The sequence below is a fragment of the Streptomyces sp. NPDC001443 genome, assembly GCF_053597355.1.
Genome location: NZ_JBSFIA010000051.1, coordinates 1 through 53,523 on the forward strand (window position 1 = coordinate 1; position 53,523 = coordinate 53,523).

At 69.1% G+C, this 53,523-nt stretch carries 43 protein-coding genes, 1 pseudogene and 2 CRISPR repeat arrays; of the genes and pseudogenes, 21 read left to right on the forward strand and 23 right to left on the reverse strand.

Annotation, left to right across the window (positions count from 1 at the left end):
* Positions 1–331 precede the first annotated feature (331 nt).
* The gene (locus ACWC24_RS36680) at positions 332–628 is read right to left on the reverse strand and encodes a hypothetical protein (RefSeq protein ID WP_385656075.1); all 297 of its coding nucleotides are present in this window, start codon (positions 626–628) and stop codon (positions 332–334) included.
* Entirely contained in the window at positions 625–1,269 is a 645-nt protein-coding gene (locus ACWC24_RS36685) for a hypothetical protein (protein WP_450667245.1), read from the reverse strand. Before ACWC24_RS36685 ends, ACWC24_RS36680 begins: the two co-directional genes overlap by 4 nt.
* Positions 1,270–1,304: 35 nt before the next feature.
* Here ACWC24_RS36685 and ACWC24_RS36690 point away from each other — a divergent pair, with 35 nt between their 5' ends.
* Complete coding sequence (locus ACWC24_RS36690; RefSeq protein WP_450667246.1) at positions 1,305–1,862, forward strand: hypothetical protein; 558 nt, start codon at positions 1,305–1,307, stop codon at positions 1,860–1,862.
* A 113-nt stretch (positions 1,863–1,975) separates the two neighbouring features.
* On the opposite strand, the gene ACWC24_RS36695 is transcribed toward ACWC24_RS36690, so the two are convergent.
* From ACWC24_RS36695 to ACWC24_RS36710, 4 genes are all read right to left on the reverse strand, one after another.
* Complete coding sequence (locus tag ACWC24_RS36695; RefSeq protein WP_450667247.1) at positions 1,976–2,947, reverse strand: hypothetical protein; 972 nt, start codon at positions 2,945–2,947, stop codon at positions 1,976–1,978.
* A 137-nt stretch (positions 2,948–3,084) separates the two neighbouring features.
* Complete coding sequence (locus ACWC24_RS36700; protein WP_385656070.1) at positions 3,085–3,654, reverse strand: hypothetical protein; 570 nt, start codon at positions 3,652–3,654, stop codon at positions 3,085–3,087.
* 355 nt (positions 3,655–4,009) lie between these two features.
* Positions 4,010–5,599, reverse strand: a complete 1,590-nt coding sequence (locus ACWC24_RS36705) for a hypothetical protein (RefSeq protein WP_385656068.1) — start codon at positions 5,597–5,599, stop codon at positions 4,010–4,012.
* A 42-nt stretch (positions 5,600–5,641) separates the two neighbouring features.
* Entirely contained in the window at positions 5,642–5,965 is a 324-nt protein-coding gene (locus ACWC24_RS36710) for a hypothetical protein (RefSeq protein WP_385656066.1), read from the reverse strand.
* A gap of 543 nt (positions 5,966–6,508) precedes the next feature.
* On the opposite strand from ACWC24_RS36710, the gene ACWC24_RS36715 reads away from it, so the two are divergent.
* Together ACWC24_RS36715 and ACWC24_RS36720 are read left to right on the forward strand one after the other, a co-directional pair.
* The gene (locus ACWC24_RS36715) at positions 6,509–7,813 is read left to right on the forward strand and encodes an AlbA family DNA-binding domain-containing protein (RefSeq protein ID WP_450667248.1); all 1,305 of its coding nucleotides are present in this window, start codon (positions 6,509–6,511) and stop codon (positions 7,811–7,813) included.
* 104 nt (positions 7,814–7,917) lie between these two features.
* Complete coding sequence (locus ACWC24_RS36720) at positions 7,918–8,607, forward strand: AbiV family abortive infection protein (RefSeq protein ID WP_385656062.1); 690 nt, start codon at positions 7,918–7,920, stop codon at positions 8,605–8,607.
* A gap of 92 nt (positions 8,608–8,699) precedes the next feature.
* On the opposite strand, the gene tpg is transcribed toward ACWC24_RS36720, so the two are convergent.
* Positions 8,700–9,293 (reverse strand): telomere-protecting terminal protein Tpg, encoded by a 594-nt coding sequence (tpg, locus tag ACWC24_RS36725; protein ID WP_385656060.1) that lies wholly within the window; start codon positions 9,291–9,293, stop codon positions 8,700–8,702.
* Between the two features lie 871 nt (positions 9,294–10,164).
* Between tpg and ACWC24_RS36730 the strand changes: the two genes are divergently transcribed.
* From ACWC24_RS36730 to ACWC24_RS36750, 5 genes are all read left to right on the forward strand, one after another.
* A complete protein-coding gene (locus ACWC24_RS36730) occupies positions 10,165–10,791 on the forward strand; it encodes a TnsA-like heteromeric transposase endonuclease subunit (protein ID WP_450667249.1) in 627 nt (208 codons plus the stop codon).
* The gene (locus ACWC24_RS36735; protein ID WP_450667250.1) at positions 10,788–12,974 is read left to right on the forward strand and encodes a transposase; all 2,187 of its coding nucleotides are present in this window, start codon (positions 10,788–10,790) and stop codon (positions 12,972–12,974) included. Before ACWC24_RS36730 ends, ACWC24_RS36735 begins: the two co-directional genes overlap by 4 nt.
* A gap of 44 nt (positions 12,975–13,018) precedes the next feature.
* Positions 13,019–14,029 carry a TniB family NTP-binding protein gene (locus ACWC24_RS36740; protein ID WP_385656115.1) on the forward strand — a complete coding sequence of 337 codons (1,011 nt, stop codon included), beginning with the start codon at positions 13,019–13,021 and terminating at the stop codon, positions 14,027–14,029.
* Positions 14,030–14,044: 15 nt separating this feature from the next.
* The gene (locus ACWC24_RS36745; RefSeq protein ID WP_450667251.1) at positions 14,045–17,626 is read left to right on the forward strand and encodes a helicase associated domain-containing protein; all 3,582 of its coding nucleotides are present in this window, start codon (positions 14,045–14,047) and stop codon (positions 17,624–17,626) included.
* A 532-nt stretch (positions 17,627–18,158) separates the two neighbouring features.
* Positions 18,159–19,067, forward strand: a complete 909-nt coding sequence (locus tag ACWC24_RS36750; RefSeq protein WP_450667252.1) for a replication-relaxation family protein — start codon at positions 18,159–18,161, stop codon at positions 19,065–19,067.
* Between the two features lie 1,182 nt (positions 19,068–20,249).
* On the opposite strand, the gene ACWC24_RS36755 is transcribed toward ACWC24_RS36750, so the two are convergent.
* Positions 20,250–21,848 (reverse strand): hypothetical protein, encoded by a 1,599-nt coding sequence (locus tag ACWC24_RS36755; RefSeq protein ID WP_450667253.1) that lies wholly within the window; start codon positions 21,846–21,848, stop codon positions 20,250–20,252.
* Between the two features lie 590 nt (positions 21,849–22,438).
* On the opposite strand from ACWC24_RS36755, the gene ACWC24_RS36760 reads away from it, so the two are divergent.
* Positions 22,439–23,842 carry a hypothetical protein gene (locus tag ACWC24_RS36760; protein ID WP_450667254.1) on the forward strand — a complete coding sequence of 468 codons (1,404 nt, stop codon included), beginning with the start codon at positions 22,439–22,441 and terminating at the stop codon, positions 23,840–23,842.
* Between the two features lie 76 nt (positions 23,843–23,918).
* Positions 23,919–25,534: direct repeats of the CRISPR family, unit length 29 nt; unit sequence GGGACCATCCCCGCGGGTGCGGGGAGCAG.
* Positions 25,535–25,625: 91 nt separating this feature from the next.
* Positions 25,626–27,241: direct repeats of the CRISPR family, unit length 29 nt; unit sequence GGGACCATCCCCGCGGGTGCGGGGAGCAG.
* 90 nt (positions 27,242–27,331) lie between these two features.
* Here the strand turns inward: ACWC24_RS36760 and cas2e are convergent.
* The 11 genes from cas2e to ACWC24_RS36815 all read right to left on the reverse strand — a co-directional run bounded on the left by cas2e (position 27,332) and on the right by ACWC24_RS36815 (position 39,824).
* Positions 27,332–27,709 carry a type I-E CRISPR-associated endoribonuclease Cas2e gene (gene cas2e, locus ACWC24_RS36765; protein ID WP_450667255.1) on the reverse strand — a complete coding sequence of 126 codons (378 nt, stop codon included), beginning with the start codon at positions 27,707–27,709 and terminating at the stop codon, positions 27,332–27,334.
* Positions 27,706–28,674: a type I-E CRISPR-associated endonuclease Cas1e gene (cas1e, locus tag ACWC24_RS36770; protein ID WP_450667256.1), complete on the reverse strand. Its 969-nt coding sequence runs from the start codon at positions 28,672–28,674 to the stop codon at positions 27,706–27,708. Before cas1e ends, cas2e begins: the two co-directional genes overlap by 4 nt.
* The gene (gene cas6e, locus ACWC24_RS36775; RefSeq protein ID WP_450667257.1) at positions 28,671–29,462 is read right to left on the reverse strand and encodes a type I-E CRISPR-associated protein Cas6/Cse3/CasE; all 792 of its coding nucleotides are present in this window, start codon (positions 29,460–29,462) and stop codon (positions 28,671–28,673) included. Before cas6e ends, cas1e begins: the two co-directional genes overlap by 4 nt.
* Positions 29,462–30,184, reverse strand: coding sequence for a type I-E CRISPR-associated protein Cas5/CasD (gene cas5e, locus ACWC24_RS36780; RefSeq protein WP_450667258.1), 723 nt, complete (start codon positions 30,182–30,184; stop codon positions 29,462–29,464). Before cas5e ends, cas6e begins: the two co-directional genes overlap by 1 nt.
* Complete coding sequence (gene cas7e, locus ACWC24_RS36785) at positions 30,181–31,374, reverse strand: type I-E CRISPR-associated protein Cas7/Cse4/CasC (RefSeq protein WP_450667259.1); 1,194 nt, start codon at positions 31,372–31,374, stop codon at positions 30,181–30,183. Before cas7e ends, cas5e begins: the two co-directional genes overlap by 4 nt.
* A complete protein-coding gene (gene casB / locus ACWC24_RS36790; protein ID WP_450667260.1) occupies positions 31,371–32,051 on the reverse strand; it encodes a type I-E CRISPR-associated protein Cse2/CasB in 681 nt (226 codons plus the stop codon). Before casB ends, cas7e begins: the two co-directional genes overlap by 4 nt.
* Positions 32,048–33,790: a type I-E CRISPR-associated protein Cse1/CasA gene (casA, locus tag ACWC24_RS36795; protein WP_450667261.1), complete on the reverse strand. Its 1,743-nt coding sequence runs from the start codon at positions 33,788–33,790 to the stop codon at positions 32,048–32,050. Before casA ends, casB begins: the two co-directional genes overlap by 4 nt.
* Positions 33,783–36,572, reverse strand: a complete 2,790-nt coding sequence (cas3, locus tag ACWC24_RS36800) for a CRISPR-associated helicase Cas3' (protein WP_450667280.1) — start codon at positions 36,570–36,572, stop codon at positions 33,783–33,785. The genes casA and cas3 overlap by 8 nt, the downstream gene beginning before the upstream one ends.
* A gap of 990 nt (positions 36,573–37,562) precedes the next feature.
* Positions 37,563–37,721 (reverse strand): hypothetical protein, encoded by a 159-nt coding sequence (locus tag ACWC24_RS36805; RefSeq protein ID WP_450667262.1) that lies wholly within the window; start codon positions 37,719–37,721, stop codon positions 37,563–37,565.
* A 280-nt stretch (positions 37,722–38,001) separates the two neighbouring features.
* Positions 38,002–38,541, reverse strand: coding sequence for a GNAT family N-acetyltransferase (locus ACWC24_RS36810; protein WP_450667263.1), 540 nt, complete (start codon positions 38,539–38,541; stop codon positions 38,002–38,004).
* On the reverse strand, positions 38,538–39,824 hold the full coding sequence (locus ACWC24_RS36815; RefSeq protein ID WP_450667264.1) for an XRE family transcriptional regulator: 1,287 nt from the start codon (positions 39,822–39,824) through the stop codon (positions 38,538–38,540). The genes ACWC24_RS36810 and ACWC24_RS36815 overlap by 4 nt, the downstream gene beginning before the upstream one ends.
* A 222-nt stretch (positions 39,825–40,046) precedes the next feature.
* Here ACWC24_RS36815 and ACWC24_RS36820 point away from each other — a divergent pair, with 222 nt between their 5' ends.
* The 11 genes from ACWC24_RS36820 (at position 40,047) to ACWC24_RS36870 (ending at position 47,407) form a co-directional block, all read left to right on the forward strand.
* Positions 40,047–40,493 (forward strand): ATP-binding protein, encoded by a 447-nt coding sequence (locus tag ACWC24_RS36820; protein ID WP_450667265.1) that lies wholly within the window; start codon positions 40,047–40,049, stop codon positions 40,491–40,493.
* A 50-nt stretch (positions 40,494–40,543) separates the two neighbouring features.
* Positions 40,544–40,882, forward strand: a complete 339-nt coding sequence (locus ACWC24_RS36825; RefSeq protein WP_450667266.1) for a hypothetical protein — start codon at positions 40,544–40,546, stop codon at positions 40,880–40,882.
* Positions 40,883–41,031: 149 nt separating this feature from the next.
* The gene (locus ACWC24_RS36830) at positions 41,032–41,556 is read left to right on the forward strand and encodes a hypothetical protein (protein ID WP_450667267.1); all 525 of its coding nucleotides are present in this window, start codon (positions 41,032–41,034) and stop codon (positions 41,554–41,556) included.
* Positions 41,557–41,806: 250 nt separating this feature from the next.
* Entirely contained in the window at positions 41,807–41,974 is a 168-nt protein-coding gene (locus ACWC24_RS36835; protein WP_450667268.1) for a hypothetical protein, read from the forward strand.
* A 191-nt stretch (positions 41,975–42,165) separates the two neighbouring features.
* Positions 42,166–42,396, forward strand: a complete 231-nt coding sequence (locus ACWC24_RS36840; protein WP_450667269.1) for a hypothetical protein — start codon at positions 42,166–42,168, stop codon at positions 42,394–42,396.
* A gap of 413 nt (positions 42,397–42,809) precedes the next feature.
* On the forward strand, positions 42,810–43,214 hold the full coding sequence (locus ACWC24_RS36845) for a hypothetical protein (protein ID WP_450667270.1): 405 nt from the start codon (positions 42,810–42,812) through the stop codon (positions 43,212–43,214).
* The gene (locus ACWC24_RS36850; RefSeq protein WP_450667271.1) at positions 43,208–43,873 is read left to right on the forward strand and encodes a hypothetical protein; all 666 of its coding nucleotides are present in this window, start codon (positions 43,208–43,210) and stop codon (positions 43,871–43,873) included. Before ACWC24_RS36845 ends, ACWC24_RS36850 begins: the two co-directional genes overlap by 7 nt.
* An 86-nt stretch (positions 43,874–43,959) precedes the next feature.
* Positions 43,960–44,763: a hypothetical protein gene (locus ACWC24_RS36855; RefSeq protein WP_450667272.1), complete on the forward strand. Its 804-nt coding sequence runs from the start codon at positions 43,960–43,962 to the stop codon at positions 44,761–44,763.
* A gap of 12 nt (positions 44,764–44,775) precedes the next feature.
* Entirely contained in the window at positions 44,776–46,314 is a 1,539-nt protein-coding gene (locus ACWC24_RS36860; RefSeq protein WP_450667273.1) for a B12-binding domain-containing radical SAM protein, read from the forward strand.
* Positions 46,311–46,967 (forward strand): dTMP kinase, encoded by a 657-nt coding sequence (locus ACWC24_RS36865; protein ID WP_450667274.1) that lies wholly within the window; start codon positions 46,311–46,313, stop codon positions 46,965–46,967. The genes ACWC24_RS36860 and ACWC24_RS36865 overlap by 4 nt, the downstream gene beginning before the upstream one ends.
* Entirely contained in the window at positions 46,964–47,407 is a 444-nt protein-coding gene (locus ACWC24_RS36870; protein ID WP_450667275.1) for an NUDIX hydrolase, read from the forward strand. The genes ACWC24_RS36865 and ACWC24_RS36870 overlap by 4 nt, the downstream gene beginning before the upstream one ends.
* Positions 47,408–48,659: 1,252 nt before the next feature.
* Here ACWC24_RS36870 and ACWC24_RS36875 read toward each other — a convergent pair.
* Both ACWC24_RS36875 and ACWC24_RS36880 read right to left on the reverse strand, forming a co-directional pair.
* Positions 48,660–49,015 (reverse strand): annotated as a pseudogene (locus ACWC24_RS36875) (hypothetical protein); the annotation flags it as partial.
* An 827-nt stretch (positions 49,016–49,842) separates the two neighbouring features.
* Positions 49,843–51,252 carry a hypothetical protein gene (locus ACWC24_RS36880; RefSeq protein WP_450667276.1) on the reverse strand — a complete coding sequence of 470 codons (1,410 nt, stop codon included), beginning with the start codon at positions 51,250–51,252 and terminating at the stop codon, positions 49,843–49,845.
* Positions 51,253–51,562: 310 nt separating this feature from the next.
* Between ACWC24_RS36880 and ACWC24_RS36885 the strand changes: the two genes are divergently transcribed.
* On the forward strand, positions 51,563–52,081 hold the full coding sequence (locus ACWC24_RS36885; RefSeq protein ID WP_450667277.1) for a DUF2716 domain-containing protein: 519 nt from the start codon (positions 51,563–51,565) through the stop codon (positions 52,079–52,081).
* A 172-nt stretch (positions 52,082–52,253) separates the two neighbouring features.
* On the opposite strand, the gene ACWC24_RS36890 is transcribed toward ACWC24_RS36885, so the two are convergent.
* Together ACWC24_RS36890 and ACWC24_RS36895 are read right to left on the reverse strand one after the other, a co-directional pair.
* Entirely contained in the window at positions 52,254–53,048 is a 795-nt protein-coding gene (locus tag ACWC24_RS36890) for a leucine-rich repeat domain-containing protein (protein WP_450667278.1), read from the reverse strand.
* Positions 53,049–53,265: 217 nt separating this feature from the next.
* On the reverse strand, positions 53,266–53,523 hold a 258-nt coding region (locus ACWC24_RS36895), incomplete at its 5' end, for a DUF6924 domain-containing protein (protein ID WP_450667279.1).

Sequence of the window (53,523 nt, forward strand, 5' to 3'; positions counted from 1 at the left end):
ACGCAGGCATCGACACAGCGGCGGATGGCTGACGCACGCTCCGCCTCCACCGGGGCACCCCAACAGCTTGACCAAAGAGATAGGGGCACCCCCCCACTCGCAGAACCACCGAGGGGCGGGGCCCGGCCCGGGGCGTGCTGCACGCGCCGGACTGCGAATAGGCTCCGCAGGGCGCGCCGCTGCTCAATGTGGAGCACGCGTTGAACGGGGCGGAGAACCCGGGGACGCGGCTGTGCACGCTGTGCGGGTGCGTACGCTCAGGAGGTGACGCCGATGCGGAGCGGGTTCGGCCACATCACCGACTCCTGACCTGCCGTAGTCGGGCCTGTGGTCAGGGTGTGTCGCCGGAGTAGTAAAAGCGGCAGCTCACACCCGGGCCGGGCGTGCGGGGTTCGCCGGGGCGCGGGTCGTACAGGGCGCGGCCGCCGGGCCACCGTCCGAGTTCGGTGGACAGGGCGACACCGTCGTCGACTTCCTCGGTCCGCCAGCCGTGGATGTCCAGCAGCAGGCCGTCCAGCGGCCCGCCGACCAGTTCGGCGTAAGTCCGGTGTGGGAGCGGGCCGGGGTGGGGGTCGTCGTGTTCCGCGCCGTAGACCCGGCCGTTCAGCAGCTGCTCATCGCCGTTCATCTGATCAGCGTTGCAGCCGCCACCGACAACGCGGGCTTGCCCAGGGCTGCCTTGGGCTTGTCGGCGTGGCCGGTGGCCGCGGTTTGCCCGGGTCGGGTGCGGAAGCGGGAGAGCCAGCCGCCGGCCTTCTGCGCGGCGGCCTGTTCTTCTGCCTCCTGGCGCAGGCGCTCCTGCTCCTGGCGCTCGTGTTCGTCGGCTTCGGCCTGCTGCTCGGCTGCGACGGCCCGGTCCTGGCAGTCCTCGCACAGGTGCGGGTGTGACTGGCGCTTGCTCCAGTCCCGGGTGTAGCCGATCGCCTCCCACCGGTCGTCGGTGAACTTCTGCCCGCACTCCTCGCAGACCCGCCGCCGCGCCTCCCGCTGTGCGGCTTCCCGCTCTGCACGGCGCCGCTGTTCTTCCCTGGCGGCCTGGCGGCGGCGGGCGAGGTAGGCGTCCCGGCGGGCATTGCCGATCGCGTCCAGCAGCGGCTGGCGGTGGTCGCGGCCGAAGCGCCAGAAGGCGGGCCCGGCCGGGCCGTGTGCGCGCAGCTCCTGAAGCGTGGTCGCCACGATCGGGATGCAGTGGTCGTAGGAGTGGTAGCCGCCCTCGGGATGCCACCGCCCTTGCCAGTGGTAGCGGGTGAGGTCGGCGACCTTGGCCATCTGTTTTCTGGCGGAGCGCTGGCCGACACGACCTGGTGGAAGACGAGCAGGACCGGCGGGTGCACCCGCTCGTACTCATCGGAGGGGGGTGCGGACCAGCGGGTGCGCCACATCGGCTTCTCGAGGCCGTCGGTGTCCTTCTCCTGCCGCTTAAAGAACCGGGCGTACTTGTCGAACTTCTGCGCGATGAGGGCGGCTTCCTCGGTGCAGTTGTCGACCTCGATGAACAGCAGCGGCACCCCGGCCTCCGGGGGCGGTCAGGACGACCCGCGGCCGGGAAGCGAACTGGCAAGAAGGCCGCGAAGGCGGCGGCCGCACCGTCAGCATCGCCGACGCTTGTCGACCTCGTGCGTGAACACCTGGCGGGCCAGAACGAACCCCGCTCCGCTGCCGAAACCGCCACCGCGCTGGGTCCGCAACACCCCAAGCGCACCATCAAGACCACCGTCGTGCGCACCACGCTCGAAGGACTCGTGGCCAAGAGCCAGGCCCAGCGCACCAAACAGGGCTCCTCTGTTTTCTACACGGCGGCCGACGCGACGCAGCCAACACCCGCCGCGACCGAAAGCCAGCCCGAACCGGCCAATCCCTGACCCGGCCCATCAATGCCTATCCGCTGCCCGGCCCCTTTGATGCAAGGGGCGCCTGAACGGAAGGCAAGGGAAGCCGACGAAACGCGGTGCGCGGGTGTGCCGGAATACGAAGATCAAATCCCCTGTGAGGCCGACACGATGTCTGCGCCTACGCTTCGGACGGGTCTATCCGGAGTGCGCCCGGCCGGAAGTTCTGTGCCTGCCGCATCCTGCCCACTGAACCCTTCGCACGGATGCAGGCAGCGGAAGCACCGCAGAGGCTGGCCGTTCGGCTCCTGTCCCAGGCTGTGCGCGAGCTCCTGCACATCGAATTCGATCTTCGTGAATCGGGCCAGGGGGTCTCTCGGCCGAGACACCATGCTTACTTCGTGGATCTGTCCCTCGACAATGACTGGGCGGGGGTAGGCAAGAACGCTTTGGCCGTCCGTATGAGGACAGCTGCGGCGCCCGCATGCGTTGCAGGTGCCTTCCGGGGTGCGGCGGACAATGAGTGGGTACCGGGTGTCGAGCAGGTGCTCACATTCATCGAGGTCCTTCCCGCACAGGGAGCACAGCCGTATCGCGGTGAAGCCGATGGACAGGCCCGATCTGCGGTGCATCAAAGACAGGGGGCAGGTGTCCCAGTAGCTGTCCTCGCTGTACTCGATGTCGCAGCCAAAGATGCCTCCGACCAATGCGGCGACGTGATGTGCATGCTGATGCGCCAGCTCGGCGAGGTCGGTGTCCTCCAGAAAGTTGAAGGCATCGACGGCCCGGGCCAGCGATGTCCGCGCCCAGTCCTCAAGTTCGGGCCACAGTTGGGAGGACGCCTGCGTAAGGGGCTGCATCTGCAGGGCCCGTGCCATCCCCTGATACCGGCGGTGCTCGGTTCCGGCGGCCCGCAGTGACACCGGCCCCGCGAGGGTGACCTGGGGGCGCGTGAGCCGGTTGATGCCTCGCCGCAGCCGGCGCTCGGCCTGAGACCACACTCGTGTGAGGTACAGCTGCTGCGCCTTCATGGTGCGAAGTCCGCGCCGGTCAATGGCTTCGGTGGTGGCCTCCCACGACGGGAGCTGCGACAGGGACAGGCCCCAGGTCTGGGACATGCTGCGACAGCACTGCCCGTACAGGCGCATGGACTGCCTCAGACTCGCGACTCCTTCCTGTCGCATCATCGCCTGGCGGCCTGGCCCCCCGGCGGGTGGCAGGGGCACGCCAGTGCGGATGAGACGTCCGGCGAATCTCATGCGGGAGGGTCCGCCTCCCCGGTGGCATCCGGAGCCGCAGGAGGCAGTGCCGTGGGGCCGAGAGCGGACAGGGCGTTGCGGAGAAGGCCTTCGATGTCGGCGGCCCGGCCGCTGACCTCCAGACCGCGGATGACGATCTCATCCCCGTTCCGTGTCACCTCAGCGGCCTTGACCGTCACGGGGGCGGAGTCGACCTGCTGCGGTGTGCATCCGCCGCCGAGGGCAGAGCGGGCCCGGTGCCACACGAGCCGGGCGATGCTCTTGACGACCTCAGTGCTGAGGTCGCCCGCGACAGCCACGGCGATCACGGCCACCACATCGATGGCCCCGTACTCGCTGAGATAGCGCCTGTCTTCCCGCGGCAGGGCGAAGTCGACGTCCAGGCCCTGATGCCTCATCGTCTTGACCAGGCCAGCCACGTCGTCCCGGTAGATGCCGACGCCACCGAGGGTCGTGTCCGGGAGCAGGAACAGGCGGCTGCCCGCGGGGGCGGCCAGCACCTGGCCGGGCAGGTCCGGGACATCCCAGGATGTCATCGCGTTCTCGGGCGCGGAGGTATCAGCCATCGGCCGTTCAAACTCCCGTCGTTGCCAGCCGGTTTTGCCACGAGGGTAGCGACCGGTGCGGGCTGGTGAATGCGGTTGACTTCCTGGCCGCCCGCAAAGAGCGGAATGGACCATTCGGGCGCGGTACGACCCCCCGCCGCCGGCGGTTGGCGTCGTGCCCGGCTTGGGCCTGGTCCTTCGTGAGGCCCCCGGCGCTGACCACGTCGGCATCGAGGGCCGCCATGAATACCCCGCCTTCGTCGCGATGCGCACCCGCCGGGTGTGCGGTGAGGGTGGATGCGAGCAAGGTCGGAGCGCGGCCGTGGGCGGTGTCGATCCACCGTGAGCCGGAGGCGGCCGCGCGGCCGCCCGGGGGTCAGGTCTCGTCTGACGCGTAGAACTGCTGGAGGTCGAGAACAGCCCGTCGAATCGCCCTGTGGTCCTGCATAGGTACGTCGACGTCGACGTACCCCTCATCCCCTTCGTCACTGATCGGCAGGGCACCGAGCGGCGCGCTCTGGGTGTGGATCAGGTCGACGTAGGCTCCGTAGTCAATCCCCCAGATGTCGAACCGCTCGCCGGGTTGGTCCTGCGCGGAGTAGCCGTGCCGGATGATGTGGAGTACGCGGGCATCGAACAGCGCGAGCAGAAGTTCATCACGGGCATCGGCGTTGTTCACGAGGAACGCCCGGGCGCGTTTCCTTCGGATGACCTCAGTGATGATCCATTCGAGCAGTCGGCGCGCCTGAGTAAGGCTCGCGATGCTGTTCATCTTGTCGCCGTGGTACCAGTCGCGTGCAGCATCACGGATGAGCGGTACGGAGATCTCTGCCGGGCCCGCCTTCATCGCGGCCTTGGCGGCGATGTACAAGGCGTCCCTGGGAACCCCTTCGGAGGCACGCACCAGCTCGTCGAACGCGCGCTTGTCGGTGAACGCGGCAGAGACCATGTTCCCCGAGATGCGTGCCAGAGGTGGGTTGGGCTTCTCCGAAGCCACGCTCTTGAGATGCTTGGCGAACAGGCCTTGGAAGAACGAGCGTGCGCGTTCCTCGTTGCCCTCGTAGACCAGGAAGTCATCCAGGTTGACGTGAGCACCCATGTCTGCGCCGAGTTCGATCCCGATGGTTTGGCCATCGACCTGGGCACGGAAGTTGGACTGCTGCTCGATGGCGGCGATCTTGACCGTGAACTTCTGAACCGGCAGTACGCAGCGGGTGAGGAAGTGCGCCAGGTAGGGCTGAAGATCCCGGGGAACGCTGCTCCACTCGTCGAGCAGCAGCCACACCCGCCTGCTGCTCAGTGTCTTGCCCAGGTCACGCAGCGCCTTTGCCACGTCGCTGAAGTTGAGGCTGATCTGCTCGGTACCCTTGCGGGTCTCTCGCTGAAGGTCACGGTCTTCTGACGACGTTTCCGAGTTCCACTTGCCGGTGAACTTGGGGCCACCCCCCGCCAGCGATACCTCGGCAGCAGCACCATCCTTGCCGCCCGCCTTGCTCTCGGCCTCGTCGGTGCGCTCCACTTCGCCCAGGACGCGGACGGAGGTGATGGCCGTGAGGAGCTGGTCGGCCTTCTCCACGAAGTTGCCGTCGTCGATCAGCTCGCTGTCCTCGATGACCGCGTTGATCAGCGATTCGTGCAACTGCCCAAGGAGGTCGACGAGTAGACGAGCGGCACGTTCGGTGATCGCAGCGGACTGCGGATCGAGCAGGCCGTTTGCCGAGCCGATCGTGCGCAGGTCGATGAAAAGGGCGAGGTCACCGTTCGCGGACGCCTCGGATCCCAAGTAACTAAGGGCGTGTGTCTTCCCTGTGCCACGACGGCCGTAGATCACCTGATGGTCAACGATGTTGATCACGTCGAGCACGCCCGAGTCGACGAAGGTCTCGTGGAGCTGCGGACCTTCCTGCTTCTCGGCACGTTTCGGTATCTGGTTGAAGGCGCGGTTCAGTGGCGACAGAGCTGACATGGGGGAAGGTTAGACGTAATCAACGCGTTCCAGCCACATCCGTTAGGGATGCCCAGCCGCCCGAATTCCGCACGCGGGCAGCGGCTCTTCGACCTCTCCGGTGGTCTTGTTCAGGAAGGTCACGTGCTGGGCGGCGAGGTCCAGGGTGGCCGTCCAGATGCCCTCGTCCGTCTCGAACTCGATCCGGATGGCCTCGCACTGCTCGGTGATCACAGGGCTGAGGCCCACGCTGGTGGCCCCCAGGGCCGCGAAGGCCGCCTCGGAGATCGTGCTGCCGCCGGACCCGATACCGGCTCGCAGGTGGCGCACCGGCCCCTTGAGGTCGAGCCCATCCCACTCCCCCTCGATCAGGAACTCTTCCCTCAAGAAGGCGAATTTGCCCGCCATGGCGTCCCTATCGCTCAGGCGCGATCCCTGTGCGGGATGCGTCGAACCGCCTCAACGACCGGCGCAGGGGAACAGGTGCTGCGCAGGTGGTGTGTTCCATCCAATGAGCGATGCCTGCGGCGGCCGGTTGAGTCGTCCGGTTGACTGTCGTCACCTGGTTCGTTCGTGGACGCGTGGCCGAAGCACGGCGGACCTCCGGCCCCGAGATCGCCGGGGTGTGGCGGGTCCACCGGGTGGGCTCGCCGCCGGCCTAATGGTGGGTGCCACCACATGATGAATAGGGTTACGGCGCCGTTGCCCAGCTGAAGGAGCTGACCGCACGCGGCCAAGGTGGCGCCAGGAAGGGCGTGCCACGGTGTCGACCGATCCGGGTGACGCCCTCCGGTGTCGTGGCGGGCCTTCCGCAGCATGCGAAACGCTGCGTCTCCGGGAGCTGGGCGGCGGCGAGCAGGCTCCGAGCCGATGCGATAATTCGGTGCCGGAATGGGACCGTTGGCAGATTATTAAGGGATGAACAACTCTTTGTTCGCCGCGTCGGCGGCGGACCTGACGATCGAGCGCATCCGTGCCCTCGCCGCGCGTCCGGACCAGGTCGAAAGCCTGACATTGGAGTTCAAGCGCGAGTACTCCAAGAGCCTGGTGACGACCATCGCGGCGATGGCTAACACTTATGGTGGCATGATCCTGGTGGGCATCAGCGACAAAGCGGAGCCGGGCACCGAGCGTGTCGTCGGTGTCGACGCCCAGGAGACGATCGACAAGATCGCCAGCGGGTGCCGCGAGAAGTTCGACCCGCCCTGGGAGCCCACCTTCATCCCCGTTCCGTTCGCTGACGGAACCGGGCGCAGCGTGGTGGTAGTCCGGGTGGACGCCAACGTCGCGCCCCGGCCCCTGCTGATAGAGCTGAAAGCGCCGATCCGGCTGAGCGGGCAGAATTCCACCGCCGACCGCGACCGGCTTCTCCAGCTCGCCCGTGAGGAACCGGCCGCGAGGGTGCTGCCCATGGGGCAGAACGTCATGTCCCCGAACCTGGAAAGGGATCAGGAGGGCAAGTGCACTGCGGACTTCATCCTGCGCACCGGCTTTAACGTCCTGATGGGAGAGGCTGGCGCCTGGCGCCCATTGTCGGAGAGAACTGTCGCCGCTCTCGCCCGTGCGCTGAACAACTCGGCCTTCCCCGCCGCCCTGCATACCCTCGGGCACCAGTCGTTCTCCTCATCCACGAGCTTTCAGCAGCACGGTTACAACAGGTCCCGCACCGCCCGGCTGGTGTACAGGGCCCTCAGTGACAGCCCGGTGCCGCACCCTGTGGAGGCCGTCGTCACGGTCGTCCTGCCCGAGGTCTACGGCACTTCCACGGCGGCGCTGGCGACGGTCACCATCGACGTCATCTCCCGGATCCGGCGGTACGCCGACGCCTTCGACAAGGTGGGGGTGCCAGGTGAGGAGTACCGCTACCCAGTACCAAACCTCCTGGACCTGCTCGAAGGGATCCTGAAGACCACCGTCGACCCCAAGGTCGTCGCGGAGATCGCCCGCATCACCGACATCGACCCCGCCCTTGTGGCGCAGCCGCGCGAGCTCCACCTCGTCGCGGACCGTCAGGTCAAGGAACTCCTTCGCACCGAGATCCTTCAGGAGATCCCGGAAGCCGGTGCGTCGGCCGGCGGTGTCTTCCGTACCAACCCCGCCCTGGACCTGCATGACATCGCCGACCGCCAGGAGCAGGTGGACGACTGGCTCCGCCAGCTCGGCCTCGACGCTGGCCTGACCGGCATGGAGGCCCTAGTCGAGAGCTACCGGGCCTCGACCCGGCCTAGGAGGTAACACATACGATGCGAAGCGCCTGGTCCCCGGCAGCTCCAATGCCGGGGACCAGGCCTTTGTACGAGTACTGCTGACCCCGGTCGGGAAGTCGACACACTGGGTTCATGACCGAAATGAGCCCAGGGCAGGCACGCGAGTTCTGGAAGGCGTTGGTGGACAACGCCTCCTCCCTGATCACCGACGCTCGCACCCTGCTGAACGCCGGGTCCTACGGGCGGGCTTACTCCCTGACCGTCCTTGCGCAGGAGGAGCTCGGAAAGGCCCTGTGGATCTACAACGTCTTCCAGGAGGACTGGAGCTCCGGTGCTGATCAGCCCCGGACGGTGGACGCCTTGACTCAGCACGGGAGGAGCCACACCAAGAAGTACCTGGAGGCGGTGGTCTTCGGTGACGACCTCGCTGAGTTCTGGGGCGACTACAGCGCCGTCCGCGCCACGGGACCGAGCTACGAGGAATGGGAGAAGGCCTACCAGGCACGGCAGCAGGAAGCGGAAGCCGCTGCCCGGACCGCCAACCTGGCAAAGCAGCGCGGGTTCTACGTCGACCGCGACGAGGACGACAGCATCCTGTCCCCCACGGCCATTCCCGCCGGAACGACCGAAACCGACCTACAGACCGCCGCCCGAGTGATCGAGATGCTCCTCATCAACGATCACGTCCGGATGAAGTCGGCCGCCACACCATACGACAGCACCCATGAGCAGCAATTCCGGCTGTTGTCAGTGGCACACCCTGAGGACTGGGCCGCGGCCACAGGATCGGCTGACCCAGAGGGTGAACAGGACAGCTGGTAGCCGACAAGGATTCGGAGGCCAGTCTCCTTACGCAAAGCGCCTGGTTCCTGGCAGCTCCAATGCCGGGAACCAGGCGTTCCGTGCAGGCCGGTCTACACCTCGATGTCGAGCCGGTCCACGTCGGTGAACTCCACGCCCAGCCCGTACGCGCGGCTGTTGTTGGCTCGGAAGTACATCTGGGCGAGGCCGTCGGCCGCGATCTGCTGGAACTGCTGCTCGGTGGCGCCCTGCTCGCGGGCGGTGAAGAGCCGGTCTGCGTACTCGGGTGGCAGGGCCTGGGTGATGTCGCGGATCCGGGCATCATCGGTGGTGCCTGCGGCGGCGGTGAAGCCGAAGCGGGCGCGGGTGGAGACCACCAGGCCATCCGTGGTCGCCGCCTTCCTGGACGCGGGACAGATCGACGTAGGAGAGGTCCACCAGCCAAGAGCCAGGCAGCGCCGGATCGAACTGCGGGTTCCGGTCAGGCGGGTGGGGCCGTTCAGGCCGACGGTGAGGCCGTTCGCGGCGGCGGCGAAGCTCATGTTGAGGTCGACGACGACCAGGTAGGGGTTGGCGCACTCCCCATCGGTCAGCGGCCGGCACCAGTCGTAGGGCTCCTCCATCAGCATCTCGGCCGGGGTGCGCAGGTGGTGCCGAGCGAACTTGCCGTTGAGAACCGGGTGTTCGCCGGGGACCTCGCACTCCACGACGTCGTATACGTCGGTGAGCGCGTCGTCGTTGAAGGCCCGCTTGAACTCGGCCGGTGTTCGGGTTCTTCTCGGCGCGGGTCGGCGGGCGCAGCGCGGTCATCAGCTCCAGGCCGGTCGTGGCGGTGCTGCCGCGCGGTGTCGTCACCTGGGCCGCGTATACAGACCGAGGTAGCATGCGAGGCCGACCGGGTGCAGCGTCGGCAGCTGCGGGTCGGGCGCGGAACGGGCCGTTCGGGCGGCCCCTTGAACGCCGGCGGCAGCACGACGATGGTCCGGCGCGTGCTCCGCGACCGGCATGGCCGCGCCGCCGCCGCATACACCGCGCAGTGACCGGGACGGGCGCGGTCGGCAGGCAGCCGAGGGGAGCGTCACGAGCAGGGCAGTGGTCTGCACTGACACCGGCAGCCGGCCTGCGCCACTATCGGCAGTCCGGGCGAACCGGGCGGTGTGCGGCGGAAGTTGGCCGAATTCGGCGGGCCGCGCGCACGGGCACGCTTGACTGGAGCACATGATCGACACGCACCACCCTCCGGCGCCCGGCGGCCCCGGCTTACCCCCATCGCCACGGCAGATCGCTGGAGCCCGCAGCGGTGCGCAGGCCGCAGGGGAGGCCGGTCCTCGGGCATCTGGTCCGGCAGATGGCGGATGCGGCCGACTGCCGGCTGCGGCGGTCCGCGAGCCGGTTCGCACATCCGGGCACCCCGCCAGGCTGTCAAGCGGGATACCGGCAGATGCTGAGGCGACCGCGGAGTTACCGGTCGGGATCGGCGAGCGGTTGGAGGCCCGGTTCGTCGACCAGGCGGGAAACGAACAGCGGATGCTGTGGCCGGACGCCGCACGTGGTGTCTGCTTGGAGGAGTGCGGCACGGTGCGGCGGTTCCCGGTGCGGCACGGCAAGCGGATGGCCCCGGGGTGGTGGTGGTCGGCTACCGACGGATGGCTGGTGCACTACGCGTCCGGGGTCATGCGGACCCAGGTGATGCTGCTGGACTGGGATCCTTCGGTCGTAGCCATAGCGTGCCGCCCGGTGGAACTGACCTGGCGTGACCGTGAGGGGGCCCGGGTGCGGCATGCACCGCATCTGATGGCCCGTCTCACGGACGGCAGGGGTCTACTGGCGGACTGCGCCGGGCACGGGGACATCTCGCCGCGCCTGGCCGCCCGGGCGGCGGTGATGGAGGCCGCGGCCGCGGCGGTGGGCTGGCAGTACCAGGTCCTGCGGCCCCCGGATCCGGTTCTGGCGGCCAATCTGCGCTGGCTGGCCGGGTACCGGCACCCCCGCTACAGGGGCGGAGAATTGGCCAGGCGCGCGGCCGAGGTCTTCCGGCGGCCGCTACCGCTGATCGAGGGTGTGCGTGAACTCGGCGATCCGGTCCAGGTCTTCCCGGTGGTCTTCCATGCGCTGTGGCACGGGGAGTTGTCGGCTCCCCTGGAGGAGCCCCTGCACGAGCGGGTGACCGTGACGGCAGGCAGCCCCGGCCGGGAGCAGGGGTGAGCGCCGTGGTGCTGGAGCCCGGAACACACGTGCGGTTCGCGAAGCGGACGTGGACGGTCGTCATGCTGGAAGGACCGTGCGTCAAGCTGATCGACGCGGACAACTCCGTCGCCACGGTCCTTGCGAACTTCCTGCTCGCCGACCCCGACTTCGAGGTGGTGGGCGCACCGCGGCGCCACGTACCGCCGTTCGGGCTCCTGGAGGAACTCCCGGAGCAGGTGCGCGAGCGCGCCTATGCCTGGGAGCGGCACGTGCGCGAGGTCGAGACCGGGTGCCCCGTCCCGGGACAGGACCAGGTGCCGCGCCCCGAGTTCGATCCGGCCCGGCGCACCATAGCGGAGCGGGAGGAGGCCAAGGCCGCCGAACTGACGGCGGCCGGGCAGCCGGCCAGTGCGGTGACGGTGCGGCGAATGCGCGCCCGCTACCGGGAGCACGGCCTGTGGGGGCTGGTGGACGGCCGGGCCGCCCGCCCGCGGTCGCCAGTAGGACGCGCCGATGAGCGAGTGGTCGCCGCGATCGAGCAGGCACTCCAGGCACAGAAGGAACGGTCGACCGGGACGCTGAGCCGGCTGCGGAGCACCGTCGGCTGGATCCTGGAGGACGCCCACGGCGCGGGGACGGTGAAAGTGCCGCCGGCCTCGACGTTCAACCGGCTGGTGCACGCCCTCGCGGACCGCCAGGGCCTGCTGGGAACCGCGGCGCAACGGCGAAGGCATTCCTCGCGGCCGGCTCCCCCGTTCACCCCGACGGTGGCGCTGCGGCCCGGCGAGCTGGTGATGCTCGACAGCACCCCGCTGGACGTGATGGTGGTCCTGGCCGACGGGGTCACGGGCAAGGCCGAGCTGACGATCGCCCTGGACGTGGCAACACGCAGCATCTGCGCGACCGTGCTGCGGCCAATGGGCACCGGATCGGTGGACGCGGCGATCCTGCTGGCGCAGATGGCGACACCCATGCGGATGCGCCCGGGATGGGAAGAGGCGCTGGCGCTGTCGCGCTCGGTCATCCCCTACGAACGCCTGGTGTCATTGGACGCGCGGCTGGAGGGGGCGGCAGCCCGTCCGGTGATCATGCCGGAGACGGTGGTCGTCGACCAGGGTTCGGTGTTCATCTCCGCCTCGTTCACGGCGGCGTGTCAGAGCCTGGGGGTGTCGGTGCAGCCGGCGCCGCCGGCCAATGGCCCGGCCAAGGGGAACGTCGAGAGGATGTTCCGCACCATCGGCGCCCGGTTCTCGCAGTACGTGGCTGGCTACACCGGCTCGAACGTCACCGAGCGCGGCAAGGCCGTCGAGGACGAGGCGTGCTGGACCCTTCCCCAGTTGCAGGACCTGCTGGACGAGTGGCTGGTCACCGACTGGCAGCACCGCCAACACGCCTCACTGCGCCATCCGCTGGCGCCCAAGCTCCCGGTGTCACCGAACGAGATGTGGGCCGCGCTGGTCGGCGTGACCGGCTATGTCCCGGTGCTGCTGAGCGCGGAGAACTACATCGAGCTCATGCCGGTCAAGCGGCTGGGCATCAACGATTACGGCATCCGCTTCGACTACCGCACCTACGACCACAAGGTCCTCAACCCGCACCGCGGGTTCAAGTCGACAGCCTGGGACGGGATGTGGGAGATCCACCACAACCCCTACGACCCCCATCAGATCTGGGTACGGCTGCCCGACGGCTGGCAGGAGATCCCGTGGATCCACCGGGAGCGTGTCAGCCTTCCCTTCACCGACTTCACCTGGCGGCACATCCGCGCAACCGTCGAGCGCCGCAGCGACCGCGACGAGCACGAGCAGCATCTCGCCCAGGCCCTGGACCGCCTCCTGCGGCGGGCCGGCAACGGGGAAGGCACCCGCCGCGAACGGACCGTCGCAGCACGCGCCGGCGCCGCAGCATCGCTGGCCGGGCCCACTCCGCATCAGCCCGATCCACCCGGCCTACTCACGGCCCCGACCCTGTCCTACGGCCTGGTCGGCACCTTCACCCCACCTGGCCTCGACGAGCCCGACGGCGAGGAGGTGCCTGCGGGCGAGGAGTTCGAGGACGGCTGGGACGAGGACGACGACCCTTTCGGCTCACCGAATGATGCCGGCGGCGCTCCCGCCGGGCACGAACCACCACCCGGGCCGGCCGCGATCCCCCGCCCGTCCCGGATCTACGACGCCCTCCAGGAGGCAGCCCAGTGGTAACAGCAGTCGCCGAAGCCGGTCCCGTCCCGGACCAGGAGCAGCAGATGGCGGCGTATGCGCCGCCGACCACGCGGGAGGGCTGGCAGCAGTTCGTCGGCACTCCCCCGCTGCAGCCCCCGCCGGACACCAGCGAGGACTGGTCGCTGGAGGAACGCCTGGATTACCACTCCCGGTTCGTCGTCCTGACTACCCCAGCCATGGAGCGCATCTCGCTGTCGGTGCGGCGGCTGATGCTCCTCAACCGCCGCCAGCAGGGCACCGCCCGCCGCGGGCTGATCGTGTCCGGGCCGCCCACCACCGGCAAGACCACCACTCTGCTGGAAATGGGCCGCACCTTCGAGCTCGCCGAGCAGCGCCGCCACCCCGGGCGCACCGACCGGCTGCCCGTGGTGTTCCTGGCGGTGCCGCCCGCCTCCACCCCCAAGATGCTGGTCTCGGAGTTCGCCCGGTTCCTCGGCATCCCCATCGCGGTCCGGATGAACCAGGCGCAGATCACCGACGCCGTCTGCCACCTGCTGTGCCAGCTGGGCACCGCGCTGGTCCTCGTCGACGACGTCCACCTGCTCGACACCCGCACCCGCGCCGGCGCGGAGACGTCCGACCAGATGAAGCACCTCGGCGAGAGGATTCCCGCAACTTTTGTCTACGCCGGCGTCGACGTCGAGGCCTCCCCTCTGCTCAACGGGCCGCGCGGCGCGCAGCTCGCCGGTCGCTTCACCCTGGTCCGCAACACCGCCCTGTCCTGCGGCACCGTCGAACAGCGCGGGATCTGGCTGGACCTGGTCACCGCCATGGAAAACGCCCTGCGCCTGCGCCACCACACCCACGGCACCCTGGCCCGGCATGCCGACTACCTCCACCAGCGCACCGGCGGAGTCATGGGAAGCCTGTCCCACCTCATCCGTGAAGCCGCCCTCACCGCCCTCCTCGACGGCAGCGAAAAGATCACCAAACGGCTCCTGACCAGCATCCAGCTCGACATCCGCGCGGAACAGCAAGCCCGCCCGCCCCGAAAACGCCTCCCGCGCCCCCGCAACAACGGCACTGGATTCTGACGAGGCGGACCAGCGGTGAAGAAGACCACCAGCCCTTTAATGGAACCTGCCGTCAGGGATGATTCGCAGCCACCACAGCGCGAGCAGAACGAACTCGCCCTGCACAGTCTGCCTTTGGGCGCGGTGCGTGTCGCTCCGCTGAACGGCGAGACGACGCTGTCGTTCATGAGCAGAGTCGCCTCCCGGTACAAGCTCACGGCCAAAGAACTCATCGGCGCGCTCGTGGACGTGGGACGGCGGCCCAACCTGTTCACGGTGCGGCCCGACGGAGAAGTGGCCTTCAACGCCGAGGCCCGGGCGGTGGTCGCCGCTTTCTGCCGCATGCCCGAAGAACACCTGCACCGTGCCCTGCCGGCCTGGGGCAGAGACGGCCCTTCGAGCAGGCTCGGGAACGGGCCGGCCGCCTGGGTCCGCACCGCAGCCACTATCCCGCCGACCGGCCCCGGATGCCGGGCCTGCACCGCGACCGCCACACGAGGCCGGGAAGAAGCACGCCGCTACTTGATGCCGCACGGCCGGGTATGCGTCAAGCACCAGTGCTGGATGCTGGAAACACCCGTCGTCGACGGGGCAACGGCGGGCCCCGGGCAGTTGGACCTACGGTATGTACCGCAGAGCGGGGCGGCCCAGCGCCGTCATGTACGGCTGCTGCGGCGCTCTGCGCACGCCGGCGAAGCGTTCACCGTGGCGCAGGCAATTATGGCTTCGTGGTGGGACGAGCCCTGGCTGGAAGAGATCCTCTGGCCCGATCGGCTGCGGCTGATGGCACCCGGCAACGACCTCGCTTGGCGTGCCGCGGCGCGGGATGCGGTGACCTATCCCGAAGCCGTCACGCTGGCCGCGGCCCTCGCCGACCCGGGCCTGCAGCAGCGGCTCCTCGATGACGCGGGGCGGCATCAGCCGCACGCGCTCGCCGATGTCCCCAGCCTCGTGGACGAACTGGCTCGGCGCCTTGAGCGGCCATGGATCGCCGGTCGCCTCAGCGCCATCACGACAGGCCCGCTGAACGCCTGGGTACGCGCCTGCGTACGCACGCAGGCTGGGCACAAGCCGAAGACACGCAGCATGTGGCACGTCTCCCCGCCCCACCGGCCCGCACCGATCACCCGGCTCCTGGCCGAAACCCAGCCCGTCGACGAAGCACCCGGGAAAACGGCGTCGGAGGAGTCGTCGGCCCCAGACGCGGCCGAGACCGCCAAGGGGTTCGCGCGCGGCCTACGCCACGCCCGCACCTACGCCACCGAACACGGCCACCTCTGCATTCCTTACCGGCACGAAAAGGACGGGTTCCAACTCGGCCTGTGGCTGGCCAACCAGCGCGCCGCAGGCCCTCAGCTCTCCCCCGAGCGCAGCCAGGCCCTGGCCGCTCTTGACCCGTGGTGGAATCCTGCGTGGAGCACGCTGTGGCAGCGCATCTATCTGCGCGCACGACGGCTGCTGGACTCAGGCACCGACATCAGACCCGAGCAGGGCTTCCCGGGCACCAGCGAGAATCTCGGCACCTGGCTGTACCGGCAGTGCCAGGTCTACAGCAGCCTCCATCCCCAGCAGCGCAGACTACTGGCACAGATCGGCATCAGTGCCGAAGCCGCCCGCCACGCACTGCCGCGGCGTCGCAACCTCGCCGAGGCCCGTGACCAGGGCCTGACCAATGCACGCGCCTACTGGAAGCAGCACGGGCACCTTTGTGCGAGCGCTGCTGATACGTACGCCGGCTTCCCCATCGGCAAATGGCTGACCAACCTCCGCGTACGCGCCCGACGCGGCATTCTCGATCCCGCCCTCATGCAGCAGCTGGACGCAATGGATCCGTGGTGGGCACCGCCCTGGCCCTCCGACTGGCAGCGAGCCTGCTACACAGTGCGCGATCTTGTCCGCTCCGGCCACCCCCTCGACCCCGAAAGCGCCTTTGCAGCCTTGGATGACGAACTCGGTCAATGGCTATACACCCAATGCGCGTCCTACCCCGGCCTGGCAGTGGAACAGCGCCGACAGCTCGCGGCCGTCGGACTGACTGAGCAGACTGTCGCAACCGCCCGCCCCAACCCCGCCACCCACAGGCCGTCCCTGGAGACCGGTCTCTACTACGCCCGCTCCTACGCGGCCCAGCACGGCGACCTCAACGCATCACCCTCCGACCGGCACGAGGGCTTCCCCATCGGAAAGTGGCTGGCCCGCCAAAAGCACCAGGCCAGCCTTCACACCGCCAAGTTCGCCGCGCCCTACCCAGCCGACCCGCTGCTGGCCGCCGTCGACCCATGGTGGAACCCACCCTGGAACGGGGACTGGCAGATCAACCACCGCGCCGCCCGCAAACTCGTCGAGAACGGGATCAAACTCCTCCCTGCACAAGGTTTCCCCGGCACCCCCGACTGGACTGGGCAGTGGCTCTACACCCAGTGCGTCGCCTACCAGAACCTCCACCCGGGGCAGCAACACAGGCTCACGCAACTCGGCATCACCAGCGCGAACTCCTGCACCGCACAGCCCCGTCGCGTCACCCAGCAAGCATCATTCGACACCGGCCTTGCACACGCCCGCTCCTACGCCGCCCGGCACGGACACCTCGCCATGCCCAAGAGCACGAACCACCACGGCTACCAGCTGGGCACATGGATCGCCCACCAACGCAAACGGGCCGCCAACGGCCGACTCCCCCACCACCGCGCCGAGGCCCTCGCCGTCCTTGACTCATGGTGGAACCCGCCCTGGGGCCTACCGTGGCAAATCACCTACCATGCCGTCAGAAACGACATCCACGGCCACGCTCTGAACGCGGCCGCAGGTTTCCCCGGACTCCCTCCAGCCGCCACCAGATGGCTGCTCACCCAGTGCATCAACTATGACGACCTCCACCCGGGGCAGCAGGAACTCCTGACCGGCCTCGGCATAACACCCCAGGACGCACACGCCGCCCGCCCCCGGCAGGAAACACGCACGCGCCGCCGAACCGGCACCAGCCGGTCGCGCCCCACAACCGTCTCCTCATCCATCGACGGCGGACTGCCCTACGCCCGCTCCTACGCACACACTCACGGCGGACTCGGCACCGCCCACTACACCACCGAACACGACGGATTCCCCCTGGGCTGGTGGCTGTACGAGCAGCGCAAACGCGCCGTCGCCCACCTACGCCGCACCGGCCGGCCCTGGCCCCACGACACGCAGCTCACCGCACTCGACCCGTGTTGGAACCCACCCTGGCGGGCCTCCTGGAACTACAGCTACCACCAAGCCCACACCCACCACACCGCCGGCCGCCCATTCCCTGGCACCACGACCAAGTGGATCCGCACCCAGCAACGCGCCTGGAACCAACTCCACCCCCACCAACAACACCTCCTGACCACCCTCGGCATCCACGGACCCGTACCCCTCATCAGCTACAACAGCCGCCCAACGAAGCTGACCGGCCAACCAATAGAACTGACCAACGGACCCACGGCCACCCCGAAGCAGGAACACCACAGCTCACAGACCCCACCCAGTCCCAGCCCGCAAGCAACGTCAAGCCGCTCGCCAACACAGAGCACACCGCCAGCCCCAACCAATCAACTGATCAGCCCAGCTCAACACACCGAACACCGATCAGATTGAACGAGCCACGACACAAGCACGCCAGGAACGACAACGGCCGCCCCTGCACACTGCACAAGCCGCCCGCTCCCGGCTGCTTGCACTCGCTGCTTCCTCCGCGCCGACTCCCGCCCGGCGCATCAGCGTGAAGGCCCCGCCGACACGCAACAAGACCACACCGCCGCCTCCGATCCCCCGGCCGCACGCCCGCCCGCCCGCGCCGCCCGCCGTCCCCTTCACCTTCTCCTTCTCCTTCTCTTCTGTTGCGGGGCGGGCGCGGGGGTGTGCAGAGGGGGATGTCGGGCTCCCGACCACGCTTAGAAAGGTGTGGTGACCTGCGGATATGCCGTCGGCGGGCGGGGGGCTGCGGGCAGTTGCCAGCAGGGATGCCGGTGGGGATGTCGGCCTGGTCGGGGGTGGTGTTGTCGCATCGTGACCGTGGTGGGGTCTTGGTGGTCGTCTGTCTGGTCGGGGCCGGTTGGTGCGCTGCGTCGTGCACGCGGCGCCCGATGCAGCGGCGCCGCACCGTACGGAAGGCGGGAGTGGTCGGGCGATGACGAATGTGGATGCGGGTGGCGCGGACCGGTTGGCGCTGGCGGTGCTGGTGCAGTACCGGATGGCGACCACCGGGCAGATGCACCAGATCCTGAGCCCTGAGGTGCGTCTCGAGCAGACCCGGCGCCGGCTGGTGAAGCTGCGTAGCGAGGGGCTGGTCGACCGGATCACCTTGCCGCAGGCCGGCCGCACTCGAGTGTGGTTCCCCACCGGGTACGGGGTGCAGGTCGCTGCCGACTGGCCGGAGTTTCGTGGGCGGCGGGCGCCGAAGACCGCGTCTGACCCCACCGCGGTGCGGCTGCGGGCCGGTCATGGTCTGACGGTGACCGAGACCGGGCTCGCGTTCCTCAAGGACGCCCGTCGGCGCGATGACGTGTGCCAGCCGCTGGACTGGATCCCGGAGGTCCACCATGCGCTCGGCGGCGGCGAAGCCGTCGTCCCGGACGCGCTGCTGTTCTACCGCCGTACCCGTAACGGAGTTGACGAGGGCGAGAGCGGGGCGATGCTGCGGGCGTTCGTGGAGGTCGACCGGGCGACCATGGGCCCGGAGCGTCTGGCCGCGAAGATCGGCGCATACGCCCGCCTCCACCGCTACGCACCGGTGCCTGCCGCCCGGCGGCGGACGGCCAGTCTGGAGCCGGTCCAGGAAGAATGGCGACGCCGCTACCCGCTCTTCCCGCGGCTGCTGTTCGTCCTGGACGCCACCGGCCCGGCCGGCATCGACCATCGCATCACCGCCCTGCACGCAGCCACCCACGACACCGCCGTACACGGCTTCCTACGCGAGGTACCCGTCCTGGTGGCCCCGTTGGTCGACGTGCTGCAGGGCGGGCCCTCAGCGCTCGTATGGCGGCCCATCCAGACCCCCAACCAGCAACTCCCCTGGTTCCATCGCCGGGACACGTAGACACCAGCACACGACCGTGCGCATCTGCCCGCAGGGCCGGCCACGGTTGCCCGGACTCGGACTCGGACTCCGACCCAGACCCAGACCCAGACCCAGACCCAGACCCAGACCCAGACCCGACCACAGATCCGACCACAGATCCGACCACGGCAGGTCACAGTCCTGCGCAGCGAGCTGCGCAATCGCCGGACAACTACTGCGCACAACAGCTCAAACGCGACGCTCACCACCCCTGCCGAAAAGCTGGGCGAGCAACTCGGTGCGCAGACCGGCTGCCCCGCATTCGGTTGCGCACCGCCCGCTGCCGGTCTGCGCAGCAGCCCGACCAGGGAGGCCTTGAGTGTGTTAGCGACGGCTGAAAAGTGGACCGGGGGCGGCGCTCTCCTGACGATGCTGCCGCCGGAACCATCCCCGCGAGGGCGGGGAGCAGGTCGATCAGGCTCGGGGCCGCGGCCCGGTCGACGGGACCATCCCCGCGGGTGCGGGGAGCAGATCGAGTCCTCGAAGTACGCCCAGCCGGGCGCGGGACCATCCCCGCAGGTATGGGGAGCAGAGATCACGCTGGAGGCGCCGAACCTGTTCCGCGGGACCATCCCCGCGGGTGCGGGGAGCAGTCGAGGTCGTCTGGAGTGAGGCGGGCGAAGGTGGGACCATCCCCGCGGGGCGGGGAGCAGAGCCGCTCGGGGGACCTGCTGTCCGGCTCTTCGGGACCATCCCCGCAGGTGCGGGGAGCAGGACGAGTGCGCCGAGGTCGGAGAGAGCGAAGAGGGACCTTCCCCGCGGGTACGGGAAGCAGTCGGCCCCGGCATAGCTGGCGCCGACGTGCGCGGGACCATCCTCGCAGGTGCGGGGAGCAGTCCAGGGAGCAGCGGACGCCGGACGGCCTCCGGGGACCATCCCCGCGGGTGCGGGGAGCAGTACGGCATCCAACTCACGGCCGTGGACCCCTGGGGACCATCCCCGCGGGGGCGGGGAGCAGCGCCTCTCAGCCTCGCGCACCAACCTCCCCACGAGACCATCGCTGCGGGTGCGGGAAGCAGTCATCCACAGGTCAACCTCGACATCGAGCGGGGGACTATCCCCACAGGTGCGGGGAACCGACGGAATGCGCTGGTCAGCTGCTGCCGAGGGGCGGCCAAGAGCATTTCCCGGGCAACGGTTGATCGTTTCCCGCCTTGCACGTCAAGCAACCGACCAGGCAGCTGACCCGTTGTCGAGCGCTTCGTCGATCAGTACTGACAGGCTCTTGGTGGCATTGGACGTAAGGCGCTCCACCTTTCCCTTAAACGCATCCCACGCGTCGGCGCTGTCACCCAGTTCCCTCTGCAGCAGCAGGGCAACCTTGGCAGCCTGTGCCGTACTGCCGAGAACGATGGCGGCTGGCAGTTGCCGGAGGAGGTCGGCATCCGCGAACCGGGATGCGGCGATCGCCTCGGCGACCTGCCGCTTGTACGCCGCCGGTCCTTTGAGGGGCAGGAAAGCAGCCAGCTCGGCTCGCGGGCTCCCGCTCTCGGCCAAGACCTCATCCGCAGGTACCTGCGGACGCTCAGGTTCCTTTCGGGAGGTCCGTGCACCGTGACGCTCGCTGTGCATCTTTTCGATGGCCTGAACAACGACCTCTTCCGCTGCCTTCCGTACCTGTTCATCCGGGTGCAGGACGAAGCGAGCGGCGGCTGTGGAACTGAGCAAGGGAGCAATGCGAGCCAGAGCCACCGAGGAGAGCAAGGGGTTCATGGCCAGAGCATCGGCGGCCCTGGTCCGGCCGGCGGCCCATTCGGGATCGGGCCCCGGGCCGCGTTGCCAAGACGGGCGGGCGGCGGTCGACAGGACACTGGCGACATCGTCGAGCACCTCGGGACTGGTACACACGGCAGCGACCGGCTCGAAGTGCGACCAGTCCCACTTCGATATGCCCTTCTCCCTCGAATCAGCCAAAGCCGTTGTGGTCAACGCCGCCACCCGGGGACGGAGAACGACTCCGTGCAGAAGAAGAGCGCGAGGATGACGGTTAACGATTCTCGCGATCCGCTCAAGCTCCAACCATGCTTCCCAGCCTCGGAAGTCAGGGTCGGGGTCGGCTTCAGGAGCACCGTCGGTGAACGCCAATCTCAGGCAAGCCGACAGCGTCTCGTCGGTGAGTTCCTTCGCCTTGCTGAGCAGGAAGTTGACGATGAGGTCGGTGCTGTCGTGGTCCTTGCCACGAGCGATGAGCTCTGGCCACAGCTCCTTGGCGGACTCGGCCGACAGCAGCACCCAGATGTCGTCGTGCCATGCCTTCACCTTGGCTATCCACGCATCCTGCTCGGCTTTGCGCCGCGCATCGGAGATGACGTCTTCTTCAGGCTTCTGGGGACTGTCCCGAACGGCGGCGTCGATCAGCGCCGTACGCAGCTCACGGCCGACGTAACCCCACGACTCCGCAACGCGACGAGCCGATGCATGATCCAGCCTCTCAACGAGCAGCAGCTGAGCCTCTTGGAGGTCCCACCGCGTCCGGGCGACCTCGGTCAGAACAGTCTCAGCGCCCAGCTTGTCGGCAGCGATCAGCAGCATCTCCGTGGTCACCACAGGCGTAGCCAGTACAGCCTTGATCAGTTGCCGGTCACAAGCCTCCCGAATCAGGTGAGTGCGGGTCTCCGCTGCTACATCTGCCCGGGTGAAGAAGCGTGTTGCCGTCTCGGTGTCACCCCGCTGAGCCACGAGCCCGGCCAGGACATGCTGCTGAGAGGAGGACAACGAGGGAGCGTCGACGAGTGCTGCCCAAAACGGTTCAAGAGCCATGAGCGGACGGTAGCCGACCACACGGACCGCAAGCGAGGCAGCCCAGGCGCCAACCTTGCTCCCCCGATGGCCAGCACAATTCCGACATAGTGGCACAGGTGTCGCCGAAATAGACGAAAGCGGCCCGCTCCATGGAACCAACGAAGACTCAGCCACCGGCTGCGTGTTGGAGGTCCTGGGGACCATCCCCGCAGGTGCGGGGAGCAGGACCGCCTCTACGCGTTCTTCCACCTGATCTCGGGACCATCCCCGCGGCTGCAAGGAGCAGGACCAGCCCGTGATCCGCATGAGGTCACCCTCGGGGCCATCTTCGCGGGTGCGGGGGGCAGGACGCGTAGGCGTAGCCCGCCTCCGGTCCCCTGGGACCATCCCCGCGGGTGTGCGGGTCAACTTTCAAGCGCCTACGGTCCAATTTTTCAGCCGTCGCAGGCAGCGTGGATCGTCGGCCAGTTCGGAGACGCGTCCCCGACACGGTGGCCTGGTCCCTCCGACCTGCCAGGCGGACCATGAGTGTGCCCGCTCCAAGGAGGTTCTCGAGCGCCCATGCGCACTTGCGTGCGCCCGTATCCACGTTCGTACGGTGCGGAGCCATGTCAGCATCCACGGAAGAGGTACTCGCCCGGCTCAGTACAAAGATGCCCGTCCACGTCAGCTCGCCCGCCACCCTGGTCTCGGATACGGACAAGGCTGCCGCCGCTATCGACCGTCAGCGCGCGCAAAAGAAGAAGGACGAGAAGGAACCAAGTTCCCGCAAACCCGACCTCGGTCCGTTACGAGGCGCCGACCGACAGGATCTCGTCGCCACACCCTGGGCACTGCTCGGCATCTTCGCCCGGGCGACCACCCTCGCCCGTCAAGGACGAGGCAGAGGACTGGCCGAACACTGGCAAGGGTTGAAGTACTGCCAGGCCCTGGCCACCGGCCCCGATAACCATCTGGCCCTCACCGACGAGGGGCAGAGTCCGGAACTCTCCTACAGAGCCATGCAGGCACGTGAGCTGGGGCGGGCCTTCGGACTTGCCGTCGCGGAACGCACCGTGCGCAACCGCTTCCCAGACCACATGATCTCCACCCTGGACTCAGAAGCCATACTCCTGGCGGGCTTCGCCCGCTCCGGCCCCCGACCGTCCCTCGGCGCCCGGCCACGACCCGACTTCTTCATCGAAGCATGGCGCCCGGGCGAACCGTCCCGCGTCTTCGCGATAACAGTCAACGGCAACCATCAGAAGGCCACCAAGCGCACCGCAAAAGCCGACCGCTCGGCATTCAAACAACTGGCCAGGGGCAGCGAGCGCGCCGAGCACTTCCAACTCACCGAGTGGAACACCACGCCATGCCTCTTGATGTCCACCGAACTGCTCGCGCCGGAAGGCATCACCGTCAACGCCCTGCAGGCACCGGGCGAAGGGCTGCTTCCCGTGAGGCCGGCCACCGGGCGCGGAAGCGCGGACGCAGTCCTTTCGGAACGAAACCCTCCGTATGCCGATGCGGTAAGGGTCCCAGCTGCCGCTGGCCGCAGCGAACGGGTCCAGGACGGGTTCCTCATCCCCCGCAAGGACCTCGGCTGGTACAGCCAACTGCTCGCGCGCACCGGTGCCGCCAGCCAGCTGGCATTCGCCGGAGCGGGCACCGAGATCGCCCAGTACCTCACCGACAAACAAGGCCACAAGCACTACAGACAACAGACGTTCGCCGGCTCCTCCAGCGTCCGGGACGCACGGCACAAGATCGGTCCGACGGTGCACGTGGGAACGGACCAGGTGTTCCGCCTCAACCGGGTCCGCGTGGAGGCATTCTCCGGCATCGCCGAGGAACTGTACGAACTGCTGGTCAAGGGAGAAGTCGAGACGTACCGGAACAGAACGTACGACCTGCGCGACACCTACCCCACCAGCACCACGGCCCCGTCGTGGGGCCCCGTCTCCTACGGCAACGACGGCACCGTCATGGCCCTGCGAATCCTGCCCAACAAGGACGACAAGGAAAGCCTCTGACCGCCGACCCCATCACCGGCCAACCCCGCAGGTACGGGAAGCAGTTCAACGTCCTGCGCGCCGCCCTGCTGGTGCTGGAACCATCCCTGCGGATGCAGGGAGCAGTGGATGCAGCCGCCGTCCCTGTAGGCGCCGGGGGGACCATCCCCGCAGGTACGGGGAGCAGGCCTTGTTCTATGGGGGCTTCCGCGAGCCGGGGGGACCATCCCCGCGGGTGCGGGGAGCAGGTTGGTGAACATGGGGATCCTCACGGGTTGTGGGGACCATCCCCGCGGGTGCGGGGAGCAGCCCTCGACCAACTGCGAGGCCGAACCAAGATTGGGACCATCCCCGCGGGTGCGGGGAGCAGCTCTTGGCCGGGGCGGCTTGCTTCGCGCCCTCGGGACCATCCCCGCGGGTGCGGGGAGCAGGCCACCGGCATCCCCGCGAGCTTGACCGAGTAGGGACCATCCCCGCGGGTGCGGGGAGCAGGTGGGAGGCCGCCTCGTGACTGCCTTCCTGTTGGGACCATCCCCGCGGGTGCGGGGAGCAGGTCGCACGCTCGGTACGCCTGTCACGGTATGTCGGACCATCCCCGCGGGTGCGGGGAGCAGTCCGGGCCGGGCAGGGAGCCGACCACGACGGGGGGACCATCCCCGCGGGTGCGGGGAGCAGGTCGAGGAGGGCCTGTTTCTCTGCGGTCTGGAGGGACCATCCCCGCGGGTGCGGGGAGCAGCGGCGCTGGCAGCCGCCCTTGGACCACATCTCGGGACCATCCCCGCGGGTGCGGGGAGCAGATCTCCAGCTCATATCCGTAACTGGTGGTGGGGGGACCATCCCCGCGGGTGCGGGGAGCAGGCCGCTGCGCTGCATCGACAAGGTGGCAGCCCGGGACCATCCCCGCGGGTGCGGGGAGCAGTGGCCGCTGGCGCTGGTAAACAACCCGCGCTGGGGACCATCCCCGCGGGTGCGGGGAGCAGTCCGCACTACTGGGGTCCGTCTCCCGCTGGTGGGGACCATCCCCGCGGGTGCGGGGAGCAGTGGACGAGCTTCTCGGCCTGCTTCAGCTCCTGGGGACCATCCCCGCGGGTGCGGGGAGCAGACCACGACCGATGAAGTGCGCGAGCACGACGAGGGACCATCCCCGCGGGTGCGGGGAGCAGTGCGGCACCATCGCGGACGCCTTCTTGGTGACGGGACCATCCCCGCGGGTGCGGGGAGCAGCCGTCACCCTCCGCACTGCCGTTCGTGTTGGTGGGACCATCCCCGCGGGTGCGGGGAGCAGGACAGATGCGGCACCAGTGACGACGTGCAAGAGGGACCATCCCCGCGGATGCGGGGAGCAGAGCTGGCTCGCCGCGTACTGGCTCCACTGGGCGGGACCATCCCCGCGGGTGCGGGGAGCAGGAAGCCACTCTTCACGGGTCATCTCTCGCATGGGGACCATCCCCGCGGGTGCGGGGAGCAGTTCGAGCCAACCAGCTTCGCCGGTTGCTGGTCGGGACCATCCCCGCGGGTGCGGGGAGCAGGAGGCATGGCGCGCACCGTAGATGATCATCTGGGGACCATCCCCGCGGGTGCGGGGAGCAGACGCTGACCCGGATGGGCACGCCGTCGATCACGGGACCATCCCCGCGGGTGCGGGGAGCAGGTTGCAGACGATCCGGCCGTCGTCGTCGGTCAGGGACCATCCCCGCGGGTGCGGGGAGCAGCGGCCGGCAGCTCGAAGAGCGTGACCTTCTGGGGGACCATCCCCGCGGGTGCGGGAGCAGTTGTCGCGGCGCCCCTTGCCGGGGTTGATGGCGGGACCATCCCCGCGGGTGCGGGGAGCAGCGGCCGAGGACCACCTGCTCCGGCTGGCCGGTGGGACCATCCCCGCGGGTGCGGGGAGCAGCCGGCCGCCCCGCCCGCCCCACGGGTGGGACGGGGACCATCCCCGCGGGTGCGGGGAGCAGACGGAAGAACTTTCGTACTCACTCGCCGGGGGGGGGACCATCCCCGCGGGTGCGGGGAGCAGGCCGTCTACAACGACGGCATGAGCCGCGAGGAGGGACCATCCCCGCAGGTGCGGGGAGCAGTCCTCGGCCTTTACGTAGACCCCGGTGTAGTGGGGACCATCCCCGCGGGTGCGGGGAGCAGCGATGCAGCCTCCCGGGGAGGCCTCGGTGGCCGGGACCATCCCCGCGGGTGCGGGGAGCAGCTGGCGGATCCCGACACCTACGTGAATCCGGAGGGACCATCCCCGCGGGTGCGGGGAGCAGTTGGTAACCCCCCGGAGCGGAATCCGTGAGCGGGGACCATCCCCGCGGGTGCGGGGAGCAGGTGTGCAGGACGGAGACCAGAGCGGTGGCAGCGGGACCATCCCCACGGGTGCGGGGAGCAGGGCGGTGTCTCGCATGGTGCTGCTCCTGGCTGGGGACCATCCCCGCGGGTGCGGGGAGCAGACGCGCTCACCGCGAAGATCACTGCGGCGAAGGGGACCATCCCCGCGGGTGCGGGGAGCAGCCGAACGTCACCTACGTCGGTTCGTCGTTCTGGGGACCATCCCCGCGGGTGCGGGGAGCAGAGTGCCGTTTCGAGGCCGGACCGGATCCCGTCGGGACCATCCCCGCGGGTGCGGGGAGCAGAGCGCGGTCATCCGCTTCTCCTTGTCGATTTCGGGACCATCCCCGCGGGTGCGGGGAGCAGCGAACGCGTCGGCGTCGGTCGCGGTCGCCTCCGGGACCATCCCCGCGGGTGCGGGGAGCAGCGCGTCGGTGGAGAAGCTGTTTCGCCAGGGTGGGGACCATCCCCGCGGGTGCGGGGAGCAGACGAGCTGGCGGTCCAGCGCGGTGACGGCGTCGGGACCATCCCCGCGGGTGCGGGGAGCAGAGGCCGGGGCCCCGAAGAACACGAGGTCTCCGGGGACCATCCCCGCGGGTGCGGGGAGCAGTCGGGGTGCGCGGTGAGGGAACTGGTGTCCTTGGGACCATCCCCGCGGGTGCGGGGAGCAGCCGTCGCGGACGTCGAGCCGGAACCCGCGGTTGGGACCATCCCCGCGGGTGCGGGGAGCAGACCACCGACGGCGCCACCTCCCTGGTGTGGGAGGGACCATCCCCGCGGGTGCGGGGAGCAGGATGTTCGGAATCCCCGCCTCGGCGCAGCGCCGGGACCATCCCCGCGGGTGCGGGGAGCAGGTCGCATCGTGCGCAAATCATGATCAGTCCTTGGGACCATCCCCGCGGGTGCGGGGAGCAGGACTTCACCTGCGGGCTGTACTTCTGGATGTTGGGACCATCCCCGCGGGTGCGGGGAGCAGGACGTGCGGTCCCTGTTCAGCCAGTAGTCGGTGGGACCATCCCCGCGGGTGCGGGGAGCAGATCTCGCGCGCCATGGACAGTTCCATCTCCCAGGGACCATCCCCGCGGGTGCGGGGAGCAGTCTGAATGACCTGCAGTTTTACAGTCGTCGCCGCTGCTTTCTGACCACATTCTCAGTTTCCGACGAAAGGTTCATAACGGGCACTCCTTGTCAGCTTCTGTCGAAGCGTCGTCGTCTGGATGCTTTGCTCCAGCCAGTTGGTGGGCTCTGGGCGCCGGCAGGTGAGGTGGTGCCCGGTGATGAACGGGGCGCGTTCGGATCAGGACGGCGAATGAGAGTGATGCCCTCGTGGTCGGTGGGATGCCAGGTGTGGTCGTGGGTGCGGAAAGTGAAGCCCTGTTCGTTGTTGGTGGTGTGGGCGAGCAGGGCGCGGCCTTGGCCGGCGTACTGCTGGACTTCGTTCCAGAGAATGTCGCGGATGCGGGCAGTGGGGTTGCCGACGAACACGCCTGCTGAGATTTCGAGGAGCCAGCGGGTGAGGAAGCCGCGGAGGCCGGCGGGGCAATTGGTGAGGACGATGACGGTCACCAGAGTCCGTCCCCGTAGTCGTCGGGGCCGTCGTAGTTGAGGCCGGAGGCGACGTGGTGGCCGCCGTCGCTCTGGAGCATGACCACGTCCCGGTCCTCGCCTGTGGGGGTGACGGCGGTCGTCTGCGGCAGCAGGAGTTGTTTGATGTCGTTGACGCATTGGTTGAGGAGGGAGGTTTCGTTGATGCGGTCGCGCAGGGCGCGGCGGGTTCGGGAGCCGACGTCTTCGTCGCCGAGGGCGGCGATGTCGAAGGCGAGGGGGATGCCGATCTGGGTTTTGTAGAGGTCGGCGATGTCGAGGACGAAGGAGAGTTCGTGGCCGGAGTGGACGAAGCCGAGGGCGGGGCTGCAGCCCAGTGAGGTGACGACGGCGTGGGCGATGCCGTACATGCACTGGGCGGCGGCAGTAATGGCCTGGTTGACGGCGTCGCCACTGGTGAAGTCGCCGGGGATGTAGCGGCGGCCGCGCCACGGTATGCCGGTGCGGGCGGCCTGGGCGCGGTAGCAGTCTTTGACTCTCTTGCCTTCGTGGCCGAGGAGTTCGCGTCGGGTGAGGCTGGCGGGGTCTTCGTCGGGGAAGCGCAGGCGGTACATCGCGCGGGCGACGGCCAGGCGGGTGCGGGGGTTGGCCCACTGCTGGGCCTGGGCTTCCATCAGGGCGGAGGAGCGGGTCAGGGCGCGGCCGGAGGCGTAGTAGCGCACGCCGTGTTCGCCGACCCAGGCAACGGCGGCGCCGGTTTCCCCCAGAACACTCATGGCCTGGTGGGTGACGCGGGTACCAGGGCCGAGCAGGAGGGTGCCGATGGTGGCGGCGGGGATGTGGGTGGTGCCTTCGGCGTCCTGGGCGGTGATGGCGTTGGCATCCCGGTGGACGGTGCAGCGTTCCAGATAGATGAAAGAGAGACGGTCCTCGGTGCGGGTGAGATGTCTCGGGGTCAGAGCGGGGCGTCGGGAGACCGTACTCACGGGCTGGCCGGTGGGGTGGATGGGGTGAGGGGCGCGAGTGTGAGGAGACCGCAGCCGTAGGCCTTGGCCCGGCCGATGCCGTGGATGAGCGCGTGGCGTAGGGCGGTGGGGTCGGTGACTTCGAGGCGGCCGTCGTAGGTGACGGTGACGAGGGTGACGGGTTTGCTGTTCCTGTTTCCGTCGGTGCTTCTGGACTTGTCGAAGGAGCGGTTGTTGTGGTCCCGGACGGTGAGTTCGTACTGGTCGCCGTGGTGCTCGTGCTTGCCGTGGTAGGTCGTTCCGGAAGGCAGCAGCCGCTTGTCGTGACTCTTTTCCAGGATGCGGAAGCCGCAGCGTTCCTGGCGTTCGAGCAGCCATCGCATCTGGTGGACGGGGGTGAGGTGGGCGGTGACTTTGCGGGGTTCGCTGTCTTTGCGGCGGATGGTGTGGACCGGGTTGGCGGTCAGCCGGAAGGCCCAGTTCTCGCCCGCGGTCAGCTTCTCCAGGAGCGGTGTGTAGGGCTTGGTCTGCCATCCGGGGGTGTCGGGGCTGGCGACTGCCGGCCAGCCTGCCTGTTCGACCAGATGGGTCAGGTCCGGGCGGTCGGGGCTGACGATGTAGAGGATCACCTCGGCGCGGGCCTGGTGGTCCAGCCGCCACAGCACGCGCGGCCCGTGCGGGTTGGGGGCGTCGGTGGGCAGGAGGGCGGGGAACGAGGACATGACGGCGGCGTGCATGGCCTGCGGCGAGGACAGCAGGCGCCGGGCGCCGGGCCGCGCCGTGTTGACGCGGAAACGGGAGAGGAACATCAGCTGCTCTCATCCTCCAGAGCATCGAACGGGTCATGTGCCGGGGCGCCGGCCGCGCCACCGGGCAGGGGCACGGTGGTGGTGACGACGGTGCGCAGGGCGTGCCGGCGGTGTGCGGCGGTGAAGCTGAGCGGCTGGTCGCGCAGGGTGTCCGCGCCGGCGTGTTCGAAGGCTGCTGCTTCGCGCAGCACGGTCAGTGCTTGCGGGGCCTGGTGGCGGTGCTGTCTGCGATACCAGGCAGAGGCTTGCCAGGGCACTTGTGCCAGCACGCTCTCGAGCCGGGCGTCTTCATACAGGCCCAGCTCGAGCTGCTCGGCCGGCGGGCAGGAACGCCGGCCGAGGAACGGCGCATACACCGGGTTCTGGAGGGCGGTGTAGGACTGTGCCAGCAGGGTGTGTTCGCCTTCCAGGGCGGCGACGAAGACGGCGTCCGCGAGGTAGAAGCGCTCCGTGAGCGGCATCGACTTGCCGCTGACTGCGTGGTGGGCGGTGTGGAAGTCCCGGATGCGGGTGCCGGGCTGGTCGATGCGGACACCGAACCGCAGTGCGGCTAGGGGCGCGAGGGCATGGTCGTCGCTGCGTTCGATGCCTGCGGCGGCAGCGAGCAGGCCGATGACGCCGCTTTTGGTGGGGGCGGATTCGGTGGTGCGGCGGGTGAAACGGGAGGAGGCCCCCCAGGACTGCAGGGGGCCTGCCAGACGCAGGACGAGGACGCTGCTCACGCGGGCTGCTCCAGCCGCTGCGCAACAGCGTGGCCGACGGCGGTGACGAGGTCGCCGAGCGTGTCGGACTCGGTGCCAAGGCTAGCGAGTTTGAGGGTGTTGGGTCCGACGCGCAGCACCCAGGTGAGGGTGGATTCCTCGTGGCTGTAGGCGCGTTCGATGTCGGGGATGTAGGCGGCGAGGCGGTCGCAGGCTTCGCGGACGTGGCCGCCCTGGTCGCCGCGGATGGGGTCTTCGAATGCGGCGACGAAGCTGATCGGGCGGGTGGTGCGCAGTTTGACGACGACGGCGTCGGGCAGGGTGTGGTGGCCGAACGTGTTGATTTTTCCGGTGGGCAGTGAGGCGATGAAGCTGTGCACGAACGCCTCCACGGCGCGGCGCACGGGCTCGGTGCGCGGCTCGTCCTCGCGCAGTCCCTCGCCGAGGTTCGCGGCGAGCTGGTGCACGCCCAGGGCGGCGTAGCGGTAGAGGGTGGCGGAGTTGAAGTCGACGGTGCCGATCATTCCGGCGCCGGTCTCCTCCTCGGTGTTCTCATCGTCGACAGCGGTGTAGTAGTCGGATTCGTTCTCTACCCGGTGGACGCTGAGGGCGTGGGCGACCTGGACCGCGGCATCCACGTTGAAGTCGGCGCTGTCGGCGACCATCCGCCCGAACAGGCTGATGTCGACGGAGTGACGGCTGTCCGCGATCTCCTTGGCCTTGTCTTTGTTTGCCTTCTCCTTGAAGAACGCGGTGATGTCGGCGGCACCGTCGACGGCGTGGCGGGCCAGGCCGTCGAGCTGGCGGGAGCTGAGGAAGACCAGGTACTTCGCCTCCGGCGTCGGGGCGGCCCCGCTGTCCTTGGCGGCGTCCGCTTTCCGCTTGGGCACCTCGGTCTTCAGCCCGGTCGCCTGCACTGTCGCGTTGGCCAGCTCGAGCGCCTGCTGCCCGTGCAGGGACTCGTCCAGCGCGGCGATCCGCTCGGCCAGCACCTCCACCACCTTCTTCGTCCGCACCCCGAGCTCACCGGGGTCAAGGAGGCGCTCATCACCGAAGTAGGTGCGGGTGGCCCGCTTCCACGCCTGGCTGGAGACCCGGGCGCGCGGCACGCCCCCGTAGACGGCGGTCTTCGGCGCGCCGGTGTCATCCCTGTTGAGGTTGCTGGGCGGGATGGTCTGCAGGGCGTGCACGTCCAGGAAAATGCGGTTCACGAGGCGTCCTTGTCACGGTTCGTGGGGCGGGAGAGGTGGTCGTCGGCGTTCTGGGGCGGGGGGTTGTCGTTTTCTTCCTGCCAGGCGTGGAAGGAGCGGCCCCATTCGCGGCGGACCGTGCCGGCGCCGCCGGGCCACTGCCAGCTGTAGAGCTGTCCGGCGAGCAGGCCGTAGTTGAGGGGGATGTCGGCGCGGCGCAGCAGGACGACCAGGTCACGCAGTCGCTGCGTCAGGCTGGTCAGGTCGGCTGCGGTGCCGGCCCTCACCAGGCGTTTGCGCACGGGTTCGTCGATGCCGCTGGGCGGCATGAGGCGGTGGACGGCCGCGCCCAGTGCGGCCGACCGCTTCGAGGTGTGCATGCGCGCGCTGCGGGACTGCTGGTGCAGCGCCCACAGGGTGAGGGCTGCGTGCAGGGCGTTCTCCGCCCGCACCAGTTCCTCCTCGCTCAGGGACCGTGCGTTGTCCCGGCGGGTGTGCAGCGGTGAGGTGTCGACCAGCGTCCACAAATCGGGCAGGTCGGCTGCGTCGCGGCCTGCGCCGCGGCGCAGTCGGGCGAGCGCTGCGACGTCGGCGGGGCGGTCTTTGAGGTAGCCCTCCTGCCACATGGTGATCTGTGTTGCGGCCAGCTCGGCGACCCGTGTGCGCACGGTCGGCGATGCGGTCGTGGTGGTGGTCATGCGGACACCTTCGGGTCGGTCACTGATACGGCGTGCTCCACTTGTTCGCGCGCCTGCGGGGTGGCGGGCCCCGGCAGCGCGGGGCTGCGCTCGGGCGTGGTGTCCCGCGGGTACGCGCCGGGCAGGACACGGGCCAGGCGGCCACGGAACCATTTGTCGGCCAGGCCCGCGTTGAGCCACTGCGTGCCCTTGTTGTCGGTGACGGTCCTGCCCTGCCAGGCGGCGTCCCCGGCCTGCGCGATGAGCTGGCTGCCGAGCGGGCTGATCATGCGGCGCACCTCGCACTGCCAGACGCGGCGCCACGCGAACGGATCACGGCCGTCCTGTGTGAGAGCCAGCAGCCAGGCACGGTAGGGGCCTTCCAAGGCGGCGAAGCCCAGTTCTCGCGCGACCGACCGCGGTCCCTGCTCCTGCGAACCTGCCGCACGCGCCAGATCGGCGGCCAGGTCACCGAGCGCGCGGACCGCGAGTTCGGCGTCCTCGGCCGCATCGATCGCCTGCCGGGCACAGGTACGCTCCTGCCGGTGCAGCAGCACCACCGGCATGACGAGCCGGTCGTCGACCACCTCATCGATCACGGACTGCTGCGTCCCATACACGGCGCCCACGATCCGGGCCCTGATCAGGAAACCGTGTGGCAGTTCCCCCTCGGTGACCAGCCGGGCAACCCACTCCAGGATCCCGGGCCGTAGATACGCGGCAGCCTCCGCGCCCTGCGTGTTCTGCGCACGGTCAGCGACGAGCGAGGCAATGCCCCGCCAGGCAGAGCGCGCCGGATCATGCTCTCTCGGCAGATAAATGGGTGACTGGCCCAGCTTCTTCTCCTGGGCCAGGCTGCGCCGCCAGGCGGTCATCGGCTCCCGCCGGTGGGCGTTGCGGGAAACGAGCGGATCGCCGTAGCCGAGGACCACGCCGTGCACACTGCTTCCGTCGTGGTGCAGGCGCACCCGGCGCGACTGCCACGTGTACAGGTCTCGCACACCGGTCGGGGTGCGTTCGCTGCCGCCGGGGCCGCACGGCTCACGCCGCCACGCCGGCCGGTCAACGCTGGTGAACTCCATTGTGTCGGTGTCGGCCGCCACCAGGTTCAGCAGCAGCGTCTCCCGCAGCGTGTCACCCTCCACGAAGACACCGCCGAGACTGCCGGCCCATCCCGTGCCCAGCGGATACACCTTGCCGCCCTTGACCCGGCCGTCGCCCACCGCACCGGACTTGATCCCGGAGGTGTCGAACGCGTGGGCGTGCACGACCCAGCGGGCCGCCTCGGCGAACGTCAGCCGCTGCACGGTGGGCATCCGGGCGGTGAAGAACGGCTCGCCGTTGGGCACATCGGCCACGATCCGCGCGAGTGAGAAAACCTCGTCCTTCGCCGTGCGCAGCTGCGCGGTCTGGAAGAACGGCGCCGTCGGGTGGAGCAGATCGAACCGTTCACGGTGCTCGTCCAGATAGGCGCCCACGCCGGCGAAGCACTCCGCATCGCTCCACAGGTCCGCCCAGTGCTCGATGTCGCGCGGCCCGGCGAGTGCGTCGTGGGCGACGGCCAGCAGCAGGCGCAGCAGAGCGAACTCCTGTGTGGGCAGCTCCCCCACGATCCGGCGCACCTCAGCGGCGTGGGCGAACACTTCTCGCAGTGACAGCTCTCTTTGCACGCCGTCCAGGCCGAGGACCTCGATCCACGGCCGGCTCGTCAGATCGAAACACGCAGCATCGTCCGTGCTGCTGCCGATCGGTTCAGACACGGGTCACCTCCAGGCCGTCCAGCGGGCTGTAGCGAAGGGCAAAGCCTGCCAGCTGGGTCTGACAATCCTCATCGAGCGCAAGAATCAGCTGGCCGGCGAGCCACGGGCTGTCCTTGTGCTGCCACGCCTGCACGTGCAGCTGCTCCAGCTCCTCGATCGCCCGGTCCATCGTCTCGGCGTAGGAGAACTGGATGGGCAGCCGAAGCCCGCAACTCGCTGCCGTGCGCGCCGTGAACGATGCGGGTATCTGCTCCTGCGGCAGGTCCAGCCCGCTACGCCGGCGCCCCTTCGCATCGGCGTCCAGCCAGGGCAGCGTGGCGAGCGTGCCGTCGGAACGGCGTTGTACCACCACGACTTCCAAACTCTCGCGGCTGTCACGGACCTGCGCCCGCCCGGCGCGGGTGTCGTCCGCGTCGCCGACCCCGGCCGCCACCCAGCCGAACAGCGGTCGGCCCGCACGGCCGACGTCACCGAGGCGGAACACCGCCGCGCGCTCCGCCTGATCCGCACGGTGCCGCTCGAACCGTTCCCGCGCCTCCTCAAGCGCCGGCGCCCACTCCTGCGGCCCCACCGGAGCCGACCCGTAGGCACCCTGCACCAGCGGGCTGATGTCGGCGGGCAGCCGCACCGGCTGGCCGTCCAGATGAGGAAGCAGCACCGCAGCCGACCGCAGCAGCGCATACGCCCCGTACACGGCGACCGACCCGCGCACCGCGACCGGCACCGGCGCGTCCCAGTCCGCCCCGGTCAGCAGGCACCGCGCCACGCGCAGCCGCACCGGCCGCTGCGCCTGGCCCTCGCCGCGCTGATGGCGGTGGAGCCGGCCCATCCGCTGCAGCAGCAGATCCACCGGACACAGATCACTGACCAGGAGATCGAAATCGACGTCCAGGGACTGCTCGGCCACCTGGCTGGCCACCACGATGTGCCGGCCCCCCGGACGTCCCGTCGCCCTGCCCGGCGGACCGAACCGCCGCAGCAGATCACTGTCCTTCGCCGCCCGGTCGACATCGACGAAACACGAGTGCGCCACCGTCACGTCCTGCTCACCGAACCGCTCGCGCAGCACCCGCGCCGTCTCCAGGACCCGCTTGACCGTGTTCCGCACGACCAGCACGCACCCGCCGTCGGCCAGCTCCGCCTCCAGCCGGTCAACCAGAACATCCAGGCCGTCCGCCATACGCTCCACCCGGACATCCGTGCCGCGGGCCGACGCCACGGGCTGACGCACCACCGGCCGGCCGCCCGGCGACACAGCCGTCAGCAGCGGATACGCCACCTCGCCTGCCACACTCTCAGGCTCTGTGCCAGGCATGCCGGCGTACGCCTCGACCAGCTGCCGACGACGTGCGGCCGGCAGCGTCGCCGACAGCACCACCACCGGAACCCGGTACGCACCCAGCCACGCCAGCACCCGGTCCAGATAGACACTCATGTACGTGTCGTAGGCGTGTGCCTCGTCGATCACCACGACCTTGCCCGCCACCGCCAGATGACGAAGCGCCAGGTGACGGCTCTTCAGTCCAGCGAACAGCAGCTGATCGACCGTGCCGGCCACGAATGACGCCAGCATCGCCTTCTTACGACCCCGCAGCCACGCATGCGCCACCAACTCCGCACCCGCAAACGCCGCCGCCTCCTGCACGCCTCGTGCCGCCGGCACGGCAGCGTCCACGTCCACCGCCGCCACCCGCCCGCCCTCGGCCAGCAGACCGGCGAAGGTCTCGTTCAGCGCGGCTTTGGAATGCGCAAGGTGCACGGAGTGCCGGCCGCCGCCCTCGTCGGGAAGCTGCTGCAGCCATTCCAGCAGCCGCGGGAACATCGCATTGCCCGTCGCCATCGTCGGCAACGCGAAGAACACACCGCCCGCGCCCGAACGCGCCGCGAAGACCTCCGCCACAGCGAGCGCCGCCTCGGTCTTGCCCTCCCCCATCGGCGCCTCGATGACCATCAGCCCTGGCGCATCCATCCCCCGCGCCAGCCCCACCGCCGCTTCCTGCACCGGCCGGACCTGCGCCCCCGGCGCAAACCCGAATCGGGACGCAAACCACTCCTGCACATCGCCCACAGGCTCCACCGCCCGCCACGCAGGCGGTAGATCCAGCCCCCGCCACGCCGCGGCCAGCCGCTCCTTCCCGTCACACGCGGCAGCCTGCGGGAAGTACGGGAAGAGATCCGGATTGCTGGCGATCCAGTCGGAGACGATGACCAACGCCGTCAGCAGCACCTGCACCGGCTGCGGCAGCTTCACCGCCTGCCACGGCCCAAGCCGGTCCCGCACGCCGAAGACATCAGCACACGCATCCAGCAGCTCGGTCTGCACCTGCCGCCACACCCCGCTGCTGCAGCCCGGCGTACGCAGCAACTCCTCATGGTCATACAACGTTTTGATCTGACCACTCTCCGGCGGCACTCCATGATGCCCGCCCACAGCAACCGTGAACTGGCCCGTCTGCCGCGCCGCCCACCCCTGCCGCTCCTGCAGCCACTCCCCCAACAGCACCTGCCCGGCCAGCCCATGCGGCGCCAGCCGCCGATCCGGCCCCATCGCCCGACCAGACCGCATCTCCAGCCCCTGCGCCCGCATCACGTCAGCAAGCTGCTCAACCTGACAAGCGAAAGCTGGTGTCGCCTTCCCGATGTCATGCACACCGGCAAGCCACACCACGAGCCTCCGCCCGTCCACCTCCCCAGCAGGCAGCACCCCGGCAATCAGCCGCCGCACACCAACCGGCAGCCACTCATCCCACAACAACCCCGCAACAGCCGCACTGTCCTCCATATGCCGCCACAACGGCAGCCAGCCATCGGTGTCGCGATCATGCTTCGCCCACACCGATCTGGCCGGCCCTGCGAGCCGACGGCTCAGCTCTGTCTGCAACGCACCCCCCTGCGTCGGTTGTGTCTGATGAATACAGCAAGCACCGGCACAAAGTGGCCACTTCCGGCGTAATCGCCCGCCGCCACCCGCTGCATCCCGTCATGCGGACGCGCCGTAGCCCACCTGCGCGGCGCCAACTGCACTGTGTGCAGGCACGTTTGACACCACGAAGCCCATACCTCGATTATCGCCACCAACACAGCAACGATTCAAGGGGGAAGAGTGTCTGGGTGGATGCGATGGCTAGCCGTGATCGCAGGAGTGATCGTCACCTTCTGGTCGGGTCTGGTGCTAGGCCGGTGGCTGCCCTTGGGGGGACCTGATGACGACGGAATCAGGTGGGGAATCGCCACAGCACTGGCGAGTGCCGTTTCCGCCGTCGCCGTCCCGCCCCTGGTCCGCTGGGCTGAAACGAAACCCGACCCGTCAACAGAACCATGAATCCTCGAAGACCACCCGCTGCAAGGATGACCGGCAACCCGGCTAAGCTCACTGACCAGCAGAACCTTCAACAACAATGAAACGCACACCCTGCTCCCCGCCCACATGGGGATGGTCCCGATTCCAGGGGCATTATGACCCTGCTCCCCGCACCCGCGGGGATAATCTCCAGCCCCGCGCAATCCGGGGCTCTCGCAGGCCTGCTCCCCGCACCCGCGGGGATGGTCCCGCGTTCGGACATGAGGGGTGTGCCTCTCGTATCTGCTCCCCGCACCCGCGGGGATGGTCCCCCTGAAACCGCGCGACCGTCGAGGTCCGCGCCGTACCCCAAATAGTCTGCACAGCGCAGCACTCGGTCACTGCGGCGGCGAACGCTGCTACCTCCGGCGCGCCGGACGCACGCCGTGGTGAACGGCCGCCGCCGCTGGGACTGCCCGCGACGGCACGCCCTCAGCGCCCCAGCCACAACGCGCCTCCCATCGAACCCGCAAAGCCACTCAGCAGAGCAAGTACGAAGTACGGCACACGCTGAACAGTCAGGTGCACGCCGCCGATGCGCAGTTCCAGCAGGGAAGTCGTTTTCTCGACTCGATGCTGCTTACCACTCATGACGGACTCTCCGTTCGTCGGCGCCCCGAGCGGGCTGCCTTCGAGCTTCGACCGGCACCGCTGATGCGGAAGCGCGAACAGCCGGTTCCCGGCAGATGGAATCAGGAAACTACTCCAAGGTGGCGCAGCCGCTCAGTGCGGCATCGTTCGTGTGGGTCGAGGAAAGAGTTCGAACGCAACATGGTCCGCCAGCTCTTGGTCCCCGCCGCGGACCTGAAGGTTACGGACGAGGCCGGGATACTGCGTGGTTCCAATGTGTACGGCAGTGGCCTGCGACGGGCTATGCGGTAGCGCGGACCATCACCGTCAACACCGGCGAGGCTGGCGACGGCTGGCTCTGGCCGATGTCTCCGTAGCCCCACGACCTGTAGAGGTCGTGGACCTTGCCGTCGCCGGCGGCCGGGTTGACCATGAGCGTGACGTACGGCTCGTCTCGTACGGCAAGCAGAGCGTCGTGGATGCGACGGGCCGTGCCGGTCTTGCGCCAGGCCGGGCCGACACCGATCTCCTTGAGGGCCACTGCCGGCCGCTCGGTGTACCTCTGCGCCGGCGTCGGGCTGGTGCGCTGCCAGTACCGATCGCCGTGCTCGATGGTGTTGCCATAGGCGTAGCCCACCGGCCGGCCGGCCGCATACGCCAGGACAGCCGTGAATCCGGGTTCGCCGCCATGCCGGTCCAGGCGCTCGCCGAACGCGGTCACCGCGTAGTTCGGCAGGTGGAGCAGCGGTGCACGTACCTCGGCGTACACGTCGAGGACGTCACCGCGGATGGCTCCGAGGGCGGTGAAGGTTCGCAACTCGAGGGCGGAGGCCGTGGTCATGCGGACATCTTCCAGTCGGCGGTGTGCTCGGTCCAGGTTTGGCTCGCAGTGCTGTTGGGCGCGGTGGCGCGCAGGGCAGCCCCGAACTCTTGCAGCATGCGTGAGACGCGTGCGTGTCGGGTGGCGGCGTCGGCGGGGACCTGTCTCGCGGTGGCTGTGGCGGTCTCGGCGTCGCCTTGGGCGAGCTGGGCGTGGGCGAGCCGGGTGGTGGTGATGGCCCGGGAGCGGGCCATGTGGGGCCGCAGGGCGGCCAGACAGCGGTGCGCGTGGAACTCGGCGGTTGGGTAGTCGCCGAGGGCGAGGTATGCCGAGAGAGCCAGGTGGTCCAGCTCTGCTTGGTCGTAGAAGGCGAGCAGCCAGACGGGCCGGTGGTCGGCGGGGTCGGCGCGCAGCATGGCGTCCTGGGCTTGATCGAGTGCGCGGCGGGTGCCGGCACGGTCGTGCGCGGCGCCGTGGATGGCGCCCTGTCGCACCAGGCCGAGGGAGGCGAACAGAGGGTCTTTGCGGGTGAGGTGGAGGTTGCGGGCGACGTCGTTGGCGGCGAAGGCGTCGGCGGGGCGGCCCATGTGGCGGTACAGGGTGCCGGCGTGGCTCCAGATGCGGAATTTGATCGCCTGGTCGCCGGACATCTCGGCAAGCGTTTGGGCTTCTCGCATGTGTCCTTTGGCGATGTCGTAGCGTCGGCCGTCCATGGCGGCCCACATCGCCGAGGAGCGGAAGGCGGCTGCGGAGGCGTACAGGCTGCTGCGCACGCGTTGGGTGGCGCTGCCGGCGTTCTGGAGGTTCAGTGCCTCGTCGGCAAGTGCGGCGGCGCGCTGCTCGATGCCGAGGTGTCCGCCGTGTCGGTGGTCGCTGGCGATGATCTCGGCGAAGCGCTGGGTCAGCCGGTTGACGTCGCTCATCCCGATGCGGCGCGGGGAGGCGGTGCCGGGCGCTGCGGCTGCTGCGGCAGTCGCGGCGATGCCGCCGACCAGGGTGCGACGCTTCATGTCGGGATCCTTCTGCTGCTGGAGCGTTGCGGGTGAGAGAGAGGGCCGACTCCGTGGCACGAACCCCAGAGCGACAGCGGGCAGGCCGCTGACGTCCTCGAGTGCTCTGCGCGTAGCCGACTTGGGCCAGGTGACCCGGCCCGCCTTCCAGGCGCGGACCGATGAGCCGTCAAGGCCGCCCGGCCGTCCGGTCAGCCTCTCTAACGCCGTGTTCACAGCGTCGGCAAGGCTGTTGGAGCTGTAGCCGTGCTCGGCCATCCACGCTTCAAGAACCGTGTTGCGCGTGGTGTCCATGCACGCACCGTAGCTCCAGAACTGGCCCACCGACCAGGTAAACGGGTGGTCAAATCACCCTAGGTGGCTAACCTCGCGAGGCATCTGATCGCCCTAACCACAGGCTGCAACAAGGGAGTTCTCTTGGTGCTGGTCGCCTATGACGGCGGCTGTTGACGGCCTTAACTCTCGGGTTTCTCGCCTGAGCGGCTGGGCACCGAGACGACCTGAAGGCCCCTTCCCATGACGAGTCTGCGAACACCGGCCAAGGCCACCGCCGTCGGCCGCCCCACGTACAGCCAGACCCTCCCCTGCGAGCCGTCCGCGGCCCGGCTAGGCCGCGACCTCGTCCGAGAGATCCTCAGCCTGTGGCGTCTCGACAGCCTCGCGGACCGGGCAACGCTCATCATCACGGAGCTGATCGCGAACGCCTGCGGTCACACCCTGTGCTCCGACGTCCGCCTGGTCTGCGGGCGTCCAAGCCCGACTCGGCTGCGTATCGGTGTCGTGGACCGGGATCCGTGCCATCTGCCGGTACTCGACCAGGCGAACGGCGACGACGAGTCGGGGCGAGGACTCCTCCTCATCGACGCCATCGCCGACCGCTGGGGCTACGACTTCAAAGGCCCGGGCAAAGACCCCTGGGGCAAAGAAGTCTGGGCCGAACTGCGAACCGAGAACGACAGATGACGGCCGCAGCACTACTCGGGCCACGCGCGGTATCAGCGCAGACTTCGCCATTGGACCCCGCCGAAGTAACAACTGTCCTGCCGAAGCCCGGCCGCTGGCGGCCCTTCAACAGCGAGGCCGTCCTCGACGACGCCGCCCCGGTGCACGAACGCCGTCCGCCGCCACTGAACTGCTGCGGCACCTTCCCCCGCCCCGGGGACATGCCGGGGCCCCACGGCGACCGCAGGGTCAGGGTCGCACCCACCCCTCATCTCCCAGGCCTGCTGCGTCCCCAGGAGACGCCCAGCGATCACCGACAAGCCGTCGGGCGCCTGCGCCCTATGGCCTGGGGCGTCAGCGAACTGTTTGAGCCGCTGGTGGAGCTGCGCTGGCTGCGAGAGACGGTCTGACCTCCATGCGATTCACGACGACAGAGAGAGCCATGTCCGAACTCCTCACGCACCAGGGCCGTCCTGTCCACAACCGAAGCAGTGCCAGCCTGCGCACACCACTCCCCCAACGTTCGGCGAACCCGGCAGAACGCGCGCCAGCAGCACCCGTGGACTTCTCCACGCGCCCCCACACCATCCCGGCGGACGACGTCGCCACGGACATGAGCGACCTCGCCGCACGCGTGCGGAACCTGATGGACCTCCAGCAGAGCCGGGTGCTCCAATTACCTTTAGGCGGCCGCTTCTTCGACATCGTCGTCACCGCCTCCTGCCCCGAGGCCTACGCTGTGATGGACCTCCTGGACCAGGTGCAGCACGCTGGCCACGGTCAGCTCGACGCCTGCGGCCCGGTGATCGAAGACCCACACCGGCAATGGCTCATCTGGCTCGTACCGCCGGGAACCAGCGACACCTGGGGTCCGCACCGGTACGGCCTGTGTCTGGGCCGGCCGCACCAGCTTGCCCTGCCGCCCATGACACAGACTGAAGCCCCGGGCCCGTACTGGCTGCGCCCGTGCCGCGGCGACCGCCTCGTACCGCCCGTGCCGCTGCGGGACTTTCTCGACCAGTTCCGGCCCGGGCCGGCTCCGCACGAGGAACTCCTCGCAGAAACCCTGTGCACCATCACCTGATCTGCCCACGGTCTCGCCCCGGACCGGCAGACCCGTCGCCGGCCTGCTACGGGCCGGTACTCCGGCCGGCAGACCCGTGATCGTGTCCGGCCTGCAGGCCGCCCAGAGCGGCGCTGGCCGTGCGTATGCCACCCCCGTCACGCACGGCCGGCGCCTTCCACCTCTCCGCCCGCCATTCCAGAGAGAGCCATGACCGAACTCCTCGCGCACAGGGGCCGTCCCGTACATCACCCCATGGACCAGGGAGAAAGTGACGCAACCGACCCCCGTGGCCACGCTCAGCGGCATCACCTTCCCCGGCCCGGCATCACGCCGGACCGAGGACGACGATGTGCTGTGGCAATGCTGGGGACACGGCCGCGGGGCGGGCGAGCCGCTGTGGAGCGAGGTGCACGGCCCCGACAGCGGCACGCCATGAACAGACGCTTATGCCAGGTCTGCGGCGGACCCGCAGACCGCGACGAGCAAGGCTGGCTGTGGCTGCTGGAAGACGAGCGCGGCAGCGGCCCGACCTGGCCGGAAGGGGAGATGACGACACATCCGCCGGTATGCTCGTCGTGCCTGCCGGTCGCTGCTCGCCTATGTCCGCACCTGCGACGCAAGGGGGCGGTGGCCGTACGAGTCGCCGAAGTCATCGCGGACGCCGTCTACGGACACCGCTACCACCACGGCCCCTTCGGGCTCTACGCAGGAAAAGCCGACGTGTACCTCACGACCAGTTGGTCCACGAAGTGGGTGATCGGCAACCAACTGGTCGCCTCCCTCTCCCAGTGCACCGTCCTCGCCCCCACCGAAGCCGGCATCGAGACCTCGGCGTCCCGAGCGCAGATATGCCGATGACGCTCGGGACGCCGACAGGGGGCGCCGCTCTGATGCGGCACCCGTTCAGCAACCGCAGCCATCCCCTGGCGTCTGTCCGGTGCCTGGATGGCACGGCTTCCGGGCCACCGGTCAGATACCACGCTCCGCCCGCACCTGACCTAGGCAGTCGGCACGGGCGGAACTACGGCGCTGGGGCTACGCCCCCGACGTGCCCCAGCGCCGTCTACACACCATTCGAACTCATCTGAAGGGGCTACCAAGTGGATGCCGTCCTCCCGGAATTCGTCAGCCGCCTCTTGGCGCAGGAGCGTGATCCCATCCACATCCCTGACATCACCGTGTCGGCCGCCACGGGTTGGCTCTCTCCCCTCGCCTCTCGCGTCCTGCTGCTCCTTGGCACCAGCGCGTCCGGCTCGAAGGAGTCGTTCCGCGTGCACGGCTACGCATACCTGCCGCTCCAGACGCCAGACGCCTCGACGGTCTACCTGCGCGTCTCGGACACCCGCGCTATGACGCCCTGGCGAGTGCACGTACCGGCCGTGGTCCTCGCGGTGGCCAGCGTCACCACGCTGGAGATGTATCGGCATCCGGACGACGCGCAGGGCGGTCGCCCGCAGTACGTCCGCGTATTCAGTGCTGGGGAGTTCTTCACCGTGCACCCGGACACGCTGTGCGCGACCCGGGGGACCGCGGCCACCGTGCAGGTCCTCGCCACCACAGAGCCGGTGACCGACCGCGAGGGGCCCCTGTCCGACGCGGCACACACCTCCTTCGCCCGGCGGGCCCGCCAGTACCTTGAGCAGGCCTCTCTCGCCCCGGCAGGCGGACCGTGCTGAGCGCGCCGGCCTCGTGGCTGGATGCCGTGCCACCGCTGGACAGCGACAGTCTGCGCACCCTCCAGCGGATCAGCCGCATTGTGCTCGACCGTCTCGCCGATGATCGGAAGCTGCTCACCAGGCTCGTCAACAACGTCCTGCACGACCCGGACCGCCTGGCCGCCAGCCGCGTCACCATGCTGCTCAACCGGCTGTCGCTGTACCAAGCCCCGGACCAAGGGTTCGAAATCCGGCTGAACATGAACCCCCGGCCAGACAATCAGCTCGTACCGCACGATCACTGCTATGCCTTCGCCACCCGGATCCTCACCGGCGGTTACGTGCACGTCGTACGACGCCGCACCAACGGCTGGGAGGGGCCGTTCACCGGCGCGGACCTGGAACCAGCCATCGTGACCGTCGAGCGGCCCGGCAGTGCCTACTCGCTTGGCGAGTCGATGGTGCACCAGGCCGTAATGGAGCCCCGCACGGTCACCCTGTTCGTGCGCGGCCCGCGCCGCAAGAACCTGTCTCACGCGGCCGAGGAGCTGATGCCGCCGCCAGGCAGTTGGCCGGCGGCCGCCGTCCCAGGGGATGCACCGGAGGAGTCCCGGCCGTGCACCCTCGCCGAGTACCAGAACATGCGCACCTACCTGATCGAACATGACCTCATCGGCTGACGTCGCAATTTTGTGGCCGCGGCGCGTCGTACGGCAGTGACGCGAGAGGCTACGGCGAGCACATCCGGCACACCGAGGAGCAACCGATGAGCAACCTTCTGACCGTCGATCACCCCGCCTGGCAGACGTACGAGGGCGGCACACGCGCGCGTGCTGTCCGTACGGCCTCCGGCATCTGGACCCTGTCACACGACCGGGACGGCCTGCACCTGGCGTGCGTCGACGGAACCGAAGACGTCAAGCCCGAGTTCGTCAGCACCGACCCTGTACACCTCCCGCCCGCCGCCCCGGCCGCCCTCCGCGACAACCTTGCCGAGCTCGGCGTTACCCGGCGCCTGGCGAACCCGTGGCTGTGGGATGCGATCACCACGGCGATCCTGCGGCAGGTCGTCCGCGCTGACCAGGCCCGCAAGGTGTACCGCACCTGGTGCAGCGCCTACGGCACCACTGTTGAAGGCCCTCGGGGAGCACTCGCCGTAGCGCCCGCACCAGCCGCAGTCCTCGCCCTGGCCGACGAGCAGTTCGCCGCCGTCGGCGCAAAGTTCCACCGCACCGCCCTGACGGCCGCAGCAACGCACTACGAGCAGCATCACAGCGAGTGGGAGCACCTGAAGGTCGGCGCCCTGGCCGCCGCACTCACCCGCATCCCGCGCATCGGACCATGGACCGCCGCCGCGGCCGCCACGGACTACACCGGCGACTTCCACGCCTACCCGCACGACGATCTGGCCGTCCGCACCTGGGCCGCCAAGATCGCCCCCACCTACGCCTGGCCCGACAAGGAAGACAAGGCATTCGGCCCGTTGTGGACCGGCTGGGCCGGGACCGATCGCACCGCTCTGCACACCCTCACCCTCGCGACCCTCACCTGGGGGGCGCACACCCGATGACCTGGAGGACGTATGCAGCAGTTACCGCTGATCGCGGGCGCCGACGACCGCCACCCGCTGGATGCCCTCTTCATCAACGCGCCGCTGCGTGACTACACCCTGCGGCCCCGGACCAACGACTACACGCTCCCCGTACTCGGCATGGCGTACATCGCCACCTACGCCCAGCAGCACGGCTACAACGTCGGCGTGCTCGACGCCGAAGCCCATGGTCTGGGCGTTGAGGCGACTGCCCGGATCGTCAATGAGGCCGCGCCCCGCTGGGCCGCCATGAACCTCCTCGCCCCCACCTACGAGATGTCCGCAAAGATCGCCGACCTGCTCGATCCTGATATCGCCCTCATGGTCGGCGGCCACCACGCCAAGGCCATGCCGGACCGGGTCCTTGCCGACCTGCGAATGCGCCACCTGCGCGCCCTCGTTCTCGGTGAGGGAGAGTTACGCGTCGCCGCCCTCCTGGAGGACGAACACAACCGCCGCACCCTGCCGGGCGTCCTGTGGCGCGACCACCTGCTCGGCACCCGGGCTGCCGGCATTGCCGACCCCAAGACCAGCGCGGCACTCCTGGGCCCCGACATCGACAGCCTGCCGTACGTCAACCGCGCCTTTCTCCCCCAGGACCCCTACCAGGCCGCGCCCACGGCAACCGACCTCCGCCTCGTCGGCGAACGGCCCTGGCTCGCCGGGATCAGCCCCCAAGGGCACTGGGAGGCCAACATCGTCGGCAGCCGGGGCTGCCCCTACAACTGCACCTTCTGCGGTGCTGCCGTCTCCGCGAACCCGGACCTCACGATCCGCGTGCGCTCGCCTGAGAACATCATCGGCGAGCTGGACCAGCTCCACGATGCGTACGGCGTGACCGCTTTCCGCTTCGTCGACGACCTGTTCCTCGGCGTCGGCAGGGTCATCGAGGAACAGATGGAGGCCTTCACCCGCCACAAGATCGGGGACCGGTACGTGTGGGACGCCACCGGCCGCATCAACGTGCTCAACCGGCTCACCGACACCGACCTGGACCGTCTCGTCACCAACGGGCTGCGCGAGGTAGCCCTCGGCATCGAATCCGGCAGCGACCGCATCCTGGCCGCGATGGACAAGCGGATCGACGCAGAGATGACTGAACGCGTCGCCCGCCGCCTTGTCTCCCACGGCATCGGCGTGAAGGGGTATTTCATCCTCGGCTTCCCCGGCGAGACCAAAGCGGACCTGGACGCCACCGTTCGGCACATCCGCAATCTGTGGGCCATCTCCGACCAGCACTGCGGCAGCATCCGCGCCAGCGTCTTCGAGTTCCGCCCCTACCCGGGCACGCCCGTGTGGACGACCCTCACCGCCGAAGACGGCTACGACCCGGACAACCTGCTCGCCTACGGCGACGTCGACCTCACCCAGAACGGTGCCGACGAGTCCATGCGACAGCGCGACGAGTTCAACTTCTCCGTAGGCATCCAGTTCGGTGACGTGGCATTGCCCGAGATCCGTTCCACGCTCGCGATGCTCACCCGGGAGCAGCACGAACGCAACCAGGCCGGGATGGGAGAAGCCGCATGAGCGGGGACCGCAAAGGCTTCTTCGTCTCGATCGACGGACCGAGCGGCGTGGGCAAGTCCACCACCATCCGGGAGTTACGAGCCTGGCTTGCCGCGCGGGACGTCCCAGCCCAGTGGACGGTCGAGCCGCCCCGCGGGGACTTCCTCGGGGACTTCACCCGCACGCACGGCGGCCAGCTTCACGGCCTGGCCCTAGCCTGCCTCGTCGCAGCCGCACGCTACCGGCACATCGAGACCACCATCGAGCCCGCGCTCAGGGGTGGCCGGCTGCTGATATCCGACCGGTACATGGCATCTACGCTCGTCCTTCAGCGGCTCGACGGCGTACCGATGGACTTCCTGACGTTGCTCAACGGCTACGCGCCGCAGCCCGATCTGGCGGTGATCCTGACCGCTTCCCCGGCCGCGATCACGGACCGTATCGCCCAGGCCGGCGTCACCCACCGCTTCAGGGCCGATCCCGCAGCGCCCACCCGGGAAGTCGAGCTGTACCGCGACGCCGCGAACATCCTCGAAGACCTCGGGTCCAAGGTACTCATGATCGACAGCACCGGCATCACCCCATCGGAGGTCGCGCACCGAATCGCCGACGCGCTCCCCGCCTTCCCACTACCGTCAGATGCTTCAGCGACTCGAACCCCCCAGGAATCATGAGCGGACACCCGGCACAGCCCACCATCGACACCCACGTTCTCCTGCGCGACGGCGACAAGATCCTGCTGTCACAGAGAGGCGGCCCCTACGGCTATGGACGGTGGCATCTGCCCTCCGGCAAGCTCGACCAGGGCGAACCCCTCACCGTCGGAGCAGCTCGTGAACTGCTCGAGGAGACCGACGTCAAGGTCGACCCCGAGCATCTGGAACTGCGGCACGTCGTACACCACCGGCAGGAAGACGGATCCGAACGCATCGGGTTCTTCTTCGTAGCCACCCGATGGCAGGGAACACCCCGCAACAAGGAGCCGGAGAAGTGCCTTGCGCTCCAGTGGTTCGCCGACCATGACCTCCCCGAGGACATCATCGACTACCCCGGGGCGGGCCTGCACGGCTGCCTCGCCCAGACCGGCGCCCTGACGCTGCACGGCTGGCAGTAGAGACACCACAGGTTCCACACAGACTTCTCCCGGCCAGACATACCGTCCGGCCGGGAAGAGGCAGTCCCCTACCGCAAGCGCCCCTGGGACAGGTCTGCGTAGAGCCTGGGGGCAACAGATCACGGCCGTTGACGTTCTCCGAGCAGCGAAAGGGTGTTGGCCTCGATGTCAATCCCGTAGCGACTTGCAGGAACGGTGTGACGACCGCGACAGCACCACTACGGCGGCTGCGGAGCGCAGCGAACCGGGGATGCGGTGGCCAGGCCGATGCGCCAGGCGGGCGCCTGGTCAGCCACGGCAGGGCCAGGCTGCCGGTCTCGTTCGGCGGCCGATCCGCCGTGGACGCGGCGCACGAGCGCCTGGATGTGCCAGCCGGGCTTCCTGCGTGAGGCGGGGCGGCGGGTTGCGGCCTAACGGGTGCTCGTGCGCGCGGGGCTGCTCTGTGTCGGCTGGGGCGTCTTTGGTGTGGGTGTGCTTCAGCGTCTGGGCGGCTTGGTCGGCGAGCTGGGGCATCAGCCGCCCGCAGACGGGGAGCGGGGCCGGGGCCGAGCGGGTGTTCTTGGTTTGGGGCCTTCCGGCTGCGTTCGGCTGCGGGTGCCGGCCGGTCTCGGCCGCGTGGCGCGGCTCAGGGCGGTCGCTGCCTGTGGCGGATCGCGGGAGGCAGGGGTGCGGGGATGCGCGGCGCTGGGGGTCTCGGCGGGCTGTGTCGCCTGGGGCGCTGAGGGTGTGATCGCGGTTGCGGGTGCGGGCGCCCCGTCGGTGGGGCAGGTGCCTGGGGAGCAGCGGGGCCAGCAGGGCCAGGGGCCAGGCGATGCCGGCAGGTATGCCGTAGCCGGCCGCGTGCAGGACGGCGGCGCAGCCGATGAGGGCCAGGACAGCTGCGGTGTAGCGAAGCGGGCCGGGGATCGGTGTCGCCGGGGCGGGGCGCCGGGTGAGTGGGCGCATCGCCAGGGGGCCGGTGAGTGTCGTGGCCGACGGCAGGGCGCCGGTGGTGTGGGGACGTTTCTGCGGGAGGCTGTCGGCGGGCACGTTCTGGGCGGGCCGGTCCCGCCGGGTGTGTTCGTCCGCGAGTGAGGGTTCGCAGGCGGCCGTGCACGTGTGGTCGCCGGCGGAGCCGGTGCGCAGGGCGTGGGAGTGTTCCGCTTCCCGTCGGCCCGGGCCAAGGGCGCAGGGACTTGGCAGTGGTGCGGCTGCGGGCGGCGGTGGGGTGCGGGGCGTGTCGGTCACAGGCTGCTTCCTTCCGGTTGGTGGGTCAGGCGCCGGCGCACGTGGTGCAGCGGCCGTCGCTGTCGGGGTGGGCTCGCTTGCGGGTCGGGCCGGGGCAGGTGCGGCAGGGCGGCCAGCCGGGGCAGGCCGGGCAGAGGTCTTCGCCGGGGGCGGTGGCGGGAGCGCCGCAGCCGGCGCACTCGACGAGGGCCCGGTAGGTGAGGGCCTGGGTCACGGAGCGGGCGGCGGCCGCGGTCGATGACCGCTTTCTGGTCGCGTCCGCCAGTGCTTCGTCCAGTGAGGCCGCATCGTGGCGGGCGACGGCGGCGGGTAGGCCTGGGCGGCGCGGAGCCGGGCGGCGGTGATCGCGCCGACGGAGGTTCGCACCGGGTTGGGCAGCGGGTGCCTGGGAGGTGTGGTCAGGCTCGGCCTGGGCGGGTGCGTGCTTGAGGATGTGGGCGACCTGGTCGGCGAGCTGGAGCATCAGCCGTTCGCGGACGATGAGGCCGGCTGATGCCGATCGGGTGTCCTGGGTTTGAAGCAGGCCGGCGGCGTCCCACAGCAGGTTGTGGCCGATCTCGGCCGAGCGGCGCAGTTCGTAGCGGTCGCTGCCGGCTGCGGCCTGGGCGAGCGTGGTGTGCAGGGCGGCGAGTCGCTGGAGGTAGCGGCAGGCGCCATCGCCTTCGACGCTGCGGACGTGTTCGCGGGCCCGGGCGTCCACCTGATCGGGGAGGCGTTCGGCGAGCAGCGGCGCGAGCACGATCGCTGGCAGGGCGACATCGGCGGGGATGCCGTCGGCCATGGCGAACAGGCCGACGATCAGGGTTGAGAACGCGACCGCGACGGCTGTGAAGCGCAGCGAGCCGGGGATGCCGGGGGCCAGGCCGATGCGCCGGGCGGGGCGCCTGGTCAGCCAGCGCAGGGCCAAGCGTTGTATGGGCGTGGCCGATGGGGTGAGGACTGCGATCTGGTGGGGGAGTTCGGGCCGGGAGCCGTCGCCGGGGATCGTCCAGGCGAGCCAGCCCCACCGGGTGCGCTCGTAGACGAGCACGGGTTCGCACTCGGCTGCGCAGGTGTGGTCGCGGACGTGGCCGGTTCGCAGGGCGCATGCGTGTTCTGCCTCCCACCGGCCCGGGTCAGCCTCGAAGAGGTGCAGGTGCTGGGTAATGCCGCTTGTCGGTGGTGTGCGACGGATGTAGGTCACGGGCTGCTTCCTTCCGGTTGGTGGGTCAGGTGCAGGCGCACGTCGTGCAGCGGCCGTCGCCGTCGGGGTGAGCGCGCCGGGGTGTGGGGCCGGGGCAGGTACGGCACCGCGGCCAGCCGAGGCAGGCCGGGCAGAGATCCTCGCCGGGGGCGGTTGCGGGAGCGCCGCAGCCGGCGCATTCGGTAAGGGCCCGGTAGGTTAGGGCCTCGCTCACCGTGCGTGCGGCAGCGGAGCCGCTCATCGGCTGCGGCGGCGGGTCGTCCCGCACGGGTGCGTCATGGTGGCCGGCCGAGAGGGTGGGCGGCGGGTAGGCCTGGGCGGCGCGCAGGCGGGCCGCGATGATCGCGCCGACCGTGGTGCGCACCGGGTTCGGCAGGGGCCGGGCGGCGATGACGTGCCGCAGCTGTTCACGGCTCCAGCCGGATTCCAGCATCACGGTCACGACGCGGCCTTGGTCGGTCAGGGCCTGCCCGGTCAGCAGCAGCTCGGAGCGGGCCGCTGCGAGGTCGAGCAGCAGCCGGATCCCCGGGTGCATCTCATCCGCCGCAGGCACGGCCGGCTGGGACGTCGGCGTGTCCGATTGGTCTGTCCGTCCCGGTGTTCGCGTCGCTTCGCCGTGGCACGGACGGAGGGCTCTGGTGTTCTGCTTGTTGGTCTTCTTTCTGTTGGTGTTCTTAGTGGACCGATCAGCCAACGTAGGGTCATCCACTGGTGGAAAAACCGACTCTGGTTGTGACCTGCTGCTTTGCAGAGCGGGCAGGTCGGTGATGAAATACGCCGCCGCACCGAGGGTGCCGTCTGGGCCGCGCTCGCGTTCTCGCACCAGGAAGCCGTGCTTGGCCAGCTCCTTCAGCCCGCTCTTGACGGCTGAGTCACCGTCGCGGCCACGGCGGGCGATGTCGGCGACCGTCATCCGCCAGCCGCCTTGATGCGTGGACAGCAGTCCGAACAGGCCCTTGGCCTTGAAGGACAGCTGCGTGTCGCGGAAGAGCCCGTTGGCGACCTGGGTGAACTGATCGGCCGCCATCACGCCCCGGCAAATCCCTGCCAAGAGGCCGCCGGTGTGCTCGGCCCCGGGGGCCGTCCCCACCAAGTCGGCCTCCAACAGCGCGACGTCCAAGGCGGCCGGGCGGTCCGTAATGCAGTAGACGATCTCGCCCAGGGTGCCGTCCGGGCGGCGCAGACGTTCACGGACCAGGTAGCCGTGCACCTTGAGCTCCTGCAGGCCTGTGCGTACCGCTTCGCGTCCGTCCGGGCCCAGGCGGACGAGGTCGGTGACCGTCACCTGCCAGCCGTTCCTGTGCGTACTGACGTACCCGAAGAGGCCCTTGGCTTTGAACGACAGCCCGGCGTCACGGAACAGCGCGTTGGTGATCTGGGTGAACTGATCGGCCGCCATGACGCCCCGGCGGATCCCGGCCCCGAAGCGGCTCACCGCCGACTTCCCGACGCATGCCACGGGCGGTGCCCACGGCAGCACACCTGGCCCGCCGCGGTGGGGCGGTCGGTGGTCCTGGGCGTGGAGGCGTGCGGGTGTTCCATCGCGTCAGCTCACCGGCCGGCCCCGACCAAGGGGACGGCCACGAGCCCCGACCATCGGTCACGATCCGGCAACGGAGCCGTCCAGCTGCCGTGGCCGGGCTCATAGCCGGGCCGACCATGATGAGGATCTTTGGAATCGGTTCTGTCCGCACTTCCGTGAACGATCTTTCTGCGGCCACCAGGCGGATCGGTAGGATCGCCGCATGATTGGAGATCCCGTGGTCGTGCTGCCGGAGGTCGAGTACCGACGTGTATGGGACCGTTTCTACGAGGATTTCAGCTTCCGTCCGAGTGTGAGTCCGATCAAGTGGCCGGCCATCGAGGAGCCCGTCGCGTCGGTGACCTGGAGCCTCGCTGCGCTTGACGGTGATCTGGGTGACGAGCGTCTGGACCGCCTGGTCGCGGTTGTCGAGCAGGGGCTGTCTTCCTGCGTTGGCCCGTCAGGCACTCTGTTCGCCCTCGACTGGCAGCACACGTCGTATCGCTTCGCACCGCAGGAGGTCGGCGGTCCTGGGCAACCGGCCTGGCCGCTGAGCCCGTATCCCGACGGGGACTACTTCATCTTCCTTGCGGAGGACTTCCGCTTCGGCAGTTTTGGCCACCCTTGGGAAGGGTCTCTCTGCTTGTTCGGTGAGGAGCTTCTTGACGTCGCGGCCACGGAAGTCGACAAGGTTCTTGGCCCGCCGATCCGCAGGTCAGGCAAGGCGGTAGGCCCGGCCTGAGCCTGGGCCCGGGCTCACGGTCTCGCGAGGATACGTGCCCGCAGCAGGGCGAATGTTGCGCGTCCGTGGCCGCCGGCGCGTCCACGGCGTCGAACTTCTCAGCAAGGTGGCGCAGTACCAGGACAGCCGCCAGCTCTGCTATCTAAGGACTGTAGGGCCCGGGTGACGATGGTCAATGCGGCGGAGGCTGTTCGATCGCACCGCCCCGATGAGGTGTAGGGATGTAACCCTTCGCCCCAGGTGGCAGATCGTTGAGGCACGCCTGGGAGCAAGCGTTGACCAGTAGCGGCAGGACGTCGGTCGCCACCACCTGGGAGAGCCAAACCTGGTGAGGGCCCGTCGCCGAGATCGGCCCGGTGCAGACACTGCAGGTGCGGGCCGCGGTGGTTCCCCAGCGGAAGGGAGCCAGGCTGTCGAGGTCCAGGACCGTATCGCCGGACGGGAGGAGCCGCGGGAACGGCGGCCGGTACTTGAAGTTGCCGTAGATCGAGCGCGTGCTCACCGTGCTGCTCGCCAGCCGACCGCACCGCGTGATCTCGTACGGGAACCAGTGCAGCCGATGCGAGGTGTAGGGGCTGAACTCCTCCAGGCTCGTCATCTCGCCGATTTCCGGAGGTATCCGGACCAGGTTGCTTCCGTACAGCACAAGGGTCCGCACCGCCGTCAGCCTCCCGATCGACGCCGGCAGCGTCACGATCTGCCGCCGCTCCTCGGGGCTCAACTCCGGCAGCGGGCGGAACTCCTCCCGGCCGTCGGCCGCCGCCTCTTCGATCAGTTCCAGCAGCCGGAGCCAGCCCGGAGCACTGGTGTCCTGGATCTCGGCGTGGAAGGACGTCGCCGCGCCGGGCGGACTCAGCCGGACCTGGTCGAAGCAGCGGCAGCGGTCCTGCGGCGCCCCGGGTGGGGAGTCCTTCGCCTCGGGAAAACGGTTCGGGAAGACCTGTGCAGGGAGCTGTTCGTCCGTCATGGCGCAACGATAGGGATGCGGCGTCCGCGCGACACCATCCGAACACCAGCGAACACACTGGCTGGCACGGCTCGCACACTCCACGATCGGGCGGCGCCAGCCGACAACGCCACACTTCGCTCGTTGAAATGCCCCACTCCATTGAATTTCGGATCGAGTGGAGCGACGAGGGGCTCTGGTCAATTTCGAGGCTCTGTCCACAGTTTCGTGAGCCCGTTCAGAAGGACCGGTAGATCCCCTTGGGATCATCGTGAGCCCATGCCGCGTACTCCTCGAAGCCCAGGTTGCCGATGCTCAGGTTCGCGTGGACGTCGTGGAGCCCTGCGGGGATAGTGCGGAAATCGCGACCGAACTCGGTCAATTGTTCGTAGTCTTCTTCATCCACGCACTCCTCCCGCGTCAGCGTGGTGACCGCCAGCAGCGGGTGGCTCTCGGCCTGCATGGTTGTACGGTCGGCGAGAAAGACAACGGCCAG

Bases quoted from the DNA above. Each gene is read 5' to 3' on its own strand.
- ACWC24_RS36680 (WP_385656075.1), bottom strand. From the start codon at position 628: ATGAACGGCGATGAGCAGCTGCTGAACGGCCGGGTCTACGGCGCGGAA.
- ACWC24_RS36685 (WP_450667245.1), bottom strand. From the start codon at position 1,269: ATGGCCAAGGTCGCCGACCTCACCCGCTACCACTGGCAAGGGCGGTGG.
- ACWC24_RS36695 (WP_450667247.1), bottom strand. From the start codon at position 2,947: ATGTCCCAGACCTGGGGCCTGTCCCTGTCGCAGCTCCCGTCGTGGGAG.
- ACWC24_RS36700 (WP_385656070.1), bottom strand. From the start codon at position 3,654: ATGGCTGATACCTCCGCGCCCGAGAACGCGATGACATCCTGGGATGTC.
- ACWC24_RS36705 (WP_385656068.1), bottom strand. From the start codon at position 5,599: ATGTCAGCTCTGTCGCCACTGAACCGCGCCTTCAACCAGATACCGAAA.
- ACWC24_RS36720 (WP_385656062.1), top strand. From the start codon at position 7,918: ATGACCGAAATGAGCCCAGGGCAGGCACGCGAGTTCTGGAAGGCGTTG.
- ACWC24_RS36740 (WP_385656115.1), top strand. From the start codon at position 13,019: ATGGCGGCGTATGCGCCGCCGACCACGCGGGAGGGCTGGCAGCAGTTC.
- ACWC24_RS36750 (WP_450667252.1), top strand. From the start codon at position 18,159: ATGACGAATGTGGATGCGGGTGGCGCGGACCGGTTGGCGCTGGCGGTG.
- ACWC24_RS36755 (WP_450667253.1), bottom strand. From the start codon at position 21,848: ATGGCTCTTGAACCGTTTTGGGCAGCACTCGTCGACGCTCCCTCGTTG.
- ACWC24_RS36760 (WP_450667254.1), top strand. From the start codon at position 22,439: ATGTCAGCATCCACGGAAGAGGTACTCGCCCGGCTCAGTACAAAGATG.
- cas6e (WP_450667257.1), bottom strand. From the start codon at position 29,462: ATGTTCCTCTCCCGTTTCCGCGTCAACACGGCGCGGCCCGGCGCCCGG.
- casB (WP_450667260.1), bottom strand. From the start codon at position 32,051: ATGACCACCACCACGACCGCATCGCCGACCGTGCGCACACGGGTCGCC.
- cas3 (WP_450667280.1), bottom strand. From the start codon at position 36,572: ATGGAGGACAGTGCGGCTGTTGCGGGGTTGTTGTGGGATGAGTGGCTG.
- ACWC24_RS36805 (WP_450667262.1), bottom strand. From the start codon at position 37,721: ATGAGTGGTAAGCAGCATCGAGTCGAGAAAACGACTTCCCTGCTGGAA.
- ACWC24_RS36810 (WP_450667263.1), bottom strand. From the start codon at position 38,541: ATGACCACGGCCTCCGCCCTCGAGTTGCGAACCTTCACCGCCCTCGGA.
- ACWC24_RS36815 (WP_450667264.1), bottom strand. From the start codon at position 39,824: ATGGACACCACGCGCAACACGGTTCTTGAAGCGTGGATGGCCGAGCAC.
- ACWC24_RS36820 (WP_450667265.1), top strand. From the start codon at position 40,047: ATGACGAGTCTGCGAACACCGGCCAAGGCCACCGCCGTCGGCCGCCCC.
- ACWC24_RS36855 (WP_450667272.1), top strand. From the start codon at position 43,960: ATGAGCAACCTTCTGACCGTCGATCACCCCGCCTGGCAGACGTACGAG.
- ACWC24_RS36860 (WP_450667273.1), top strand. From the start codon at position 44,776: ATGCAGCAGTTACCGCTGATCGCGGGCGCCGACGACCGCCACCCGCTG.
- ACWC24_RS36865 (WP_450667274.1), top strand. From the start codon at position 46,311: ATGAGCGGGGACCGCAAAGGCTTCTTCGTCTCGATCGACGGACCGAGC.
- ACWC24_RS36870 (WP_450667275.1), top strand. From the start codon at position 46,964: ATGAGCGGACACCCGGCACAGCCCACCATCGACACCCACGTTCTCCTG.
- ACWC24_RS36885 (WP_450667277.1), top strand. From the start codon at position 51,563: ATGATTGGAGATCCCGTGGTCGTGCTGCCGGAGGTCGAGTACCGACGT.
- ACWC24_RS36890 (WP_450667278.1), bottom strand. From the start codon at position 53,048: ATGACGGACGAACAGCTCCCTGCACAGGTCTTCCCGAACCGTTTTCCC.